Origin of the sequence: Nonomuraea sp. NPDC049028, from assembly GCF_043197735.1 — a bacterium.
In the GTDB taxonomy this organism is placed as follows: domain Bacteria; phylum Actinomycetota; class Actinomycetes; order Streptosporangiales; family Streptosporangiaceae; genus Nonomuraea.
The window spans coordinates 556,076-613,746 of sequence record NZ_JBICTR010000005.1 but is presented as its reverse complement, the minus strand read 5'-3'; the positions used below and the strand labels follow the sequence as shown (position 1 = coordinate 613,746).

General features: G+C 70.2%; 47 protein-coding genes (2 of these 47 running past the window's edge). 25 read left to right on the top strand and 22 right to left on the bottom strand.

Annotated features, from left to right (window positions below):
• Window positions 1–363, bottom strand: the 5' portion of a protein-coding gene (locus ACGFJ2_RS22420; protein ID WP_393471067.1) for a YihY/virulence factor BrkB family protein. Its footprint begins 549 nt before the window's first position; the window shows 363 of its 912 coding nt (coding positions 1–363); it begins with the start codon at window positions 361–363; the stop codon falls past the left edge of the window.
• Between the two features lie 130 nt (window positions 364–493).
• Here ACGFJ2_RS22420 and ACGFJ2_RS22415 point away from each other — a divergent pair, with 130 nt between their 5' ends.
• Entirely contained in the window at window positions 494–1,645 is a 1,152-nt protein-coding gene (locus ACGFJ2_RS22415) for an AI-2E family transporter (protein ID WP_357939378.1), read from the top strand.
• A gap of 20 nt (window positions 1,646–1,665) precedes the next feature.
• Here the strand turns inward: ACGFJ2_RS22415 and ACGFJ2_RS22410 are convergent, their stop codons facing one another.
• Both ACGFJ2_RS22410 and ACGFJ2_RS22405 read right to left on the bottom strand, forming a co-directional pair.
• On the bottom strand, window positions 1,666–2,337 hold the full coding sequence (locus ACGFJ2_RS22410) for an alpha/beta hydrolase (protein WP_357939376.1): 672 nt from the start codon (window positions 2,335–2,337) through the stop codon (window positions 1,666–1,668).
• 105 nt (window positions 2,338–2,442) lie between these two features.
• A complete protein-coding gene (locus ACGFJ2_RS22405; protein WP_357939374.1) occupies window positions 2,443–3,576 on the bottom strand; it encodes a helix-turn-helix transcriptional regulator in 1,134 nt (377 codons plus the stop codon).
• 195 nt (window positions 3,577–3,771) lie between these two features.
• Between ACGFJ2_RS22405 and ACGFJ2_RS22400 the strand changes: the two genes are divergently transcribed.
• Entirely contained in the window at window positions 3,772–5,820 is a 2,049-nt protein-coding gene (locus tag ACGFJ2_RS22400; protein WP_393471062.1) for a SufS family cysteine desulfurase, read from the top strand.
• Between the two features lie 62 nt (window positions 5,821–5,882).
• Here the strand turns inward: ACGFJ2_RS22400 and dgoD are convergent, their stop codons facing one another.
• The 7 genes from dgoD to ACGFJ2_RS22365 form a co-directional block, all read right to left on the bottom strand.
• On the bottom strand, window positions 5,883–7,028 hold the full coding sequence (gene dgoD / locus ACGFJ2_RS22395; protein WP_393471059.1) for a galactonate dehydratase: 1,146 nt from the start codon (window positions 7,026–7,028) through the stop codon (window positions 5,883–5,885).
• Complete coding sequence (locus ACGFJ2_RS22390; RefSeq protein ID WP_393471056.1) at window positions 7,025–7,708, bottom strand: FadR/GntR family transcriptional regulator; 684 nt, start codon at window positions 7,706–7,708, stop codon at window positions 7,025–7,027. The genes dgoD and ACGFJ2_RS22390 overlap by 4 nt, the downstream gene beginning before the upstream one ends.
• A complete protein-coding gene (locus ACGFJ2_RS22385) occupies window positions 7,705–8,415 on the bottom strand; it encodes an SDR family NAD(P)-dependent oxidoreductase (RefSeq protein ID WP_393471053.1) in 711 nt (236 codons plus the stop codon). Before ACGFJ2_RS22385 ends, ACGFJ2_RS22390 begins: the two co-directional genes overlap by 4 nt.
• On the bottom strand, window positions 8,412–10,334 hold the full coding sequence (locus ACGFJ2_RS22380) for a beta-galactosidase (protein ID WP_393471050.1): 1,923 nt from the start codon (window positions 10,332–10,334) through the stop codon (window positions 8,412–8,414). Before ACGFJ2_RS22380 ends, ACGFJ2_RS22385 begins: the two co-directional genes overlap by 4 nt.
• Window positions 10,331–11,134, bottom strand: a complete 804-nt coding sequence (locus ACGFJ2_RS22375) for a carbohydrate ABC transporter permease (RefSeq protein ID WP_358193569.1) — start codon at window positions 11,132–11,134, stop codon at window positions 10,331–10,333. The genes ACGFJ2_RS22380 and ACGFJ2_RS22375 overlap by 4 nt, the downstream gene beginning before the upstream one ends.
• Before the next feature lie 29 nt (window positions 11,135–11,163).
• On the bottom strand, window positions 11,164–12,030 hold the full coding sequence (locus ACGFJ2_RS22370) for a carbohydrate ABC transporter permease (RefSeq protein WP_393471047.1): 867 nt from the start codon (window positions 12,028–12,030) through the stop codon (window positions 11,164–11,166).
• A 65-nt stretch (window positions 12,031–12,095) separates the two neighbouring features.
• On the bottom strand, window positions 12,096–13,439 hold the full coding sequence (locus ACGFJ2_RS22365) for a sugar ABC transporter substrate-binding protein (protein WP_357939360.1): 1,344 nt from the start codon (window positions 13,437–13,439) through the stop codon (window positions 12,096–12,098).
• A 158-nt stretch (window positions 13,440–13,597) separates the two neighbouring features.
• On the opposite strand from ACGFJ2_RS22365, the gene ACGFJ2_RS22360 reads away from it, so the two are divergent.
• The 5 genes from ACGFJ2_RS22360 (at window position 13,598) to ACGFJ2_RS22340 (ending at window position 18,172) form a co-directional block, all read left to right on the top strand.
• Window positions 13,598–13,984: a YbaB/EbfC family nucleoid-associated protein gene (locus ACGFJ2_RS22360; RefSeq protein WP_357939358.1), complete on the top strand. Its 387-nt coding sequence runs from the start codon at window positions 13,598–13,600 to the stop codon at window positions 13,982–13,984.
• Window positions 13,981–14,283, top strand: a complete 303-nt coding sequence (locus tag ACGFJ2_RS22355) for a hypothetical protein (protein WP_357939356.1) — start codon at window positions 13,981–13,983, stop codon at window positions 14,281–14,283. The genes ACGFJ2_RS22360 and ACGFJ2_RS22355 overlap by 4 nt, the downstream gene beginning before the upstream one ends.
• Before the next feature lie 3 nt (window positions 14,284–14,286).
• Entirely contained in the window at window positions 14,287–16,653 is a 2,367-nt protein-coding gene (locus ACGFJ2_RS22350) for a hypothetical protein (RefSeq protein ID WP_393471042.1), read from the top strand.
• Window positions 16,654–16,740: 87 nt separating this feature from the next.
• Window positions 16,741–17,127, top strand: a complete 387-nt coding sequence (locus ACGFJ2_RS22345) for a hypothetical protein (protein ID WP_357939352.1) — start codon at window positions 16,741–16,743, stop codon at window positions 17,125–17,127.
• Between the two features lie 79 nt (window positions 17,128–17,206).
• Window positions 17,207–18,172 (top strand): lytic polysaccharide monooxygenase, encoded by a 966-nt coding sequence (locus ACGFJ2_RS22340; protein ID WP_393471039.1) that lies wholly within the window; start codon window positions 17,207–17,209, stop codon window positions 18,170–18,172.
• 87 nt (window positions 18,173–18,259) lie between these two features.
• Here the strand turns inward: ACGFJ2_RS22340 and ACGFJ2_RS22335 are convergent, their stop codons facing one another.
• A complete protein-coding gene (locus ACGFJ2_RS22335; protein WP_357939348.1) occupies window positions 18,260–20,023 on the bottom strand; it encodes a CBM35 domain-containing protein in 1,764 nt (587 codons plus the stop codon).
• A 161-nt stretch (window positions 20,024–20,184) separates the two neighbouring features.
• Here ACGFJ2_RS22335 and ACGFJ2_RS22330 point away from each other — a divergent pair, with 161 nt between their 5' ends.
• Window positions 20,185–21,201: a nitronate monooxygenase gene (locus ACGFJ2_RS22330; protein WP_357939346.1), complete on the top strand. Its 1,017-nt coding sequence runs from the start codon at window positions 20,185–20,187 to the stop codon at window positions 21,199–21,201.
• Between the two features lie 3 nt (window positions 21,202–21,204).
• Here the strand turns inward: ACGFJ2_RS22330 and ACGFJ2_RS22325 are convergent, their stop codons facing one another.
• Together ACGFJ2_RS22325 and ACGFJ2_RS22320 are read right to left on the bottom strand one after the other, a co-directional pair.
• Window positions 21,205–22,461, bottom strand: coding sequence for a C39 family peptidase (locus ACGFJ2_RS22325; RefSeq protein WP_393471035.1), 1,257 nt, complete (start codon window positions 22,459–22,461; stop codon window positions 21,205–21,207).
• 102 nt (window positions 22,462–22,563) lie between these two features.
• Window positions 22,564–23,763 (bottom strand): sensor histidine kinase, encoded by a 1,200-nt coding sequence (locus tag ACGFJ2_RS22320; RefSeq protein ID WP_393471032.1) that lies wholly within the window; start codon window positions 23,761–23,763, stop codon window positions 22,564–22,566.
• Between the two features lie 88 nt (window positions 23,764–23,851).
• Between ACGFJ2_RS22320 and ACGFJ2_RS22315 the strand changes: the two genes are divergently transcribed.
• Window positions 23,852–25,120 (top strand): MFS transporter, encoded by a 1,269-nt coding sequence (locus tag ACGFJ2_RS22315; RefSeq protein WP_393471029.1) that lies wholly within the window; start codon window positions 23,852–23,854, stop codon window positions 25,118–25,120.
• Here ACGFJ2_RS22315 and ACGFJ2_RS22310 read toward each other — a convergent pair.
• Together ACGFJ2_RS22310 and ACGFJ2_RS22305 are read right to left on the bottom strand one after the other, a co-directional pair.
• Window positions 25,101–26,798 (bottom strand): serine/threonine-protein kinase, encoded by a 1,698-nt coding sequence (locus tag ACGFJ2_RS22310; protein WP_393471026.1) that lies wholly within the window; start codon window positions 26,796–26,798, stop codon window positions 25,101–25,103. The genes ACGFJ2_RS22315 and ACGFJ2_RS22310 overlap by 20 nt on opposite strands.
• An 86-nt stretch (window positions 26,799–26,884) precedes the next feature.
• Window positions 26,885–27,706 (bottom strand): SDR family NAD(P)-dependent oxidoreductase, encoded by an 822-nt coding sequence (locus tag ACGFJ2_RS22305; RefSeq protein ID WP_393471023.1) that lies wholly within the window; start codon window positions 27,704–27,706, stop codon window positions 26,885–26,887.
• A gap of 123 nt (window positions 27,707–27,829) precedes the next feature.
• Between ACGFJ2_RS22305 and ACGFJ2_RS22300 the strand changes: the two genes are divergently transcribed.
• Window positions 27,830–28,429, top strand: coding sequence for a TetR/AcrR family transcriptional regulator (locus tag ACGFJ2_RS22300; RefSeq protein WP_393471020.1), 600 nt, complete (start codon window positions 27,830–27,832; stop codon window positions 28,427–28,429).
• 100 nt (window positions 28,430–28,529) lie between these two features.
• A complete protein-coding gene (locus ACGFJ2_RS22295; RefSeq protein WP_393471017.1) occupies window positions 28,530–29,594 on the top strand; it encodes a serine hydrolase domain-containing protein in 1,065 nt (354 codons plus the stop codon).
• A 6-nt stretch (window positions 29,595–29,600) separates the two neighbouring features.
• Here the strand turns inward: ACGFJ2_RS22295 and ACGFJ2_RS22290 are convergent, their stop codons facing one another.
• The gene (locus ACGFJ2_RS22290; protein ID WP_357939330.1) at window positions 29,601–31,511 is read right to left on the bottom strand and encodes an amino acid transporter; all 1,911 of its coding nucleotides are present in this window, start codon (window positions 31,509–31,511) and stop codon (window positions 29,601–29,603) included.
• A 295-nt stretch (window positions 31,512–31,806) separates the two neighbouring features.
• Between ACGFJ2_RS22290 and ACGFJ2_RS22285 the strand changes: the two genes are divergently transcribed.
• Window positions 31,807–35,493, top strand: coding sequence for a glycosylhydrolase-like jelly roll fold domain-containing protein (locus ACGFJ2_RS22285; protein WP_393471013.1), 3,687 nt, complete (start codon window positions 31,807–31,809; stop codon window positions 35,491–35,493).
• A gap of 52 nt (window positions 35,494–35,545) precedes the next feature.
• Here the strand turns inward: ACGFJ2_RS22285 and ACGFJ2_RS22280 are convergent, their stop codons facing one another.
• Genes ACGFJ2_RS22280 through ACGFJ2_RS22265 form a run of 4 tightly spaced genes read right to left on the bottom strand, consistent with a single transcriptional unit; the run spans window position 35,546 to window position 42,190 of the window.
• Entirely contained in the window at window positions 35,546–36,397 is an 852-nt protein-coding gene (locus ACGFJ2_RS22280; protein ID WP_357939326.1) for a phytanoyl-CoA dioxygenase family protein, read from the bottom strand.
• Window positions 36,394–38,232, bottom strand: coding sequence for a trehalase family glycosidase (locus ACGFJ2_RS22275; protein WP_393471010.1), 1,839 nt, complete (start codon window positions 38,230–38,232; stop codon window positions 36,394–36,396). Before ACGFJ2_RS22275 ends, ACGFJ2_RS22280 begins: the two co-directional genes overlap by 4 nt.
• Window positions 38,229–40,109: a glycoside hydrolase family 127 protein gene (locus tag ACGFJ2_RS22270; protein WP_393471007.1), complete on the bottom strand. Its 1,881-nt coding sequence runs from the start codon at window positions 40,107–40,109 to the stop codon at window positions 38,229–38,231. Before ACGFJ2_RS22270 ends, ACGFJ2_RS22275 begins: the two co-directional genes overlap by 4 nt.
• Window positions 40,106–42,190: an exo-alpha-sialidase gene (locus ACGFJ2_RS22265; RefSeq protein WP_393471004.1), complete on the bottom strand. Its 2,085-nt coding sequence runs from the start codon at window positions 42,188–42,190 to the stop codon at window positions 40,106–40,108. Before ACGFJ2_RS22265 ends, ACGFJ2_RS22270 begins: the two co-directional genes overlap by 4 nt.
• A gap of 213 nt (window positions 42,191–42,403) precedes the next feature.
• Here ACGFJ2_RS22265 and ACGFJ2_RS22260 point away from each other — a divergent pair, with 213 nt between their 5' ends.
• The 7 genes from ACGFJ2_RS22260 to ACGFJ2_RS22230 all read left to right on the top strand — a co-directional run bounded on the left by ACGFJ2_RS22260 (window position 42,404) and on the right by ACGFJ2_RS22230 (window position 49,909).
• Window positions 42,404–43,429 carry a LacI family DNA-binding transcriptional regulator gene (locus ACGFJ2_RS22260; protein ID WP_357939318.1) on the top strand — a complete coding sequence of 342 codons (1,026 nt, stop codon included), beginning with the start codon at window positions 42,404–42,406 and terminating at the stop codon, window positions 43,427–43,429.
• A gap of 46 nt (window positions 43,430–43,475) precedes the next feature.
• Window positions 43,476–44,405, top strand: a complete 930-nt coding sequence (locus ACGFJ2_RS22255; protein ID WP_357939316.1) for an ABC transporter permease — start codon at window positions 43,476–43,478, stop codon at window positions 44,403–44,405.
• Entirely contained in the window at window positions 44,402–45,277 is an 876-nt protein-coding gene (locus tag ACGFJ2_RS22250; RefSeq protein WP_358200985.1) for an ABC transporter permease, read from the top strand. The genes ACGFJ2_RS22255 and ACGFJ2_RS22250 overlap by 4 nt, the downstream gene beginning before the upstream one ends.
• Window positions 45,278–45,359: 82 nt before the next feature.
• Window positions 45,360–46,898: an ABC transporter substrate-binding protein gene (locus tag ACGFJ2_RS22245; protein WP_393471000.1), complete on the top strand. Its 1,539-nt coding sequence runs from the start codon at window positions 45,360–45,362 to the stop codon at window positions 46,896–46,898.
• A 29-nt stretch (window positions 46,899–46,927) separates the two neighbouring features.
• Window positions 46,928–47,917 carry an ABC transporter ATP-binding protein gene (locus tag ACGFJ2_RS22240; protein WP_357939310.1) on the top strand — a complete coding sequence of 330 codons (990 nt, stop codon included), beginning with the start codon at window positions 46,928–46,930 and terminating at the stop codon, window positions 47,915–47,917.
• A complete protein-coding gene (locus ACGFJ2_RS22235; RefSeq protein ID WP_393470998.1) occupies window positions 47,914–48,825 on the top strand; it encodes an ABC transporter ATP-binding protein in 912 nt (303 codons plus the stop codon). Before ACGFJ2_RS22240 ends, ACGFJ2_RS22235 begins: the two co-directional genes overlap by 4 nt.
• Window positions 48,826–48,955: 130 nt before the next feature.
• A complete protein-coding gene (locus ACGFJ2_RS22230) occupies window positions 48,956–49,909 on the top strand; it encodes a dihydrodipicolinate synthase family protein (RefSeq protein WP_393470995.1) in 954 nt (317 codons plus the stop codon).
• Between the two features lie 4 nt (window positions 49,910–49,913).
• Here the strand turns inward: ACGFJ2_RS22230 and ACGFJ2_RS22225 are convergent, their stop codons facing one another.
• Complete coding sequence (locus ACGFJ2_RS22225; protein ID WP_357939304.1) at window positions 49,914–50,798, bottom strand: AraC family transcriptional regulator; 885 nt, start codon at window positions 50,796–50,798, stop codon at window positions 49,914–49,916.
• Between the two features lie 148 nt (window positions 50,799–50,946).
• Between ACGFJ2_RS22225 and ACGFJ2_RS22220 the strand changes: the two genes are divergently transcribed.
• The 3 genes from ACGFJ2_RS22220 (at window position 50,947) to ACGFJ2_RS22210 (ending at window position 54,178) form a co-directional block, all read left to right on the top strand.
• Window positions 50,947–52,266, top strand: a complete 1,320-nt coding sequence (locus ACGFJ2_RS22220; protein ID WP_393470991.1) for a hypothetical protein — start codon at window positions 50,947–50,949, stop codon at window positions 52,264–52,266.
• A 75-nt stretch (window positions 52,267–52,341) separates the two neighbouring features.
• Complete coding sequence (locus tag ACGFJ2_RS22215; RefSeq protein WP_393470988.1) at window positions 52,342–52,905, top strand: TetR/AcrR family transcriptional regulator; 564 nt, start codon at window positions 52,342–52,344, stop codon at window positions 52,903–52,905.
• 88 nt (window positions 52,906–52,993) lie between these two features.
• Window positions 52,994–54,178, top strand: coding sequence for a cytochrome P450 (locus ACGFJ2_RS22210; protein ID WP_393470985.1), 1,185 nt, complete (start codon window positions 52,994–52,996; stop codon window positions 54,176–54,178).
• A 55-nt stretch (window positions 54,179–54,233) separates the two neighbouring features.
• Here the strand turns inward: ACGFJ2_RS22210 and ACGFJ2_RS22205 are convergent, their stop codons facing one another.
• Window positions 54,234–55,016 carry a DeoR/GlpR family DNA-binding transcription regulator gene (locus ACGFJ2_RS22205; RefSeq protein ID WP_393470982.1) on the bottom strand — a complete coding sequence of 261 codons (783 nt, stop codon included), beginning with the start codon at window positions 55,014–55,016 and terminating at the stop codon, window positions 54,234–54,236.
• Between the two features lie 150 nt (window positions 55,017–55,166).
• Here ACGFJ2_RS22205 and ACGFJ2_RS22200 point away from each other — a divergent pair, with 150 nt between their 5' ends.
• The 3 genes from ACGFJ2_RS22200 to ACGFJ2_RS22190 form a co-directional block, all read left to right on the top strand.
• Window positions 55,167–56,081: a patatin-like phospholipase family protein gene (locus ACGFJ2_RS22200; protein WP_393470979.1), complete on the top strand. Its 915-nt coding sequence runs from the start codon at window positions 55,167–55,169 to the stop codon at window positions 56,079–56,081.
• A gap of 85 nt (window positions 56,082–56,166) precedes the next feature.
• The gene (locus ACGFJ2_RS22195) at window positions 56,167–57,291 is read left to right on the top strand and encodes a serine hydrolase domain-containing protein (protein ID WP_393470976.1); all 1,125 of its coding nucleotides are present in this window, start codon (window positions 56,167–56,169) and stop codon (window positions 57,289–57,291) included.
• Window positions 57,292–57,448: 157 nt separating this feature from the next.
• A protein-coding gene (locus ACGFJ2_RS22190) for a sulfite exporter TauE/SafE family protein (protein WP_393471423.1) crosses the window boundary here: on the top strand, window positions 57,449–57,671 show its 5' portion. It continues 533 nt past the right edge of the window; the window shows 223 of its 756 coding nt (coding positions 1–223); the start codon lies at window positions 57,449–57,451; the stop codon falls past the right edge of the window.

The following is a 57,671-nucleotide window of genomic DNA, read 5'->3' as shown; positions in this document are numbered from 1 at the left end:
GCTGGCCGAGCGCAGGGCGTCCATCCAGAACAGGCCCGTCAACGGCAGCGCGACGAACGCCACCGCCCCGGCCGTCGTCCGCGCGTCGATCAACGCCTGGACGTCCAGCCGCGGGAAGTTCTCGCTCAGATAGTGCCGCACCGCCTCCAGCACCGGCGGATAGTCCAGGTACCGGCCGAGAATGGCGAACCCCAGCAGGGCGAGCGCGAAGGTGGCGAAGAAGGAGTAGTACGTGAGCGCGGCCGACAACCGGCCGGCGTCCACCTTGTCATAGCGGATCAGGGCCCGGACCAGATGATCCAGCCAGCCATGACGACTTCTCGCCCGAGCCCAAGCCGCCGGCAACCGTCCGAGCTTGCTCACCGTACCGTCCAAAACCGCTCGATCTTCAGGCTGAGCCTCTACCCGGGCGTGCGTCGAATCATCCTGGCCGCACCTTACTGGGCGGCCAGGATCCGTGCCTATCAGGAGCGGAGGTGAGAGTCTGGGAGACGTGAAGCCGGATCGGGGACCCCTCTGGGGGCTGGTGCCACCAACGCTGGCCAAGCTGGCCGCCTGGAGCGCCTGCTTGATCCTCATCGGCTTCGTGGCCAACTACATAGTCAACATCGTGGTGCTGATGCACCTCATCGCCCTGCCGGTCGCGGTCGCGCTGCTGCTGACCGCGCTGCTGTTCCCCCTCACCAGACGGCTGCGCGCGATGGGTCTGCGGCCGATCTACGCCACGTGGATCACCATGCTCGTGGCGTTCGCCGTGGTGGCCGGGACGGGCTGGGTCATCGGTGTCCGGGCCAACGAGGAGTTTCCCGGCCTGGTGAAACAGGTGCAGCAGACCGCCAAGACGATGGAGGGCTGGCTCTACACCGGCCCGCTGCACGTGAAGCCGAACCAGCTCAGCAACTGGGTCGACGACATCGCCAACCTGGTCACCGAGCAGCAGCGGCAGATCACCTCGACCGTACTCGCGGGCACCGTGGTGCTGCTCGAAGCGCTGGCCGCGACCGTCCTGCTGCTCTTCGTGACGTTCTTCCTGCTCAAGGACGGGGACCGGATCTGGGCGTGGTTCCTCAAGGCGTTCGGTACGGTCGCGCCACGGGTCGATCGCGCCGGGCGTACGGCCTGGGTCACGCTCTCGCACTACGTACAGGGCACCGTGGCCGTGGCGGCGGTGCACGGCATCCTCATGGGCATCGTGCTCGCGGTCATGGGCGTCCCGCTCTGGGCGGCGCTGGCCGTGCTGATCTTCCTGGCGAGTTTCATCCCGATCGTCGGTATCTTCTTCGCCGGAGCCGTCGCGACGCTGGTCACGCTCGGCGCGAAGGGTCCGATCTACGCGCTCATCTTCGTCGGCATCCTGGTCGTCGAGCAGCAGTTGGAGAACCACGTCCTCCAGCCGCTGATCGTCGGCCGGGCGCTCCACTTCCACCCGCTGGCGATCATCATCGTGCTCTCCGTCGGCGGCATCCTGGCGGGGATCGCGGGCGCGATCGTGGCCGTGCCGATCGCCGCAATCCTGTACCGATCGGTGCCCGAACTCTTCCGGGACGAACCGCTCCCGCTCCCACCCGTGCCGGAGCCGGAACCACCACCGCACCACGGCAAACCCGCCCAGACCGCCGGCGGACCAACGCTGCCGACCGGTTGACGCGATGATGCGCGACGGGACTAGGCGCTCGTGGCCAGGAGGATCTTCAGCAGCTCGTCGGGCGCGTCCCGCATCACGTTGTGCCTGGACGCGAGGGCATGCGCGCGCCACGACGGATCGGCCAGCGCCCGCTCGTAGGCCGGCTTGAAGGCCGACTCCCCCTCGCCCTCGGCCGCGTACACATAGTCCTTGCTCCGGAACCGGTCGAGCCCGCCGCGCAGGCGGATCGACTGGATGAGGGAGGCCAGCGGGTGCGGCGTCGCCCGCGGATCGAAGAAGGGCAGCGGCGCGGTCGCGTAGCCGTTCGCGTGGGCGTCGCCGATGTACCAGTGTCGCTGGTCGTCCGTGGCCAAGGTCCAGCAGGAGTCCCCGTCCTCGGGTACGAAGGCGTCGACATAGACCAGACCGTCGACCCGCTCGGGGACGCGGTCGGCGGCACCGGTGATCACCATTCCGCCATAGCTGTGCCCCACCAGCACGACGTCGGTGATCTGCTCGTCCTCCAGGAGATTCACCACGTCCTCGACGTGCGTGTCGAGGTTGACGGAGGCGTTGAGCAGGTGCTTCCTGGCCCCCAGCCCGGTCAGCGTGATCGGGTACGCCTCGTGGCCGTGCTGCCGGAGCCGGCGCGCCAGCGGTTCGAAACACCACGCGCCGTGGCAGGCGCCGGGAACAAGTACGAAGGTCGTCATCGGGGATTCCTCAGGTAGGTGGCGTACGTCCCCAGCCTCCGGCAGAACGAACCAGAAGTCCAAGAGATAGTACGTCTCCATATGAGAAGGAACAGTTATGGAGGATCAGGCGGTGAGCCGGGCGATCTGCCGTAGCTCGCCGCGGGTCGTCTCGCAGTCCAGCCGCCGGAGTTGGTCCACCACCCGGCCGGCCTGAGGGCTGTACTTGAGCTCCTCGGGGCAGGTCTCCGCCACCTTCCTGAGCATGGCGGTGGCGGCTTCCGGGTTGCGGTCCATGGCGTAGGCCGTGGCCAGGGACAGGAAATAGCGGGCCTGCCGGTCCTTCGCGTACAACCGGTCGGCGTCGACGTCCGCCGCCAGCCGGATGGCCTGCCGGTAGCGTCCCATGCGTGCCGCCACCACCACCGCGTGCAGGTCCACCTCGGCCATGAAGTCCACGCCGAGCCGCCCGCCGAGCTTGCGGGCGCGGTTCAGGAGTTCCTCGGTCCGGAGGAGGTCGTTCTCCTCGGCGGTGGCCAGCGCCGCCGTCAGGTAGCAGGTGCCGATGGTCGACGGGTCGTCCGTGAGCTCGGTCGCGGCCAGGCACAAGCGGCGGGCGTCGGCGTACCTGCCCAGGTGGATGAGGACCTCGGCCAGCTCGGCCCGGGTAAGCGCCCGCAGGTCGGCGGGCGCGGCGGCCACGGCGCGGTCGGCGGCCAGCAGGGCGAGCGGGTGATGGCCGCAGCCGCGCAGCAGCGTCGCGAACAGCCGGTAGACGTCGGTGAGGTCGGCGGCGGCGGCCTGCCGGTCCTCGGCCTTCGCGTGCTCCGCCGACGTGTCGGCCATCAGGAGGAGGGCGGGCAGGCGACGGCGTAGCTCGGTGTAGCGTCTGGGCGAGCGTCGCCAGATCTCCCACGCCGACGACACGTGGCGGTGGACGCGGTGCACGCTCTCGGTCACCCCGTCGGCGCACAATCTGGGGAACAGCAGTGCCCGGCCGACGTCATCGCATTCGCCGTGGTCGCCGGTGGCCGGCAGTGTTATGTGGCCGCCGATGAGTTCGGAAAGGTCGTTGACGCGGAGAACATCGGCGATTCGCATGATGGTGGATAATCGGTCCAGCGGCCTGGCGCCTTTTTCGACCAGCCGGAGCCATTCCTCGCTGCAGCCCACGAGATTCGCCAGAATGCGCCGGGACAGGCCGCGTGCGCGGCGCATGGCCATGATCCGGCCGCCGTCGACCAAGAAATCGCTGGCCATGCCGCCAGATTAGGCGATGAATTCGACGGCCATCGACGGCCATAAATGACCGCCGCTTTCTGCCACCGGGCGCCGAAGAAAAAGCCGCTATCGTATTCGGAGAATCGTGGGATGCCGTCGCGCAACTCCAGTTGGATCCGGGCGGCCCGGCCGGGGTGAGACTGCCGCGACACCGTTCGGCAGGAGGAGACCACGATGACGATCGACGTCGAGTCGATACGGAAGGCATTCCCGTTCTTCGAGACAGCCGCTGACGGCTCCCGTCCGCCCGTCTACCTCGACAGCGCCGCCACCACGCAGAAGCCGGCCGTGGTGCTCGACGCCCTCAGCCACTACTACACGCGCGCCAACGCCAACGTGCACCGTGGTGTCTACCGCCTGGCCGTGGAGGCGACCGAGCTGTACGAAGGGGCCCGGCGCAAGGTCGCGGCCTTCGTCAACGCGCCCCGCACCGAGGAGATCGTCTTCACCAAGAACGCCACCGAGGCCACCAATCTCCTGGCCAACACGCTGATGTGGGGCGACGGGCGGCTCCGGGTCGGTCCCGGCGACGAGATCGTCCTGACCGAGATGGAGCACCACTCCAACCTCATCCCCTGGCGACTGCTCGCCGAGCGTGTGGGGGCGAAGGTCAGTTATCTGGGCATCACGGACGACGGCCGCCTGGACCTGTCCCGCCTGGCCGAGCTGGTCACGGACCGGACCAAGGTCGTGGCCGTCGTGCACGCCTCGAACATCCTGGGCACCGTGAACCCCATCGCGCCGATCGCGGCCCGCGCGGCCGAGGTCGGCGCCCTGCTGGTCGTCGACGCGGCGCAGTCGGTGCCGCATCTCGGAGTGGACGTCGCCGCGCTCGGTGCCGACTTCGTGACGTTCTCCGGGCACAAGATGTGCGGGCCCACCGGGATCGGCGTGCTGTGGGGCCGGCACGAGCTGCTGGCGGCGCTGCCGCCCTTCCTCGGCGGCGGCGAGATGATCGAGACGGTCAGTGTGGACGCCATGCACTACGCCGCACCCCCGCTCAAGTTCGAGGCCGGGACGCCGCCGGTGGCGCAGGCGGTCGGCCTGGGGGCCGCGTGCGACTTCCTCTCGGAGATCGGGATGGACGCGGTCTCCACCCATGACCAGGCACTGATCGAGTACGCGCTGGACCGGCTCGGCGAGGTGCCCGGCATCCGGTTCATCGGGCCGGCGGACACCCGCGACCGGCTGCCGCTGCTCTCCTTCGTGGTGGACGGCATGCCGCTCCAGCAGGTGCGCACGGCCTTGGACGAGGCGGGGATCGCGGTACGTTCGGGCCACCACTGCGCCCAGCTCGCATGCAGCCGCTTCGGCATCCCGGCGGCCATCCGCGCCTCCTTCTACCTGTACAACTCGGCCGACGAGGTCGACGTCCTGGCCACGACCCTGGAACAGGCGCGCGGCTCCCGGCGGAGCGAGCGCGCCCCGGACACGGTCTACGAGGCCGCCGACACCCGCCAGGTCCGCCCTTACCAGGAGGTCCTGGTGCCGGGGATCTTCCGGCCCTGGGCGTACCGGCTGGTCGAGGAGCTGGCTCCCGCCCAGGGAGCCAGGGCGCTCGACATCGGCACCGGGCCGGGCACGGTGGCCCGCGTCATGGCGGCGGCCGTGGGCGACGGCGGGGCCGTGGTCGGCACCGACCCGAGCCCGGCCATGCTCGCGCTCGCGCGGGAGGAGCCGCCCGTCAGCGGAGCCCCGATCCAGTACGTCGAGTGCGGCGCGGCCCCCCTGCACGTGTCCGACGAGGCGTTCGACCTGATCACCATGCAGCAGGCGCTCCAGTTCGTCCCGGACCGGCGCGCCGCGGTGGCCGAGATGCGCAGGGCCGCCCGTCCCGGCGCGCGGCTCGCCATCGCCACCTGGTCACCGCTCCGCCACAATCCGCTCTTCCGCGCCCTGCACGACGCGGTGGGCGCCGTGCTCGGCCGCGGACCGGCCGCGTTGTTCGAGGAGCCGTGGTCGCTGGGCGGGGAGGAGGTCGCCGCCCTGGTGGAGGAGGCGGGCTTCGGCCGGGTCGAGCTGCGCGAGTGGACGGTGCCGGTCACCATCCCCGGCGGACCGGACGCCTTGTGCTGCCTCTTCGACTTCTCGGCGGTCGGGCCGCACATCTCCGTCCATCGCCAATCCCTATACACGGCCGTCCGCGCGAACCTGGCCCACTGTACGGACGGGCACGGCGTGCACGCGGAGACCTCGGCGAGCGTGGTGACCGCCCAAGCCTGATCGTCAGCGACCCAGCCCGGCGGATGGCCCCGGCGTCGGGCAGGGTCGCCACACACGCAGCCTCACCATTCCGCCATCGAGCCGTCGTCATGCCGCCAGACCGGGTTGCGCCAGGCGTGCGGGTGGCGGGCGGCCTGCCGTACCGCCTGCTCGTCGATGGTCACCCCCAGGCCGGGCAGCGTGGTGCGGTGGGCGTGACCGTCGGTGAAGGTGAACGGGGCGGGGTCGAGGACGTAGTCGAGGAGTTCGGCGCCGCCGTTGTGGTAGATGCCCACGCTCTGCTCCTGGATGAGGAAGTTGGGCGTGGCGAAGCCGATCTGCAGGCTGGCGGCCAGCGCGATCGGGCCGAGCGGGCAGTGCGGGGCGAGTTGCACGTCGAACGTCTCGGCGAGCGCGGCGATCCGCCTGACCTCCGAGATGCCGCCCGCGTGGGACAGGTCGGGCTGGGCCACGGCCAGGCCGGAGGTCAGCGGCGGCAAGAAGTCGGTGCGGGAGTACAGGCGCTCGCCGAGCGCGATCGGCACGTCCGTCGAAGCGGTCAGGTCGCGGAGCCGGTGCAGGTGGTCGGGGGCCAGCGGCTCCTCCACGAACAGCGGTTGCAGATCGGCGACGGCGGCAAGGACGCGTCTGGCGTTGGCGGTCGTGGCGCGGCCGTGCAGGTCGATCGCGAAGTCGCGGCCGGGGCCGAGGGCCGACCTGGCGACCTCCGCCCGGCCCACCACGGAGGCGAGGTCGGCGGCGGTGAGGGAGCGCGGCATCAGGCCCGAGCCGTTCATCTTGACCGCGGTGAACCCGGCCTCGACCTGCTTGTCGATCTCCTCCCGCAGCTCGCCGGGGTCGTCGCCGCCGACCCAGGCGTAGACCCTGACCTTGTCGCGGACCGGCCCGCCGAGCAGGGCGTGCACGGGCGCGCCGTAGTGCTGGCCGGCGATGTCCCACAGGGCTTGGTCGAGCCCCGCGACAGCGCTGGAAAGTACAGGGCCGCCCCGGTAGAAGCCGCCCTTGGTGAGCACCTGCCAGTGGTCCTCGATCCGCAGCGGATCCTGGCCGAGGAGATATTCACTGAGTACGTCCACCGCGGCCCGCACGACCTCGGCCCGTCCCTCGACGACGGGCTCGCCCCAGCCGACGATGCCCTCGTCGGTCTCCACGCGGCAGAACAGCCATCTCGGCGGCACCGGGAACGTCTCGATCCTGGTGATCTTCACAGCAGTTCCTCCAGGTCGCGCCACGCCTTGTCGAGCAGGTCCCGCATCGCCGCCTCCGCGGCCTCGCCGTCCTGTCTCTCGATGGCCGCCAGCACCGCCAAATGACTGGGTACGGGGTCGTCGCTGCCGCTGGAGCCGTGGACGAGCCGGTCGCGCCCGGCCAGGCCCGCGCCCATGACGACCTCCATGCGGATGAGCAGTTCGTTGTCGCCCGCCGCCAGCAGCGCCCGGTGGAAGTCCAGGTCGGCCGCGACGGGGTCGGCGGCGGACGCCATCGCGTCCAGTGCCTTCCGCAGGGCGTCGAGCTGTTCGGGGGTACGGCGCAGCGCGGCCAGCCGGGCGACCTGGGGCTCGACGATGGAGCGCAGTTCGTGCAGGTCGCGCAGGAATCCCGGGTCGGGGCGCCCGGCGAACTTCCACCGGATCACGTCGCCGTCGAGGAGGTTCCAGTCGGCGCGCGGGCGTACATAGGTGCCGAGCTTGGGCTTGGCCCCGATGAGCCCCTTGGCGGTGAGGACCTTCATCGCCTCGCGCAGCGCCGTCGAGCTGACGCCGAGCCGTTCCTGCAGGACGGTGACGTCGAGACTGTCGCCCGCCCTGAACTCTCCGCCGAAGATCATCGAGGCGATGGCCTCGACCGTCTGCCCGTGGAGCCCGCGCCCGCTGTAGGCCGCCATCATGCCGAGTCCTTCACGATGCTCCAGCCGCCGTCCACGACTACGCAGGCTCCCGTGACGAACGAGGCTTCCGGCGAGGCCAGGAAGGCGATCACCGCGGCCACCTCCTCGGGCGTGCCGAACCGGTCGAGCACGGTGGCCCGGACACTGTCCGCCCGGCCCGCCTCGTCCACCCGGTCCCAGGCGGGCGTCATGATCGGCCCGGGAAGGACGCAGTTGACGCGGACGGCGGGGCCGTACTCGACCGCCAGCTGCCGGGTGAGCGCGGTCAGCCCGCCCTTGGCGGCGGCGTAGGCGGGGTGTCCTGGCAGGCCGACGAGCGCGTGCACGGAGGAGGTGACCACCATGGCGCCGCCCCTGGTGGCCAGGCCGGGCAGCAGCCTGCGGGCGGCCAGGAAGGTGCCGGTCAGGCTGACGCCGAGCTGCCGGTTCCACGACTCCAGCGTGGTCTGGTGCGCGGGCGCCACCTCGGCGACGGCCGCGTTGCTCACAATCACGTCGATCGGACCCCACTCGGCGACCCGTTCCCAGGTCTCCTCCTCGGCCACGTCGCCGCGCAGGTAACCGGCGCCTGTCTGCGGCGGCTCCGCGACGACATCGACCACCAGGACGGACGCGCCCTCAGCGGTCAGCCGCGCCGCCGTCGCGGCGCCGATCCCCGACGCACCACCGGTCACGACGGCCGTCCTGCCCGCGAAGCGCCCGCTCATGACCCTGCCAGTACGACGACATCAAGGGGAGCCAGCTCCACCCCAGCCACGCTCACGGGCCGGTCACCGTGGTTGAGCAGGAACAGGTGCTCCCCACGCCGTACGGCCTCCACCTCGTCGGGCACTCCCTGGAGGACGGGCGCGACCTCCGCCAGCCGCAGGGCGTCGCGGACGAGCTCGCGCATGGCCCGCTCGTCCGGGCGCGTGCCGAGGTAGGTGGCGGCGCCCAGGCCGAAGGCGTGCCGGGTGATCGCCGGCGCCCCGGCCAGCGGGCCGCCGGTGTAGGCGGCCAGGACCTCGGCACCTTCCGCCACGACGTGGTCGGCCCACAGGTCCGCGCTCCCGCCCGAGGTCAGGCCCACACTCTCGCCCTCACTGAGCGGCCAGAACTCCTCCACCCGCAGCCCGAGCAGCTCCCGGAAGGCGCCGGGGTAGCCGCCCAGCCGGATACGGTCGCACTCGTCGACGATCCCGCTGAAGAACGACATCAGCAGGTGCCCACCGCCCTCGACATAGCCGCGCAGGTTGGCGGCCGCCGCGTCGGTGCACAGGTAGAGGTTCGGCACCACGACCAGCTTGTACGCCGACAGGTCCGCCTCGGGCGGCACCACGTCCACCGTGACGTTCTCCCGCCAGAGCGGCGCGTAGTGGGCGCGTACCCGCTCGGGAATCTTCAGCTCGCCCGGCCGGGCGTCCAGCTCCAGCGCCCACCAGTTGGCGTAGTCGTGCACGATCGCCACGTCTGCGCGCACCCGCGAGCCCGCGACGCCGGACAGCGCCGCCAGCTCGGCGCCCAGCCCGGCCACCTCGCGGAAGATCCGGTTGTCCGCGCCGCCGTGGGAGACGATCGCCGAGTGGAACTTCTCCGCGCCGCCCGCCGAGGCCCGCCACTGGAAGTACATGACCGCGTCGGCGCCGCGCGCCACCGCCTGGTGGCTCCACAGCCGGTTCAGGCCGTCCCGCTTCGGCCGGTTCGGCGGGCGGTAACTGATCGCGCTGGTCGCGGTCTCCATCATCAGGTAGGGCCGGCCGCCGCCCAGCGAGCGCATCTGGTCGTGGAAGAAGGCCGCGTCGATGTGCGCGCCGGGGTCCTTCGGCTCGGGGTAGATGTCGAGCGCCACCACGTCGAAGTCGGCCGCCCAGGAGGCGTAGTCGGCGACCGGCTCCCACATGCCCATGATGTTCGTGGTGATCGGCACGTCGGGGGTCAGCTGCTGGAGCACCGCCCGCTCGGCCCGGTAGCAGGCCAGCAGCGCGTCGGAGCTGAAGCGGCGGTAGTCGAGATCCTGCGCCGGGTTGCGCAGGGTCGGGGTCGCGCGGGGCGGCAGCACGTCGGCCCAGTCGGCGAACCGCTGGCTCCAGAACGTGGTGGACCAGGCGGCGTTCAGCGCGTCGAGGTCGCCGTAACGCTCGCGCAGCCAGGTGCGGAAGTCTTCGGCGGAGACGTCGCAGTAGCACTCCTGGATGTGGCAGCCGTACTCGTTGCCGACGTGCCAGATGGCCAGCGCGGGATGCCCGCCGTACCTCTTGGCCAGCTGGACGGCCAGCCCCACGGCCGCCTCGCGGTAGACGGGCGAGCTGGGGCAGTAGTGCTGGCGCGAGCCCGGCGACAGGCGCACGCCCTCGCGGGTGACCGGCAGCGTCTCGGGGTGCCGGCGCGACAGCCAGGCCGGCGGTGACGCGGTGCCCGTGGCCAGGCTGACCTCGATGCCCGCGTCGCCGAGCAGGTCCATGACCTCGTCCAGCCAGCCGAAGTCGTAGACCCCCGGCTCGGGCTCGACGAGGCCCCAGGAGAAGACGCCGAGCGTGACGATGGTGACCCCGGCCTCGCGCATGAGGCGGATGTCCTCGCGCCAGACCTCCGGCGACCACTGCTCGGGGTTGTAGTCGGCGCCGAAATGTACTCGGTCGTGCTTCATCCTTTGACGCTCCCTGCGGTGAGGCCCGCCCGCCAGAATCGCTGCAGCGAGGCCATGGTGATGACGAGAAGGAGCGCGGACACCGCTGCGCCGGTGACCGTGAGCTCGAAGAAGGCCGGGTTCCTGAAGGTCTGGGAGTTCCACAGGGCCAGGCCCAACGTGACAGGGTAGAGGTTCTGGTCCGACAGCATCACCAGGGGCAGGAAGTAGTTGTTCCAGATGCCGATGAACTGGAACAGGAAGATCGTGACCAGCGCCGGGCTCATGATCTTCAGGCCGATGCTGAAGAAGATGCGATACTCCCCCGCGCCGTCCAGCCGCGCCGACTCCAGCAGCGCGTCGGGGATCGCCGCGTTGGCGTGGATGCGCGCGAGGTAGACGCCGAACGGGCTGACGATGCTGGGCAGCAGCACCGACCAGAACGATCCGGTCAGGCCCGCCTGGCTGAAGATGAGGTACGTGGGCAGCGCCAGCACCGTGGCCGGCACGAGCACGCCCGCCAGCACCAGGTTGAACAGCGCCTCCCGGCCCCGGAAGGGGTATTTGGCCATGGCGTAGCCCGCCCCGGCCGACAGCATGGTGGCCACCAGCGCGCCGACGCCCGCGTACAGGAAGCTGTTGAGTATCCAGCGGCCGAACAGCCCGTCGCCGAACAGGCGGGCGAGGTTGGCGCCGAGCTGCGGGTGCGGCGACCACAGACCGAACGTGCCGAACAGGTCGGCGGTGCTCTTGGTCGCGGCGACCAGCACCCAGACGACCGGCAGCAGGAAGTAGACGGCCGCCGCGAGGAGCAACGCCATGACCACGACGGTGGCCGGTCTCCACCGGTTCACCACGCTCTGTTCCCCTTCCTGTTCACCAGTCGAAGGAAGCCGAAGGAGATCACGAATGCCATGATCGCGATAAGTGTGGCCTCCGCCGAGGCGAGATGGATATCCGCCTGGCCGAAAGCCTGGTTGTACGCCGCCAGGTTGGGCGTGTAGTCGCTGTTGATCGCCGTGGTGAGCGGCTTGAGTATCAGCGGCTCGACGAACAGCTGGAGGGTGCCGATGAGCGTGAACACGGTGATCAGGATCAGCGGCGCGCGTACCAGCGGGATCTTGACGTGCCAGGCGATCCGCAGCTCGCTCGCGCCGTCCACCCTGGCCGCCTCGTACAGCTCCCGGGGGATGGCCTGCAGCCCGGCGATCAGCACGAGCATGTTGTAGCCGGCGAACTGCCAGGTGGAGATGTTGGCGATGGCCAGCAGGATCGTGTCGGGGCCGAGGAAGTCGTGCGGCAGGCCCATGGCGGCCAGTACGTCGATGAGCGGACTGGTCTGCGGTACGTAGAGGAAGCCCCACAGCAGCGAGGCGATCACGCCGGGCACGCCGTACGGAAGGAAGAACGAGACGCGGAAGAACGGCCGGAAGCGCGCCCTCGCCGAGTCGAGCAGCAGGGCCAGCGCCAAGGCGCAGACCACCATGGTCGGCACCTCGATCAGGCTGAACACCAGCACCCGGCCGATACTCGCCACGAACGCCTCCTGGCTCAGCGCGGTGGCGTAGTTGCCGAGCCCGGCGAACTCCAGCACCGGCTCGGTCAGACCGAGCCCGCTGCTGGTGAGCTTGAAGAAGCTCTGGTAGATCGCGTAGCCGATCGGCGCGAGGAAGAACAGCGCGAAGGCCACGAAGAACGGCGCGACCAGGACCACCACGTGCGTCCTTGGCCGACCGGGGCGCCGCGAGTTCGCGCGCGCCCCCCGCACCACCCCGGTCACCGTCAACCGCCCGTCACCACGTTGAGGCCCTTGGCCTTGAGCTGCTCGACCATCGCCTGCTGGGTCTTGGCGAAGGCGTCGGTGAGCGTCCCGTCGCCCTGGACCGCGGCCTTGGCGTTGTCGGTCAGCGAGGAGTAGAGCGCGTCACTCACCGGGGGCCAGCGCCAGTCCGTCGCCACTGCGGCGTCGGCCTGCTTGAAGACCTCCCAGATGTTCTGGCCGCCGTAGAAGGGGAAGACCGTGTCGTCCTTCTGGAGGTTGGTGATCTGGCTGGTGTCCTTGACGGACGGCCAGCCGTATCCGGCCGACAGCAGGGTGTTGACGCTCTCGGGGGCGCTGTTGAGCCAGACCGCGAACTCGGTGGCCGCGCCGGGGTTCTTGGTGCCCTTCAGGATGGCGGAGGCCGAGCCACCGCCCCAGCTCGCGGAGGTGAACTGGGCGGCGCCCGCCCACTGGGGCATGGGCGCGACCGCCCACTTGCCCGAGGTGTCGGGCGCGTTGCCGCGGATGATCGCGTCGCCCCACGAGCCGCCGATCCAGCCCACGATGCTGCCCGTCTGCAGGTCCTTGTACCAGGCGTTGGACATGTCGGCCTCGGTCTTGACCAGTTTGCCGTCCAGCATCTTCTGCCAGTACGCGGCCATCTTGCGGGTGTCGGGGTTGTCGATCGTCACCTTCCAGGCGTCGCCCTCGGTGCCGAACCACTGCTGCCCGGCCTGCTGAGCCAGCGAGATCATCCAGGGCGCCTGGTTGGCGGCGAAGGTCGAGATGTAGGCGCTCTTGTCCTTCTTCCTGATGGTCGCCGCGGCCGCGGCGAAGTCGTCCCACGTCTTGGGCGCTTCCAGGCCCCACTTGGTGAACAGGTCCTTGCGGTAGTAGAAACCCATGGGCCCGCTGGCCTGGGGAATCGCGTAGACCTTGTCGCCGAAGACACCGGTCTGCCACTGCCAGTCGACGAACTTGGCCGCGTCGTCCTTCGCGTACTCCGTGACGTCCTGCAGGGCTCCGTTGACCAGGAACGAGGGCAGGGAGTCGTAGCCCACCTGCGCCACGTCGGGCGCGTTGCCCGCCTTGACCGCGGCGAGCATCTTCGCGTATCCGCCGTCGGGGCCCGGGGTGATGGTCTCCAGCTTGACCTTGATGCCGGGGTGGGCGGTGTTGAAGGCGTCGACGGCCTTCTGGATGTCCGGCACCCACGACCAGAACGTCAGTGAGACCGGCTGGGCCGGATCGCCACTTGCCGCGGTGCCGGTCGGCGCGCTCGCACCGCCCCCGCATGCCGCCGCGAGCCCTATAGCGACGACAGCGGCGACCAGTCGGGCCGCCCTGGGAATCTTCGATCCCATGCTGACTCCCTTCGAACGGAACGCCTGACCTGCGGGTTCCGGTTGAGGGGAGACATTATTCGTATTTTATTAATAATACAAGAGTGTTGCTGGGCGGTTTCCTGCGATTTCGTGTGACATATGGGACTATGGGGCCCTCGGTAGTGAAGGGGTGCTGAATGCACGATGACTTGCAGGCGGCCATCGAGGGTCTGGTGGCGGAGTTCGGCAGGCAAGTCAGCCAGGTCCGGGAGACACACGCCCAGCTCCGGGAGGTCACGGCCACGGTCTCCGACGGCAACGTGACCGTGACTGCGGGTCCGCAGGGCAGGATCGACGAGGTCGTCTTCCATCCCCGCGTCTACACCCGGCTCTCCCCGTCGGAGCTGGCCCAGGCGGTCCTCGACCAGATCACCGAGGCCAACACGCGGGTCGCCGAGGAGTCGCGGAAGCTGATGGCGCCGTTCGTACCCGAGGGGATGTCGGCCGAGCAGCTGTTCGGCGGCGAGTTCGACCTTGACCGGCTGCTGCCGGACACGCCACTCCAGCGCGGGGAGAGCCGATGAGCGAGTGGGCGCAGGGGTTCGACGTCGCCTGGGGCCAGATGCGTAGGGCGGGCACGGACTGGTGCGCCCCCGCCGCCACCCTGCGTGACGCGAGAGGGCTCGTGCGGTCCGTGCTCGACAGCGCCCCGTGGGGACAGGATCAGTACGGGCGGCAGTTCGCCGCCCGGTTCACCGGCACGCTCGAAGACCTGCTCGACGACTTCCACCAGGGCGCGAAGAGCGTCGACGACCTGACGGAGCAGGTCGACACGGCGGCCCGCAACTACGAACGGGCCAATCACCTGTATCCGCAGGTCTGAGGCGTGGACCTGAAGACCCTGCTCGGCCCCGCGTTTCCGTACGTGGAACCGGTACTCGGCTGGGTGGTCGGCATGGACTACCCGGAGGGCGACGGCGAGGAGAGCCTGGCGGGAGCCGCCGACCTGCGCAGTGCGGCGGGGATGTGCCGCACGGCGGGCGGCCAGGGGGACGAAGCGCTCAACCACGTGCTGGCCTACGCAGTCGGCCCCGCGGCCACCGCGCTGTGCGGCTACTGGGAGAAGTTCACCACCGATGATCCCGCGTACGTGGAGGAGCTGGCCAAGGCCTGTGAGGCGGCGGCGAACCAGCTCGAGTCATACGGCCTGGACACCGACTACACGCAGAAGTACATCGCGCTCTGCCTGATCCTGCTGGCCTTCCTGCTGCTGCGGTCCTACGCGTTCGGGCCCGCCACGGGCGGTGCCTCGTTCCTGTCCATCGGGCCCGCCTGCTCGATGGCCAGGCTGAACGTCAGGACGATCGCCAAGCTGCTGCTGATGAGCATCGCGTTCATGGTCGGCCTGGACGGCGGAACCCAGCTCTGGCAGTTCGCCGAGGGTAAGCGGCACGAATGGGACGGCGGCAAGACGGCCGCGGCGGTGGAGGGCGGGCTGCTGACCGGGCTGGCGTTCGCCGGGCTGGGCGGGATCATCGCCAAGGTCGGCGGTCCGCGGCTGCTGGGCGGCGTCGTGCTGAAGGAGGAGCTGACGGCGCGCGAGCGGGTGGCCGCGTTCCTGACCCAGACCGTGGGCGGAGTGGCGACCCAGAGCAGCGTGGCCTCGGTGATCGGCTCGATCCCCATGCTGTACGAGAGCGGCCGGCTCACTCCGGAGATGCTGGCCAAGGCGGCGGTGGCGGGCTTCGTGGGCGGCATCGACGGCAGGGCGGGCTACGCGGGCCCGCGCGCCGCCGACGGCCTGCGCATGCCGCGCCTGGGAGAGGCGCCGCGACTGGACGGCACCCGGATGGAGGGCACGCGGGCGGAGGGCACCCGGCTGGAGGACACGGGGCGTCCGGCTGATCAGCGGGCGCCCGCGTACCACTTCGGCCAGGACCCGAACGACGGTCCAGGCCGGCCGCCGCCCGAGGGGACCGGACGGGCCGAACCCGGCGGCGGCGGGACGGCCGTGCCGGTGCTCACGCCCAGGCACCGGGAGCTCATCCGGCAGAGCCGGCACGAGGTCGCCGCGGGCGTCTGGTACCGGGATCCGGGCCGGGCGGTCATGCCCAGCGCGGACATGCGGCTGCTGCGGCAGACGCCCGGCGTCATCAACGTGGGCATCCGCACCGACCGCCACGGGTTCTACATCGGCGACGAGCGGCTGTCGAGCCGCGACGTGGGCACGATGCTCGCCCACGACCCGGCCGTGCGGGCCGACCCCACCGCCAAGCTGCGCCTCCTGGGCTGCGACCTCGACCAGAATCGCGTCGCGGTGCGGCAGCTCGCCGACCTCACCGGCCGGGAGATCATCACGGCTGACAAGCTGGTCTACATCGGCGCCGACCGGCAGGCGCACACCGGGAGCATCCCTCAATACCGTGCCGACGGCCGGCCGATCTTCCGCGACGACGGCCAGTGGCACCACACCCGGCCGGAGCAGCCGCACCAGCAGCCGGCCGTCCCGGCGGACATGGCCCGGCCGAGTCCCGAGCTGCCGCCGGGGGCGCTCAACGAGGAGACGCTGAAGGCGAAGCTGGAGCAGGAGAAGCCGCAGCCCAAGTTCCTGGCCGGTGGCCAGCATGGAGTGGTGCAGACGGTCCGGTTCCGCGACGGCACCGTCCTGATCCGGAAACTCCATCTTTACGGGCATGTCACGGTGAAAAAAGACCTGCTCGCCTCCCTCGTCGGGCGGATGGTCGGCGCCCCCGTACCGCACGTCATCAGGGATCCGTTCAACCGGGACGCGGTCTACATGCAGTTCATGGACGGCGTCGACCCGTCCGAGATCAGGGGCGAGCTGTTGCCCTTCCACGAAAGCGCGGGGGGAAGGCGGCTCGGCCTGCTCGACGCCCTGATCGGCAACACCGACCGCAGGGGCGGCAACTGGCTCGCGCACGGGAAGGACGGGGTGGGCGGCATCGACCTCAGCAGGTCCTTCTCGTTCGGCCTCGACAAGATCGAGTACGCCCAGAACGACTTCGCCTGGCACTACATGGACGACGACGGCGAGTGGATCGACAACCAGCTCACCCGCGAGGACATCGACGTGTTCACCGAGCGGATCCAGGCGCTGCGGCCGGAGTTCGAGCGGCTGGGTCGCCAGGCGTGGCACGACGAGGTGCTCGACCGCCTGTACCAGATCGCCGACCACGCGACCGGCGACGTGCCGTTGACCCATGAGCCCGTCCGCCACTTCGGCGGCTCCTGAGGTGACCGAACAGCTCATCAGCCTCTATGCGATCATCGGCTGGCAGCCGTCCGTTCTCGACAGGTACCGTCCGGAGGGGAAGAGGCCATGATCATGGTCGCTCGGGTGTTCGACGGCGTCCGGGACGGGGTGCCGTACTTCGAGCCCGGTCATCCGCTGGTGGACAGCCCAGACGAGCGCGAACGGCTGGCCGGCTATCTGGAGGCGGGCACGCCGATCCTGGGCACCACCGGACTGGACGTGGACCGGGTAGAGCCGGCGCGCGGCGAGGTGGTGCCGCTGAGCTTCCGCACCGACGGGACGTACGTCTGGACCGACACGGTCACCTACTACCTGCGCACCCACCACCTGCGACCGGACCCGGAGCTGTGCGCCCACATCGCGGCCGGCGGGTACGTGTGCCCCGAGGTCGGCGAGGACGCCGCCGCGCGGGTCCTCCAGGAGTTCTACCGGTTCTCCGCCGAGTCCGGATAGCCGATCGGGTGAACCCGTGCGGCCGGCGGTCCGTACCTCTACGCAGGACGTGATGTCGCGAGCCGAGGAGGTCTGCCACGTGGGCGTTCGTCGTCGCCGGACCGCGGGCGTGGCCGTCGTCGCGCTCGGCCTGCTCGCCGGCGGCCTGCTGCTGCCCGCCGCACCGGCCGGCGCCCACGGAGCGCTGGAGAACCCGCTCAGCCGGGCGGCGGCCTGCGGCGCCGACAGCCCACTGTCGAAGAAGTCCCCTGCCTGTACGGCCGCCATGGCAGTGAGTGGTACGGAACTGCCCGACGAGTGGGACAACCTCAGGGTGGCGGACGTCGCGGGCCGGGACCGCGAGGTGATCCCCGACGGGAAGCTGTGCAGCGGCGGCATCGAGGGCTTCGGCGGCCTCGACCTCGCCCGTGCCGACTGGCCCGCCACCAGGCTGACGGCTGGAGCGGGGTTCACCTTCAAATATCGCGGCACGATCCCGCACAAGGGGACCTTCCGGCTGTACGTCACGACGGACCGCTACGACCCGTCGCGTGCCCTCAAGTGGTCCGACCTGGAGAGGCAGCCCTTCCTCAAGGTCACCGACCCGGCGATGGCGGACGGCTCGTACGTGATGAAAGGGCGGCTGCCTGCCAGCAAGAGCGGCCGTCACCTGATCTACACGATCTGGCAGAACTCCGACACGCCGGACACTTACTACTCCTGCTCCGACGTGGTCTTCCGCGCCGCCAAGGCCGCCGCCGCACCGTCCGAACCCGCACCCACGGACTCCGCCGCTGCCGAACCCGCACCCACCGACTCCACAGCCGACGACCCCGCAGCCGACGACTCTGGGACCGACGACCCTGGGACCGATGAGTCCGCGACCGACGAGTCCGCAGTCGCCGACCCCGCATCCGAGCCCGTGGCCGCCGCGCCCGCGGCCGCTCTCGCCGGGAGCAGCGGGAGCGGCGGCCTGCCGTGGGCGGTCGGCGGCGTGGCACTCCTCGCCGCCGTGGCCGGGGCGATCATCGTGCTGACCCGAGCGAAAGGCCGCCGCCCGAGGTAGGGGCCCGAGTCACAAGTCGCGGTCTCAGCACTCGGGATCAGGGCCCCGGCCTCCCGAGATCATCGGGAAGCCGGGGTCCCCGTCCGGTCAGCCCGTCGTGATGAAGCCGTCCGGGTTCACCACCACCGGGGACTCCAGGTAGAGGTCGCGGTATTCGTCCTGGATGCCGCTGTTGTGAATCTGGATGGCCAGCGGACCGGCCTGCCCGGCGGTGGTGTCCTTGAAGGCCAGCACCTTCACCGCCGTACACGTGGGCGTGCCCGCGGTGATCGGGCAGCAGGCCATCTTGGCCTCGCCGGTGCTCTGGTTGGCCACGAGCTCGCACTGACTCCAGTTGTGGATGTCCCACTTGGTGTGCGGGAACTGGGTGAACAGGCTGCCGCCGCCGTTGTTGTGACCGGGGCGGTAGTCCCAGTGGCCGCCGTTGGGCGGCTGGAACTGGATGGCGCTGAGGGCATCCCTGATCGGCGTGGTGGTGCCCCAGATCAGCACGGTCGGCGCGTGGTCGCCGGACACCTGCCGGACACTGAAGATCCAGCGGAACGTGCCGGTCTGCTGCTTGTTGTAGTAGATCCAGCCTCGGCCCGCCGTACCGGTGCCGTGGATGGCGTTGTCGCGTACGGTCCAGCCGGCCGCCGCGTGCGGGGTCCAGCCGTTCAGCGTGGTGCCGTCGAACATGGAGACCAGGTACGGGTCACCGTACGGGTTCTGCGCGACGGGGGTGTGGACGGCGAGATCGGGGCTCGGCGGGGAGGCGTTGCCGGCCGCGTCCCGCGCGACGACGTGGATGGCGTGGTCGGTGTCGGCGCTCAGGCCCGTACAGGTGCCCGTGGTGGTCTGTCCCGAGACGGTGCCGCACGGCCGCCCGTCGCCGAACAGGTCGTAGAAGGCGACGCCCACGTCATCGGCCGAGGCCGCCCAGGTCACCGTGACGCTCGACGAGGTGATGGCCGTCTGGCTCGGCTGGCCGGGGGCCGTGGGCGCGTGGGAGTCGATGGGCCCGGAGACGGTGAGCTTGTCGAGGTTGGGCCCGCCGGTGGCGGCCGTGGCGGTCGCCCTGACCGTGTTCGCCCCGGCGTTGAGCTGGGCGGTGATGGGGAGGTCGACCCAGGTGTCCCAGTTCGCCGTGGGGTTGAACGCCTTGCCGGCCGCGACCACGGTCCCGTTGACCGAGATGTCCAGTGGGCGGTTCTCCTTCGTGCCGTTGGCGTAGCGCAGGGTCAGCGTCGCGGTGGCCGCCTCGGCGGCGTTCACGGTCCACTCGACGTAGCCGCCGGTGGTGTTGACGTAGTCGACGAAGCCGGTGCCGGTGAAGCCGGTGTGGTTGGTGGCCACCGCCGCTTGGGAGAGTACGGCGCTCTCCGCCTGGTAGGCGATGTCCTGGGTGCTGGAGGGGGTGACGTCGAGGAAGTCCAGGTTGGGATTGCCGTTGGCGGTGGTCGCGGTGACCCTGACCGTGTTGGCGCCCGCGCGCAGCGTCGCGGTGAGCGTGGCGGTGGTCCAGGTGTCCCAGGTGCCCGTGCTGGTGAACGCGTGGCCGGTGGCGATCGCCGTGCCGTTGACCGTGATGGTGGCGGGGCGGTTGGTGGTGGTGCCGTTCGCGTAGCGCAGGTCGAGGGTGGCGCTGCCGTCCGAGGGGGCGGTGACGGCGAACTCCAGGTAACTGCCCGAGACGTTGTCGCCGTTGACGTAGCCGGTGCCGGAGAAACCCGTGTGGGTGGTCTCCAGGACGCCCTTGGAGATCGTGGCGGCCTCCGCCTCGTAGCGGTTCGTGGCCGCCTGCGCTATACCTCCGATCAATGTCGTCGCCAGGAGGGCGAGCATGGCTAAGACAGGCACCGTTCTGGACATGGCGCAGCTCCCTGTGACGTGCGCTCGTTAATAAACTTTCCTAATATTTCTTGATATGACCACTGGCAGTCGGATGAGTCAATAGGTCGGATGTGTTCACTTGGAACGGCATGGAACGCCCCTTTGTCAGGAGATATCGCTACACAGGGAAAGGCGCCCATATGGAACTGCGGACCCGCTTCACCGAGGCGTACGGTCTGACCACCCCGATCGCGCAGGCCGGCATGGCGTTCGCCGGGATGCTGCCGGAACTGGCCATCGCGGTGAGCAACGCCGGCGCGCTGGGGTCGCTCGGGGTGGGGCTCATGCCGACCGCCGCCATGGTCGAGACCATCGAAGCGGTACGGGCCGGCACGACCGGGCCGTTCAACGTCAACTTCGTCACCCCCTTCGCCAAGCCCGAGCAGATCGACGCGGTCTGCGCGGCCGGCGTCGCGGTGGCGTCATTCCACTGGGGGCATCCGCCGAAGAGCTGGATCGGCCAGTTGCACGGCGCGGGCGTACGCGTCTTCGAGCAGGTCGGCTCGGTGGACGACGCCAAGCGGGCGGTGGACGACGGGGTGGACGTCGTGGTGGCGCAGGGGCTGGAGGCGGGCGGGCACAATTACGCGACGCTGCCGACGTTCGCGCTGGTCCCGCTGGTGGTCGACGCGGTCGCCCCGGCGCTGGTCCTGGCGGCCGGCGGGATCGCGGACGGCCGGGGGCTGGCCGCCGCGCTCATGCTGGGGGCCGACGGCGCCTGGATCGGTACGCGGCTGGTGGCCACGACCGAGTCGGCGGCGCACGAGGGCTACAAGAGCCGGCTGGTGACGGCACGGGGCACCGACACCGCGCGTACGCCGATGTTCGGCCCGGAGCATCCGGCGTTCAATCCGACTCGGGTGCTACGTAACCGGGTCGTCCGCGAGTGGCACTACCGGGCCGACGAGGTGCCGCGCGACACCTCGGGGCTGGAGGTCATCGGGCACACGGTGGTCAACGGGGAGCCGGTGGAGATGCACAAGTTCTCCTTCCTGGTCCCGATGCGCGGCCTGACCACCGGCGACCTGGAGGAGATGGCGCTGCTCGCGGGCGAGGGCGTGGGCCTGGTCGACTCGATCGAGCCGGCGGCCGTGGTGATCGACACGATCACCACGCAGGCCCGCGCCGCCCTCGACCGCTACAGGGGAGCATCCTGAGCGTCACCAGTTGGCGGGCAGTCCCGGTGTGGTCGCGGGCAGGGCACGGCCGGGCGGGTGGATGACGTACACGATGCCGCCGCTGCTGGAGCTGCGCAGCCAGACGTTCTCGAACGCGGCCCGCGGATAGACGTGCCGCACCGCGTCGTCATCGGCGGAGGCGGGGTCGTTGGCGATCACGTCGCCCTCGGCGGTGAAGCCGACGATCACCATGATGTGCCCGTTGGTGCCGTACCCGGCGCCCGGCAGCTCGCCCTTCTTGAACGACTGCGAGGTGATGACCGGGATGCCGGCGCTGATCAGCTTCTCCAGCTCGGTCAGCGTCCGCAGGCGGGTGACGAAGCCGTCCATGCCGTAGCGGCCGGCGTAGGCGGTGTTGAACGGCCAGTTGCCCGCGCCCTGGTAGGCGTGGTCGTAGGAGAAGCGGGCGGCGTAGTCGACTTCCGGATCGGGATCGGACGGATCCACCCAGGAGGTGTCCTCCGCGCTCGGCCACTTGTCCCAGTAGCCCAGGACCATCGTGGTCGAGGTCGGGCTGCACCAGGCCTGACCGCCGCCGTCCCATTCGGGGTAGTGGCCCTCGTGCACGTTCTGGGAACGGCGCGGCACGGCCAGCTCGGTGCCCCACGCGCCGCCGCCCGGGCTGACCGGCACGGTCTTGCGCTCGGGCACGTTCGAGGCCATCGCGCCCAGCGTCCGTACGGTCGGCGTCACGGCGGAGCCGGGAGTCCGGTACAGGGTGAGGCGTAGCTGGTAGGCGTTGATCTGCTTGTCCGCCGCCGCGACGAACGTGTCCACGGAGACGGTGCCGTCGGCGTCGGCCTGCCCGGGCACCGAGGTGCGGCGGATGTCGCCCTCTCCGTACGCCCAGCGGCCGAGCACGTACCACTTGCTCAGCCCGGCCGTGTGCCGGGTGCGCGCCTCGACCTGCAGCCAGCTGCCCGCCGGGAGTTCGGCGGTCCAGGAGGCGATGAGCTCGGTGGCGGCGAAGCCGATCGGTGACTCCGGGCCGGTCCAGCGGGCGTACTCCCAGCTCTTGGTGCCGAGCGCGTCGGTGTAGGTGGTGGTGCCGACCGCGGCGGCGAACGACAGGCCCTCACCGATGACCGTCCCTTCGGGCGTACCGGTGGCGAAGTCGGCCCGTTGATAGACGACGTCCGTCGTGGCCGCCGCGGGTTTCGTGGCGGCGAGGCCGGTCGCGGGAGCCGCCAGGGTCGCGGAAACCAGGACGGTGGAGAGGAGTACGGTCAGCGCGCGCATGAACCTACCTTGCTTGGACGGCGCTCGATGCGGCAGACAGTAGACATAGAGGGCATACAACGCATCGGAAAATGTACGTAAGCGCACTGTCCGCTATTTAGCTCAAGCTCGCAGGGCCGCTTGGCGCTCCAGCCGGGGCAGCCGCATGGTGACGGTGAGACCGCCCTCCGGCCGCGCCTCGGCGGTGACCGTGCCGCCGTGCGCGTCGACGATGGCCCGGACGATCGACAGTCCCAGCCCCGCGCCGCGCGCCGACCGCACCCGGTCGCCCTGCAGCCGGCGGAACGGCTCGAACAGGTCGTCCACCTCGTACGGCGAGACCTGCGGCCCGGTGTTCTCCACCACGACCACCGCCTCGTCACCCTCCTGCCGCAGACGCAACCACACCTCCCCGTCGCGGACGTTGTACTTGATCGCGTTCTCCAGCAGGTTGAACACACAACGCTCCAGGAACAGCGGGTCACCCATCGCGAGGGCGGCGCTCAGGTCCTGGTGGAGGGTGACCGGCCGCTTGCGGGGTTGCAGGTCCAGCTGCTCCTCCACGGCCAGGATCACCTGGCGTACGTCGACGCTCTTGCGGACGGCGAGCTCCTGCTCCGACTGGGCCAGCAGCAGCAACCCCTCGATCAACCGCTCATAACGCGCGTTGGTCCCCAGCAACGCACGAGCCAGCGCCTTCAGATCCGGAGAGGCCGCCGGCTCCTCCAGCGACACCTCCAAAATCGTGCGATTGATCGCCAACGGCGTCCGCAACTCATGCGAAGCATTACCGATGAACCGCCGCTGCGCCTCGAACACCCGATGCAACCGATCCAACATCGCGTCGAACGTATCGGCCAACCGCTTGACCTCATCCCGCGGACCCCGCAACCCGATCCGCTCGTGCAACGTACTCTCCGACAACCGCCGCGCCGTCTCCGTCACCCGATCCAACGGCCGCAACGCCCGATCAGCCATCAAATAGCCGAGCACGAACGCGATGACCCCGATCACGATCATGATGACCACCGAGGACCGCAGCATCTCGTCGAGCACGCCGTCCGCCCGCTGCTGGACGTTCACCTTCTCGAAGACCATGTCGCTCTTGACGGCGCCCTCCTGCACGGGCCCGGCCCGCTCGCCGACGATCCTCATGCCCTTCGCGGGGAACTGCTGCTCCAGGGCCTGCCCCGTGATCAGGTACGTCGACCAGAGCAGCAGCGATCCGGCGACGAAGAACGAGCCGCCGTACAGGAGCGTGAGCCGCATCCTGAGCCCCAGCCGGTTCCATGGGCGCACGGCAGGGCCGTCGGGCTCCGTCACGACCAGTACCCCTTCCGCTCTGGGTAGAGGATGACGGACCACGTGTCAGCCCGGGGTAAGCCAGCATGATTTCCGTACGGTCGATTACGTGACCATCAACCGGCAGGCATCCGAACAGGACGGCACACTCCTCAAGAATCGCGACTTCATGCTCTTCTGGACTGGGCAGAGCATCAGCGACCTGGGCGCGGCGGTGACGACGCTGGCGGTCCCCCTCGTGGCCGTCACCATGCTCCGCGCCACCACCTTCGAGGTGGGGGTGCTGACCGCCTGCGCCACGGCGGCCTGGCTGATCATGACGCTGCCCGCCGGAATGATCGTCGACCGCGTGGCCAAGCGCCCGCTGATGATCGGCTGCGGCGTGGCGCGGGGCGCGGTGGTGGCCTCGATCCCCGTCGCGGCGGCGCTGGGCCATCTGACGATCAGCCACCTGTACGCGATGGCCTTCCTCGTGGGCTCGATCAACGTCGTCTTCGAGATCGCCTGCCAGAGCTACCTGCCGGTCCTGCTGTCGCGGCGGCGGCTCATCGAGGGCAACGGCAAGATCGCCACGACCAACGCGGTGGCCCTCGCCGTCGGCCCTTCCCTGGCGGGCGGCCTGATGACGCTGCTGCACACCGCGGCTCGGGTGATGGTCGTGGACTGCCTCTCGTACGTGATCGGCATCGCGTCCCTGCTGCTGATCCGCACCCCCGAATCACGGCCCCCCGTCCGTGAATCCCGGAGCATGCGCAAGGCAGCGGCCGAGGGGATCACCTTCGTCCTGGGGCACCCGGTGTTGCGGCGCGTCGTGGCGTGCAGCGCGATCTCCAACCTCTGCGACGCCATGATCACCACTCTTGTGGTCGTCTTCGTGCTCGGCGACCTCGGCGCCGAGCCCGCCACGCTCGGACTGGTGCTGGGGCTGGGCAGCGCCGGCGGGATCGTGGGCGGCGTGCTCGCCACGTCGTTCGCGAGGTGGGTGGGTCCGGCCAGGGCGTTATGGGCGGGCAAGCTGTGTCTCGGCGGGTTCACACTGCTCATCCCGCTCGGCGGGCCCGGCTGGGGCGTGCTGGCGGTGGCGGCGGGGCTGTTCGCCTCGCGCCTGTCCACCGTCGCGTACAACGTGCTGCAGATCACCTACCGGCAGTCGATCTGCCCGCCCGAGCTGCTCGGCCGGATGAACGCGAGCATCCGGTGGCTGATCCGCGGCGCCATGCCGTTCGGCGGCCTGCTGGCGGGCACCCTCGGCGCGTGGCTCGGCGCCCGCACGACCCTGGCGGTCGCGGTGACCTGCTCGTGGCTCGCGGTGCTCTGGCTGGTGTTCTCACCGCTGCGGCGGCAGCGGGACATCGCGCTCACGCCGGATTGGTCCTGATCACCTTCCCCTTGGTGCTGGCCACCAGGTAGCCGCTCCGGTTGTACTTGTCGCTCACATAGACGAGCAGCGCCTCGCGGGCACCCAGGAACTCATAGGCGGGGTCCACGACGATGTAGTGGGTGGTGGGCTTGCGGACGCCCAGAGACTGGTCCGCCTTGCGGAGCAGGGCGGGCAGGGCGTCCCAATTGAACTTGGTCAGGTCCACCGGATCCTCGTCCGTGGTGCTGCCGCCGGGCTGGGGACTGACGGTGCCGTCGCGGTACATGAACATTTCGTAGACGCCCTTCTCGCCCTTGACCGGCGCCTGGACGCTCGCGTACTCGGGGTAGATCACCATTCTGATGACCTTGGTGCCGCCTATCGCCGGCTTCAGCTTGGCGATCGCGGTCCGGATCCCGGCCGGGGTCAGCAGGTTGCCCGTGTCGGCGGCGGCCGTCTCGGTGTCCTCGGGCGTGGTCTTGGGCTTCCGCCCGGATTTGGTGGCGGTGCTGGTCGGCTCCCCGGACCCGGTGGAGCGCGGGTCGTCGGCGGCGTCGCCGTTCAGTATCGGGGGCAGGAACGTCCACACCAGCACGCCGACCACCACGACCACGGCGGCGGACACCGCGATCATGGCCGGGTGCGCGCCGCGCTTCGATCGGTGCCTGGTGCCGGTGACCGAGCGCGGGAGCGGCGGGCTGGTGTTCATCTGGGCGTACTGCGGGCCGGTCGGCTGCGGGCCCATGGGTGAGTGCGGGCCTAAAGGCGGGTGCGGGTACGGCGTGCCGCCCGTCGGCTGTGCGCCCATGGGCGGCTGCGGGAGTGGTGGGCCCGGGGCCCAGGCCGGCGGTGCGAGCGGCATCGACGCGGGGGCCTCGGCCACCGAGGCGAGCATGCGGTCCAGCGTCTCGGCGTCCGGCCGGGCGGCCACGTCGCGCGTGAGCACGTAGCCCAGCACGGGACCGAGCGCTCCGGCCCGCTGCGGCGGCGGCACCTCCTGGTTGAGCACCGCGGCCAGCGTCGCCAGCGTGGTGGCCCGGCGCAGCGGATGACGGCCTTCGACGGCGACGTACAGCAGCATCCCCAGCGACCACAGATCCGAGGACGGGTCGCCCTCGTAGCCGTTGATGCGTTCCGGCGCGATGTACTCGGGCGAGCCGATGAACGAGCCGGTCGCGGTCAGGCTGGTGGACTCGCGCACCGCGGCGATGCCGAAGTCGGTCAGCACCGACCGACCGTCCGGCCGCAGCAGGACGTTGGCGGGCTTGACGTCGCGGTGCTGGATGCCGACGGCGTGCGCGGCCCGCAGCGCGGAGAGGATCTCGCGGCCGAGGCGGGCGGTCTCGTGCGGCGTCATCGGGCCGCGTTCGAGGCGTTCCTGGAGCGATCCACCGGAGACCAGCTCCATGACGAGCCACGGATAGCCGCCGTCGCCGTGGTCCACGATGTGGTGGATGGTCACGACGTGCGGGTGGTTGAGCCGGGCCAGGGCGCGGGCCTCGCGGAGCACCCTGGCCCGCAGCTCGCGGGCGCCCTCGGGGTCGCGCTCGTCCATATCCGGGTCGGGCGGGCGTACCTCCTTGAGGGCGACCTCCCGGTGCAGGGCCACGTCCCAGGCCCGCCACACCAGGCCCATGCCGCCGCCGCCGAGCCGTTCCACCAGCTCGAACCGGTCGTCGATCACCCGTCTGCGCATGCAGAGCAGCGTACGCTGTCGGCCTGGCCCAGGATGGGCCGTCTCATATACGGATTTTCCGCTATTTGTCGCTGCTCACGGGTCATTCAGCCCGGCGCCTTGCGGCTCAGGTGCTCCCAGGCGCGGTACACCTCCGTACGAGCCTGGTCCATCTGCTGGACGAGGTCGAAGGAGTGGCTACCGACGATCAGCCGCAGCGGCGGCTCCGGAAGATCGACCAGCTCCATGATGACGGGCGCGGCCGTGCTCGGCGCGGGTCCGGCGTCGTCGCCCCACATCTCGGCCAGCTTCGCCCGCAGGGGCTCGTACTCGGGAAGGTGCTCGGTCACCGTGGTGCCGACCGTGAACAGTCCGGTGTCGTACCCGCCCGGCTGAACGATCGTGACCTTGATCCCGAACGGCTCGACCTCCATCGCCAGCGCCTGGCTGACCGAGTCGAGGGCCGACTTGCCCGCCGCGTACAGGCCGACCGAGGCGAATCCCCCGCCGGAGCCCATCGAGGTGACCTGAAGGATGTGCCCGGAGCCCTGCTTGCGCAGGTGGGGGACGACGGCCTGGGTCACCCAGATCGCGCCGAAGAAGTTGACGTCGAAGTGGGCCCTGATCTGCTCCTCGGTGGCCTCCTCCAGCATGCCGAACAGGAACCCGCCGGCGTTGTTGACCACGACGTCCAGCCGCCCGAAGGCCGCCGCCGCCCGGTCCACTCCGTCCCGCACCGCCGCGCGGTCGGATACGTCCATCGCCAGGCGTACGAGGCGGCCCGGGTGCTCCTCGGCCAGCTCCGCGAGCGGATCGACATTGCGCGCCGCCGCCACGACCCGGTCTCCAGCGGCCAGCGCCGCCTCCGCGAACGCCCGGCCCAGACCCCGGGACGCCCCGGTGATGAACCACACTCGGGTACTCGTCACAGGCCCCACCTCCTCGACTTCAAGACGAGACGATTCGTCTCGCCGCGATGGACAGCCTGCCCGATCTCATCGAGTTCGTCAAGACGGAACGTCTCGTCTCCTCGTACTGCTATCCTCACCTGCATGTCCAACGCCAAGCAGCCGGACCCCGGCCGCCGCAACGAACGGTCGCGCCAGGCGATCCTCGACGCGGCACGCGAGCTCGTCACCGAGGTGGGGTACGCGAAGGTCACGATCGAGGCCATCGCCGCACGAGCGGGGGTGGGCAAGCAGACGATCTACCGGTGGTGGCCGGGCAAGGGCGCGGTGATCTTCGACTCCTTCCTGACGCTCAGCGAGGGAGTCGAGGGCTTGGCGCTGCCCGACACGGGCGACATCGAGGCCGACCTGAAGGTGGTCATGCGGGCGACGGTCGCCGAGTTCGCCGATCCGGCCTTCGAGGCGCCGATCAGGGCGCTCAACACGGAGATCATCCACGATCCGAAGCTCGCCGCCCAATACCGCGAGAAGCTGGCCGCCCCCGTGGACGAGGCCAAGAAGGAGCGACTGCGCAGTGCGCAGCGGGCGGGCCAGTTCGCCGCGGACGCCGACCTCGACCTGGCGCTCGAACTGCTCTACGCCCCCCTCTACCAGCGCTGGCTGCTCCGTTCCGGGCCGCTCACACCCGAGTACGCCGACGCCCTGGTGGAGCTGACACTCAAGGCGTTCCGCCCGCTGGAGTAGTGCGGGCCCTACCCCTAAGTAGCCCGGCAACCTGACTGATCTTGAGGGCCGGAGAGCCAAGGATTGGGACATCACCCCAGGGAAAGAGGAGATGTCCAAAATGCGGAAGTACCTCGCAGCAGCCGCGGCCGCCGTCGTGCTCCTGAGCGCCGCCTCTCCGGCCATGGCCGCCGTCGCCACCACTGAAGGCGTCCAGCAGCAGGTCGACCGGCTGACCAAGCAGGACGGTCTGACCGGCGCGGTGGTCTCGGTGCGTGACGCGAACGGCCGCACCACCACGTGGACCTCCGGCACGGCCCAGCGTGGCACCGGCAAGCCGATGGTCGGCGCCGACGGACGGTTCCGCGTGGCCAGCGTGACCAAACCGGTCATCGCGGTGACCGTGCTGCGCCTGGCCGCCGAGGGCAAGGTGGACCTGGACGAGCGGGTCGAGCACTACCTGCCCGGCTCGCTCGACGGCCGGCCGATCACCATCCGCCAGCTCCTCCTGCACACCAGCGGTCTGCCCGAGTACTTCGACCTGGTCGACTGGACCAAGCCCGCGATCCCCGCCGACCACCTCGCGCTGGCGATGACCCGCGAGCCCGTGGGCAAGCCCGGCGAGCGCTGGTTCTACTCCAACACCAACTTCCTGGTCGCGGGCATGCTCATCGAGAAGGTGACCGGCAAGGACTTCCGCCGGGTCACCGAGGACACCGTGCTGCGCGGCCTGCCCGGTACGTACTGGCCCAAGAACGGCGAGCTGGACATCCGTGGCGAGCACGCACACAACTACGGCGTGAACCCGATGGACCCGAAGGGCGGCGAGACGGACATCACCCAGCTGCCCGGCTACGGCTTCGGGGCGGGCGGCGGGCTGGTCTCCACACCGGCGGACCTGAACCGGTTCTGGCAGGCCATCCCCCAGCGGACGCTGCGGACCATGCTCACCGGCACGGTCCCCGCCACCGACCCGGCGGGCAGTCGCTACGGCCTGGGGCTGTACACCTACCCGCTGAGCTGCGGCCTCGCCCTCATGCACGACGGCGGTCTGCCGGGCGTACGGGTGCTCAGCGGGCGGAACCGGGCGGGCCGGGCGGCGACCGTGTACGTCACGGGCACCCCGAAGGACGATCGGCACCTCTTCGCCGCCTTCGACGCCGCCCTGTGCTCCCCGGCGAAGTAAAGCGGTTCAGCCCACGTGGACGTGCGGCCTGCGTACCGGGTCGGACTCCGCCTTGCGGAGGACCTCGCGGGTGAGGGGCGGCACGTCGCCGCCGCCGAAGACCAGGTAACGCAGCATCGCCACGACCGGGTTGCCCTCGGTCCAGTGGAAGTAGATGTGCGGTACGCCGCCGGTCCGGTCACGCAGGTAGAGCAGGAGCGCGGCCAGCGCGTTGGGCACCGCCGAGCTCTCGATCTTCAGGATCTTGTGGCCGTACCGCTCCTCGCCCTGGACGTGCAGCTCGGTCTCGAACTCCGACGCGTCCGGCACCGTCACCTCGACGAACAGGACCGGCTCGTTGCTGCGCAGCCGGTGGGTGATCCACGTCTCGCGGAGCTTGTCGTTGTACTCGGCCTGGTCGCGCTGCTGCGGCTCGTTCGCGATCACATGGATGTCGCCGCACGCCTCGTTGACGAACTCCTCGGCCAGCGAGTCCAGGTGCACGTCGATGACACGTAGCTCCGTGGAGCGCGTCGCCCGCGAGATCACCGACAGGCTGACGATGGCGGCGATGAAGAACGAGGCGATCTTCACACCGTCCGGCCGCTCGAAGACGTTGTCGATCAGCGTGTACGCCAGCACCGCCGAGATCACGCCGAACCCGGCCGTCGCCGCGTGCTGGCGTTTCTTCCTGGCCGACAGCGTCACGGCGACCGCCGCCGACAGCATGAGCACCAGCACGCCGGTGGCGTACGCGCCGCCCTGGGCGTCGACGTCGGCGTCGAAGATGATCGTGATGGCGAACGCGATGACGGAGAAGACCAGCACGAGGGGCCGCACGGCCCCGGTCCACTCCGGCGCCATGCCGTACCGGGGCAGGTAACGCGGCACCAGGTTGATCAGGCCGGCCATCGCCGAGGCGCCGGCGAACCAGAGGATCGCGATCGTGCTGATGTCATAAACCGTGCCGAACCAGTTGCCCAGATAACCGTGGGCCAGGTAGGCCAGCGCCCGCCCGTTGGCCTTGCCGCCCTCCGCGAACTCCTCGTGCGGGATGAGCACGGTGGTCACGAAGCTGGAGAAGATCAGGAACACGCTCATGATCAACGCGGCCGTGGTGAGCATCCGCCTGGTGCCGGCGATCCGCTCCTCGATGCCGCCCTTGATCACCGGCATCACCGCCACGCCGGTCTCGAACCCGGACATGCCCAGCGCGAGCTTGGGCATCACCAGCAGCGACAGCCCGATCATCGCCAGCGGGCTGCTGTAACTCACGCTCAGCGCGCTCTCCCAGTCCCACACCAGCCGTGGTGCCTGGAGTACGTGCACGATCCCGGTCGCCACCACCACCGCGTTCAGTCCCAGATAGACGAAGACGAGCGGGACGGCGATGGCGATCGCCTCGGTGAACCCCATCAGGAACACCCCGCCGAGCAGCGCCAGCAGCACCAGCGTGACGATCACCCGCTGCCCGGCCAGGAAGTCGGGCATGAACGGGTTCTCCAGCAGGTGCGCGGTGGCGTCGGCGGCCGACAGCGTCATCGTGATCACGAAGTCGGTCGCGGCGAACCCGAGCAGGGCCAGCACGAAGAACTTGCCCCACCACTGCGGGGCGAGCTTCTCCAGCATCGCGATCGAGCCCTGCCCGTACGGGCTCTCGGCGGCCACCCGCCGATAGACCGGCAGCGCGCCCAGCAACGTCAAGGCCACCAGGAACAGCGTGGCCAGCGGCGACAGCAGTCCGGCCGCCAGCACGGCGATGCCCGGCTGGTAGCCGAGCGTGGAGAAGTAGTCGACACCCGTCAGGCACATCACCCGCCACCACGAGTGCTTCACGTGCGGGCCGTGCTCGATCTGCTTGCGGTCGGTCTGCAGCCCTTCGAGCAGCCACGACCGCAGTGTTCCCTCAGTAGCGACCGGCCGTTTCGCCAGCACCATCCCGGTCACCCTCCATCAATATCGCGCACTACGCACACTAGTGACGGCAGATGGGTGTTTCGGCTGGTGAGGGCGTCAAGAAAACGTATATATCGCGCCAGACCGGCCACGAGGCCGGATGTGAAAACGACCAGCTATGTAACACGGTCGCTCACAGCCGCTTTGAGCTGGGCTCCACTGGCCGAAGCAGGCGAACTGGAGGGGATCCGGCAGGTTCCTTTGTAACACTGGACAACGTGAGAATCACATGTCAATGTTAGGCCGCTTCAGCCGCCGCGTACCCCTTGGAGCTGGCATGACCCTGCCCGCCGCGCTCGCCGACATCCTGCGTGACCCGCCCCGGGCGTACTCCCCCGCGGCCATCTGGTGGTGGAGCGGCGAGCGGCTGAGACGCGACCGGCTGCGCTGGCAGTTGGAGCGGTTCGCCGAGGGCGGCGTGTGGAACCTCGTGATACTCAACCTGGCGCCGTCGGGACCGATGTTCGGCTCCGACGCCGACGACCCGCCGTTCTTCTCCGAGGAGTGGTGGGCCCTGCTGGAGCAGGTGTGCGCCGACGCCGAGGAGCTGGGGATCTCCCTGTGGTTCTACGACCAGCTCGGCTTCTCGGGCGCCGACCTCCAGGCCCGGCTGGTCGACGAGCAGCCCCGCTTCGCCGGCCGCTGGCTGGGCCCCGACGGCTCGGTGACCACGCGCGGCTTCGACTACCTGTCCGCGGAGGCGTGCGCGGTGCTGATCGACCGGGTGCACGGCGAGTTCGAGCGCCGGCTGGGGCACCGGCTGGGCGGGGTCATCGCCGGCTCCTTCCAGGACGAGCTGCCCGCGGTCCCGACCTGGTCGGACACCTTCGCCGTGGAGTTCGACAAGCGCCGGGGCTACGACCTCACCCCGCACCTGCCGCTGCTGTGGGCGGACGGTGCGAGGGCGGGCGAGATCCGCCGCGACTACCAGCGCACCCGCGCCGAACTGGCGGAGGAGGCGTTCTTCCGGCCGCTCGCCGAGTGGCACGCCCGCCATGGCCTGCTGAGCGGCTGTGACCAGCAGGATCCCGCCCGTGCCGGTCATCCGGTGGAGGGCGTGCAGCTGTACGCCGACTACGCGCGCACGCACCGCTGGTTCAGCGCGCCGGGCTCCGACCACCACGGGGACGCGCGGGTGCATTCCTCGCTGGCCCACCTGTACGACCGGCCGCGCACCTGGATCGAGGCGTTCCACTCCAGCGGGTGGGGCGGCACGCTGGAGGAGACCTTCGACTGGCTGCTGCCCTGGCTGCGGGCCGGAGCCACCCTGTACAACCCGCACGCCGTCTACTACACGACCAAGGCGGGGTGGTGGGAGTGGGCGCCGCCGGCCACGGACTGGCGGCAGCCGTACTGGCGGCACCACCGCGTCTTCGCCGACGCCGTCACCCGGCTGTGCGCGGCCCTCTCGCTGGGCCGGCATGCCTGTGATCTGGCGGTCCTCATGCCCACCGCGACGGCTCAGGCGGACACGCGGCTCGATGGGGTGGGGGCGGAGGCCGCGCGGGCGCAGGAGGTGTACCGCGAGATCGTGGGGGACATGGCCTGGTTCCGGATGCTTCCTGGCGTCCTGGACCGGCTCGGGCTGGACGCCGACGTGATCGACGACGACTCGGTCCAGCGGGCCACCATCCGGCCCGGCCGGACCGGCGCGGCCGGGGACGGTGCGGCCGGGGACGGTGCGGGGGCGGACGCCGCCGTCGGGGACGGCGCGGCCCGGACGCGGCTGGAGGTCGCGGACGAGTCCTATGCCGGGATCGTGCTGCCCGCCTGCACGACGCTCGATCCGGCCACGGAAGAGGCTCTCGTGGCGTTCGCGGATCGGGGTGGGCTGGTCGTCGCCGTGGGCGTGCGCCCGGAGGGGCCGCTGCGCTCGCGGGTCCGCTTCGCCGCGACGACGGCCGACCTCGGTCCGCTGCTGTCGCCGCTGCGCCGGGTCGAGGCGCCGGTTCCCCCGCTGGTACGGGAGTTCGACGGCGCCACCATCGTCTACCTCCAGGCCACCTTCCCCATGGCGAGCCATGTGTCGGTCGAACGGCCGGGTGACCGCGGCATCGACCAGGGCTGGGACTCGGCCACCATCGACTTCGACCCCGCCCGGTACGCCGCCGAGATGCCGGTGAGAGTGCGCGGCGTCTCGGGGACCCCGCTGCTGGTGGACCCGTTCGGCGGCGGCGTGCGCGCGCTGCCGTACACGGTGGAGGGCGAGCACACCGAGGTCGTCGTGCCGTTCGATGCCGGGCCCGCCGCACTGCTCGTCTTCACGGGCGAGCAACTAGTGGATCCCGAACCGGCCGCGTCCCCCACGGAGAAGCTCGATCTCGGCACCGGCTGGGAGATGGAGCTCGTACCCACCCTGGACGACACCTGGGGCGACCTCGGCCACTCCGGGCCGGTCCTGCACCGCTGGGAGGTCGAGCATCGCGTGGACGGCCTGAAGTGGCGGCCCGCGTACGCGACGTTCGGCTCGCACGGCAGCCTGCGGACCGACGGCGAGGAGTGGCGGCCCGCGGTGTACTCGACCTCGCGCGGCATCAGGAAGGACCCCATCCACCGCCTCGACCTCGGGCCCAAGGGGCACGTGCCGGAGGAGTTCCTGGACTTCGGCCAGGTGGCCATGGGGCGGAGTGCCCGGTTCAGGGCCGAGCTGACCGTGCCGGAGCACGGGTTCCTCGCCGTCGGCGCCGCGGCCGCCAAGGCGGTGCGGATCGACGGTCATGACGTCGACCTGGACGACCGGGGCTACCTGGCGCTGGCCCGCCGGCCCCTCTCGCCCGGCAGCCACCTGCTGGAGGTCCGGCTGGTGCCCGAGGACGACGGGTGGCTGCGCGCGCACGTCGCCGTCGTGACGGACCCCGAGCACTACCTACGCCCGGAATGGATCACCGGTCCGGCGGGTCCGACCGAGCTGACCGCCGCGTTCACGCCGAAGGGGACCGTCCTCCAGGTGGCCTCGATAACGGCCTGCCGGGTGCTGGTCAACGGGGTGGAGATGGGCCGGCAGGGTGGCTTCGACCCGTACGCCGACCACCGCAAGCCCCGGGTCCGCCGCTACGACCTGGCCGGCGTGCTGCGGCCCGGCGCCAACGAGGTGACCGTACGGGTCGGTGACGGCGCCGAGCCGGTCCTGGTCGACGGCTGCGTCACCTCCGGCCCTGGCTGGTGGGCGGTGCACGACGGCGAGCGCGTCGCGGCCGAGATCCACCGAACGCAGTACTGCGACCCCGCCGCCCTGCACCTGCCGCGCCGCCCGCACCCCCTCCCCGGCACCTCCTGGCTGTCAAAGGACCGAAACGAACCGGCCGACCCCGCGTCCTCTACAGGGCTACCGGTCGTGCTGCCGACCGTGCTCGCCGAGCCGGGCACGGCGGGGCGCGTCGAATGGCTGCGCTTCCAGGTCCCGCCGGGCGCCACCGCCCTACGGGTGCCCTTGCGCGGCGCGGCCGAGCTGCTGATCGATGGTCAGCCGGCGGCGGAGGGCACCGGCCGCCTGGAGGTGTCCCTCGACGGCCGGACCGGGCCGCGCGAGGCCCTGCTCCGCGTCGTGACCGAGGCCGGGCACACCGCCGGCGCCATCCTCACCGGGCCGATAGAGATCGAGACCGGACCCGGCCCGATCGAACTGGGCGACTGGGAGCGTTCGGGCCTGCCGGAGTACAGCGGCGGCGTCCGCTACCGCCGCGCCGTCCATCTCGACGAGCGCCCGGACACCGCTCTCCTGGATCTAGGCCGGGTGCGCGGCACCGCGGAGGTGCGGGTCAACGGCCGGTCGTGCGGGGTCAGGGTGTGCTCGCCGTACCGGTTCGACGTCGGCGCGGCGCTGCGGGAGGGTGAGAACACCGTCGAGGTCGAGGTGTACGGCACGCTCGCGCCGCATCTCGACGCGGTCAGCCCCACGCATTTCGTCTTCCCAGGGCAGCGGGTGAGCGGCCTGCACGGCCCGGCGCGCCTGCTGCTCGGCTAGTGCTCCAGCGACAGGCCGGTGACAGGCTCTTATGACGGTCGATCCCCGGCCGTCATCTGTCACAGCCGCCGTCCCTGTTCGGGCGGATCCGCGGCCGGCGTACCTCCCGCAGGCCCTTGTACGCGTACGGGTCGACGCCGGCGACCAGGACGATGTCGCGGTGGTCCACCTGCGCCATGGGCGTCCCCGCCGGGGGGACGTCCCACGGCAGCAGCGACTCGGCGCTCATGTAGTGATTGACCAGGGCCCGCCGATAGCCGCTCCTGGCGGTGTTGGGCAGCGACTTGTGCAGCAGGTAGCCGTTGAACACGACCGCGGAGCCGGCCGGGACCTCCACGGGCACCGCGTCGGAGTCGTCGAACGGGAAGCCGTAGGACTCCACCGTGCAGTCGTAGCGCGGATCATCGTGCTCACGGTTCGGGTACACCACGCCGGATCGGTGTGAGCCGGGCAGCACCCAGAGGCAGCCGTTCTCGACGGTGGCGTCGTCGAGGGCGAGCCAGACCGCCGTGAGCGAACGGTCGCGGGTCGGGATGAACATCTCGTCCTGATGCCAGGCCTGTCCCGGCTCCCCTTCGGACTTGATGAACAGCATGGACTGCATGGACTTCACGTTCGGGCCGATGATCGTGGTGAGCGGTGCGACGATCGCCGGATGACGCATGGCGGCGAGCATCACTTCGGAGAGCTTGTGGGGGTAGTGGACGCAGAGGAAGCGGCGAAGAACGTCGTCGTCGGTGTCGGCGGGCCCGGCGGGGAGCGCCCCCTGGACGTCGCCGAGTTCGCCGCGGCAGATGCGGACGGCCTCTTCTACCAGCTTGTCGACCTCACCCGGACTGAACGCGTCCCGGAGGACGAGAAAGCCGTCGCGCTCGTATGTGCTCTTCAGCTCGGTGTTCGTCACGCCGTACTACCTTTCTCGAAGAAGCCGACCTCGCCGCCTTCCATGAGGACGATGAGGCTCAGCAGCGCGCCCCAGGTCTGGAACGGCTCGCTGTTCGGCTTGTCGCACGCGCCGCCGTGGCTGCTGGAGTAGTTCTCGTGCACGTGGCGCTGCTGGTTCCATTCCTTCAGCACCAGCCTGGAGCTGCCTTCGGCGAGCCACTCGGCGGCGGAGCGTTCCCCGGCGCGCAGCAGTCCCAGATAGACGAGGAAGTTCACCGGCGGCCACGCCCGTCCCGCCCAGTAGGTGCCTTCGCGGAGGTCGATCGGCTCGCTGCGCGGTGAGGTCGGCAGTATCCATTCGCCGCCGAAGCCGTCGTCGGCCATCAGGTGCCCGGACACCATGCGCCGGGTCCGTTCGCCCGTGCCGACGCCGGCCAGCAGGGGGTAGAAGCTCATCGTGGACAGTCGCTCGGTCGGCAGCCCGGTGTCGGTGCGCCTGCTGCGGTAGATGCCGCTCGGCTCGTCCCACAGGGATTCCATCGCCGCCACGACTGCCGCGTGCCGCTCGCGCAGCTCCGCCGCGGCAGCGCGGTCGCCGAGGACGTCGGCGATGTCGGCGAGTGCCTCGCAGTCGGCCGCGTACAGGCTGTTCAGCCCCACATCGTGGGCGGCGAGCAGGCTCTTGGTTTGGTCGAAGGGCACGTCTTCGAAGACCGGGTGACCGTCCCAGCCGCTCTCGCAGGTCGCGCCGAAGTGCTGGTGGATGCGGGGGATGTCCTGCGGCGAGGGGAACTCGGGGTCGAAGTAGGTCGAGCCGACGCACAGCAGGTCGCCGTCCCTGCGCACCCGCCACCACCAGCGGTTCCAGGACAGCAGCGGCGCGAAGGTCTCCTCCAGGAACCACCGGTCGCCGAACCTTCGGTAGAGCTCGCGGGTCACCAGCGAGCCCACCGGTGGCTGGGATCCGTCGTAGGTCTTGCGGCCGGTGCCCTGCTCGACGTTCGGGACGAAGCCCTCCGGCGTCAGGGCCCGCAGCATCTCGACGGTGTTGACGTAGGCGAGTTCCTTGCTCGACACGGCGGCCAGCAGCGCGTTGAAGAAGGCGTCCCAGCAGAACAGGGCGTAGCCGCCGCGCTTGCCGACGTTCCAGAGCCGGCTGACGGTCGTGAGCACGCGGGACCGCGCGGGTTCGTAGATCGTGTTCCAGGAGATGGCGTCCCTGACGATCTCGCGGTGCTGCGCCATGGGGTCGGTGCCGGCCGTGCCGATCTCGGTGGCGGCGCGGGCGACGATCTCTGCGATCTCCGGCAGGTCACGGGCGCGGCCGGTGCTGATCCCGACGGCGCCGGACAGCTCCATCGCCAGGTACGGCCCGTCGATGTCGGTGTAGGGATCGTCGACGTACAGTGCCGTGCAGAAGACCGGTACGGTCCCGCCGGGTCCCTCGGCGGTGATCCGGTCGCCCTCGCGGGTGACGGAGCCGGGCCGGTTCCACAGGTAGCCGACACCGACGGTCAGCAGCGCGCTCTTGGGCTGGTTGGCGGTGGGCGTCACCAGCACGACCAGGTCGTCGCCCGCGTGCGCCGTCTGCACCCGGATCGTGATGCCCGCCCACGTCACGATCGTCTCAGTGAAGCTGCCGTCGTAGGCGTGGCGGCCCAGGGTGACGGTCTCCGCGCCCTCGGTGCGGCGGCCGATCTGAGCGGTACGCAGCGAGGTGCCCCGGTAGTACTCCTTCAGGCCGAGGGACAGGCCCAGTGCGTCGGGGAGGAGAACATGGGTGAGCACGCTGCGCGTGTCCCAGGTGTTCCAGCCCTGGGCGAGCGCGGCCTGGATACGGGCGTAGTTCGTCATGTGTTCCCTCTCACCGGAATCCACACCCGCATGGCGTGCGGGCCGCGGTTGGCCCAGGCGTAGTAGGGGATCAGCGTGATGTCCGTAGGCTGCGCCGACGGGACCGGCTGCCCGTACGGCCGGTAGGAGGACTCAGCGGGTCCCGGCGCGAGCGCGCCGTTCGCGCGGAGCACGATCACGCCATCGAGCAGGTCCGGCCGGTGTTCGAGCCGCGGCGGCGTGGCGGGATCGAGGCGGATGTCCTCCAGGACGACGCCGGACGGCTGGTCGGGCTGTTCGATCGCGTAGACCAGCGGCCCACGGGTGACGGCGACGCACCCGCGCGTGGCGTCCACGCGGTCGTCGGCCACCAGGAGCCGAGGGGGCATGGGCATCCGCAGCAGCACCCGATCGCCGGGCTGGAACACCCGGCGCGTGCGGGCGTAGCCGCCGGGCGCCACCGGCTTGTCGTCCACGGTGGACCCTTCGGCCCAGTCCGGTACGCGCAGCGCCAGTTCCACCTCCCGCGGCGGCGCCTCTTGTACGGTCACCGTGACCAGGCCGTCCGTTGGGTACTCGGTTTCGATGGTGACGGTGAGCCCACCCGAGGTCAGCGTGCTCTGGGCATACAGGTGCACCTGGAGCCCGTCTTCCGTGCCGGTCGCCAGGTATGCGGGCAGGCCCGCCAGCGTACGCATCACATTGGGCGGGCAGCAGGCGCAGTTGAACCATGGACGGCGGCCGTACGCCGGTGCCCGCTGCACGTCACCCCGTGCGCCGGTCCGCCGGTGAAGCGTGTTGACGTAGAAGTAGTCCGCTTCGCTCAGCGACACCGCGGGCAGCAGGGCGTTGTACAACAGCAGCTCGATCTGGTCGGCGTAGGCGGAGTCCCCGGTGGCCAGCAGCAGCCGCCACGCCCACTGCATCGTCCCGATCGCGGCGCAGGTCTCGGCGTACGCCCGATCGGGCGGTAGCTCGTACGCGTCGCCGAACGCCTCGCCATCCCAGCGTGAGCCGACCGCGCCGGTGACGTGTTGCTTCTGACGGCGCATCGTGTCGTACTGCCGGCGTACCGCGGCCAGCAGTTCGGCGTCGCCGGTCTCGATGGCGACGTCGGTGGCGCCCGCGGCGAAGTAGACGGCGCGCACGGCGTGCCCCTCCACCGTCTCCGCTTCGCGTACGGGAAGCCGGTCGGAGTAGTGGGCGGGGTCGCCGTAGTGCGAGGGATCGAAGCCCGGTTTCGCGGCCCGGCCATGGCCGCGGGCTTCGACGAAGTGCCGGGCCAGGTCAAGGTACCGTCGCACACCCGTCTGCCGGTACAGCTCGACGAGCGCCATCTCCACCACGGGGTGCCCGTCCAGCTCGCCGCGCCGATCGGGGCCGAAGGTGTCGGCGAGATGGTCGGCGAACCGGGTGGCGACCTCCAGCAGCCGGACCTGGCCGGTCGCCCGGGCCGCGGCCACCGCCGCCTGGATCAAGTGGCCCGCGCAGTAGAGCTCGTGGCTCATCCACAATCGCGCGTACCGTTCCTCGCCGCGGACCTGGATGGCGGAGTTGAGGTATCCGTCTTCGCGTTGCGCCGCCGCGATCGTCCGGCTGAGCTCGGTCAGGCGGTCCAGCAGCCCTTCGTCAGGGCTGCGCGCGTACTCCCAGGCGACCGCCTCCAGCCACTTGTAGACGTCGGAGTCCCAGAAGCCGGCCCCCTTGGCCGCGCCGGTGGACTCCCCTGCGGCGATCCGGAGATTGCCGATGTTGCCCGCCTGGATCAGCCGTTCGTGTCCGAGCCGGATCGCGGCCCGGTTGGCCTCCAGCCGCCGGGCCCAGAAACCGCCGGTCACCCGGTTGGCGGAGAGCGGGCGCAAGACCACCGCGGCGGTCGGGCCGGGTACGGCCGTCACGATGACACCTGTCTGCGGAACCGGACGGCGTCGGCGATGACCACACCGTCGGCCGCGTCACTGAGCTCGACATATCCGTCGATGCCGGCTTTGAAGGAGAAGGTGCCCACAGACGTCCACTCGCCCATGCGGACGTCGGGCACACCGCGCACCCGCTGGTTGACGGCCACCGGAGTCACGCCTTCGGCGTGGTGGACGACGTACGTGGCGTTGGTCGCCCGGTTGGGGTCGGCCGCGTAGGAGACGAGCACCTCGTACCGGTCGTCGCCCGGGAGCGCCGGTCGCCACCGCGCGAGGTTGGTTCCGGTGCCGCGAGCGTGCGTGAGGTAGTTGAATCCGTAGTAGCCGGTGACGCCTCTGCTGCTCGGCCAGGTGCCGGTGGTGTCGAAGCCGAGCCCGCCGTTGTCGACGGTGACCTCCTCGCGGACGTCCGGCGCGGCGGCTGCCTGGATGAGGCTCAGCTGGTCGAGTGAGATGGCCGTGCCACCACCCCGGCCGGCGCCGGCCAGCGTGAAGCGGATGGTGTGCAGGCCCGGCCGCAGCCGCATCCGGTCCAGCAGAGCGACGTCGTAGCCGTTACCGCGGAAGGCCGTCAGATCCAGGGTGGAGTTGCGCGGTGTCTTCCCGTCCACGGTCACCGCCATGAGGCCGCCGTCCCCGGATCGGTAGTAACGCAGCCATAATTCCTGCTCACCGCCGTGGGTGACGATGAAGGGATATTCGATGAAGTCCCCGGTCGCGGCGGGGACGAAGGCCGCACGGGCACCGCCGCGCGCGGTGGCCTCGCGTACCACTGAAACCGTTCCGCCGGACCGGCGGGCACGCGGCGCCGAGTGACCCAGGTCGTGCGTCTTCTCGGTCAGCTTCGGGCCGGTGGCCAGGCTGTCCCGGCCCTGTGTCAGCCACTCCAGGTTGAACCGGGCGGCGGCCACGCGCCGCGGGGTGCCGTCGAGGTCGCCGTCGCAGCCGTAGAGGAGAACGATCGTGCCGTCGGACAGGCGCGCCAGATCCGAGTAATACCCCCGGCCAGGGTTGACGGAGCGGCTGTACCTGAAGGAGTCGCCCTCGTCGTAGCTCACCGCGACCGTCATGTTCCAGCGCATCGGCGCGTCGGGACGGCTGAACAGCACGCGGTTGACGCCTCGGCTGCGTGGTCCGCCGGTGTAGCGGGTGAGGCCGGTGTCGACGCCGTTGAAGAGTCCGGGGCTGAAGTCCATGGTGGGGGGTGACCAGGTCAGACCGCCGTCCCCGCTGACCGCGATGTCGCGAGGCCAGTCGTTGCCCGAGCCGGGCCGGCTGTTCATCAGCACCGTGCCGTCGTCGCGCTGCACCAGCCTGGCCTCCCCCACGGTGGGATAGCCCGCGCCCATCGGCACCTCACCGCCCGCCTGCCACGTGCGGCCGTGGTCATCGCTGTAGACGGTCGAGGCGCCGTAGTGGCGGTCGGCGGTGGGGACGCCGGTGATGATCGTGCGGTGGGAGACGGTGAGGAGCAGCCGGCCCGAGTCGAGCTGGATGCCGTGACCGGGCCCCGGACCGTGCATCGCCCAGTTGTAGGGGAAGTGGTCGAAGAGGCCGGCCAGGCTGCGCGGTTCGCCCCAGGTGGCGCCGCCGTCCTTGCTGGAGCTGACGTACATCGTGCTGGAGTCGGCGGAGCAGCTCGTGTTCTCCGGCAACTGCACGCAGAGCCCGTAGAACAGGAACACCTCGCTCGTCGTCCGGTCCACCACGAAGGTGGGGTTGGACCAGGACTGGCCGTCGACGGAGAGCGCCACCGCCTGGGATGGGCTCCAGGTCTGTCCCTTGTCGGTGCTGCGGCGGATGAGCAGGTCGTGCGGTCCGGCGTCGCACACCAGGTGCCGGCCTTCGGTGCAGGCCAGGATCGTGTCGTCGGGCAGTACGGCAAGGGCGTGCACGTGGTAGCTGGCCAGCGGATCCACGGCGGAGTCCCACAGGGTGGCCTCCGCGAAGAACGGTTCGGCTCCTGCTGGGGAAGCCGCGGCGGGGGATGGCAGGGCGGTCGTGGCGGCACCTGCGGCGAGGCCGAGGGCGAACGTCCGCCGGCTGATGGGAAAGGTCATGCGGCTCTCCTCGGGTCAACCTCCTGAGGACAGGACTGGACGGTACCGGCGATCTCCCCCGGACACCAGACGCTAATGGGTATTAGTAATTGCCCTCGATTGCAGAGAGCGCGTTCTCGCCCAGGTCCATTGACATTTCACAGGATCGAGAGCCAGACTTTGCGATCACTGTGTTAGGCGCATTAGCAGGGGGCTCGGATGAGTCGCGGACCGGTGCGAAAACCTACCCAGGCCGACATCGCGCGCCTCGCGGGCGTCAGTCAGGCCACCGTCTCGCTCGTGCTGAACGAGCGGAACGACGTCCGGATCAGTCCGACGACCCGAGAGCGAGTGCTGGCGGCGATCCGCGAATGGGGCTACGTCGCCAACCCGTCGGCCCGGTCCCTCGCCGGCGGCCAGAACAAGATCATCGGAGTGCACACCTTCGAACCGGTCTTCCCGACGACCAGCGTGGACTTCTACTTCCCGTTCCTGCTCGGCATGGAGCAGGCGGCCGCGGACCTCGGCTACGACCTGCTGATGTTCACCAGCGGCGGTGGCGAGCGGCAGGTCTTCCGCGACGGGGCGACCCGGTTGTCCCTCGCGGACGGCGCGCTGCTGCTCGGGCGCGACCCGAACGTCGAGGAGATCGAACGGCTGCGCGACACCGGCTACCCGTTCGTCTACGTGGGACACCGGGAGGTATCCGGAGTGCCGATCTCCTATGTGGCGGCCGACTACGCCGGAGCGACCCAGCAGCTCACTGAACAGCTGTACGAGCTGGGCCACCGGCGGATCGCCTACGCCCGCATCGGCGACGGCGGGGCGCAGCCCAGCCGAGATCGGGAGAAGGGATTCCAGCGAGCGATGCCGGCCGGGGAAGCCAGGCGGCTCACCGGTCCGGTATGGACGCTGAAGTCCGCCGACGATGTGCCGGGTCTGCTGGCGGAGATCCGGCACGGCGATATCACCGCCGTGGTGGCGGAGCAGATCCTCCTGGCAGAGGAGCTTCTGACCTGCGCGCAGCGGCACGGAATGTCGGTCCCGGACGATCTGAGCATCGTCGTGCTGGGTGACTCCACCGGCGCGTCCCGCACCGACACGCCCTGGACCGGCCTGGTGGTCCCACGCGAGCAGATGGGCCGGCAAGCCACCCACCTGCTGGTGCGACTGCTGGAGGCGCCCGAGCCGGAGGCCCGCAGAGAATACGTCGAATGCCCCCTCATTCCGGGCGCGACGGTGGCACCACCAAGGAGATAGCAGTGACCAAGCCCGCAGCCGTCGGCTGGAACATCTGGGACGACACATGATCCGGGTCATCGCCAAACGGCTGCTCGTCGGCGTGCTGGTGATGTGGGGAGCCGCCTCGCTCATCTTCCTCATCGTCCGGGTGGCCCCGGGCGATCCGACGACGATCCTGCTGGGCCCGGACGCGAGCCGGGAGCAGGTGGCCGAGCTCACCACGAAACTCGGACTCGACCGGCCGGTGTTCACGCAGTACCTCAGCTATCTCGCCGACGTGGCGCGGCTGGATTTCGGCGGCTCCTACCGCTTCGATCGGCCGGCGATGTCGCAGGTGTTCGAGCGCCTGCCCGCGACCGCCGACCTGATGCTCGCCTCCACCCTCATCGCCGTGGCCCTCGGCCTCGTGCTCGGACTGCTGGCCGGCGGGCGTCCGGGCGGCGTCGTCGATCGCGTGGTCACCGCGGGCACCATCGCCCTGCAGTCGTTCCCCACCTTCTGGGTGGGCATCATGCTGATCCTCATCTTCGCGCTGGCCTTCCGCCTGCTGCCCAGCGCGGGGGCGGGCACGCCCGCGCACCTGATCCTGCCGGCGATCACGCTGGCGCTGCCGTTCACCGCCATCGTGGCCCGCCTGACCAGGACGAGCGTCGCGGAGACCATGCGCGAGCCGTACATCCAGACGGCTCGCTCCAAAGGTCTCACCGAGCGGCAGGTGCTGCTCGGCCACGCACTGCGCAACTCCCTCATCCCCGTGGTGACCATCGTCGGGTTGCACATGGCCGGCCTGATGGGCGGGGCGGTCGTGGTCGAGAACGTCTTCGCCTGGCCCGGACTCGGCACGCTCGTGGTGGACGCGGTCTCCAACCGCGACTACGCCGTCGTACAGGCGGCGACCTTCCTGATCGCCGGCATCGTGATGCTGTTCAATCTCGTCGCCGACCTGCTCTACTCCCAACTCGATCCGCGCATCAAACTGGACGGTGCGGCATGACCGCCCTCGTCGATGTCCTGCCCGGCGTCGGCCGCGGGCGTGGGGCGGCCGGTCGGTGGCTCAGCCGGATCCCGTACGCCGTGCTCGCCATCTACGCCGTGGTCGGCGGGGCGGGCCCGCTGGTCATGGACTACAACCCGGTGCGCGTCGCTCTCGACGACCGGTTGCTCAGCCCGGGATCGCATGTCACGTCGGGCGGGATCGCCTGGTTCGGCACCGACGGTCTCGGCCGGGACGTCCTCGCCCAGGTCGTCTACGGTGCCCGCACATCAGTGATCATCGGTGTCTCGACCGTCGTCGTCTCCTGTCTGATCGGCGTGACCATCGGCATCGTGGCCGGCTACTTTCGCGGCTGGCCGGACACGGTGCTCGCCCGTGGCATCGACATCCTGCTCGCCTTCCCGGCGATCCTGCTGACCATCGTGATCGCGGGCGCCTTCGAGCGCAGCGTCCTGGTGGTCGTGACCGCGCTCTCCGCGACGGCCTGGATCTCGTTCGCGCGAGTCACCCGCGGCGTCGCGCTGTCGGTCCGGGAGCGGCCTTGGATCGACGCGGCCCGCGTCCTCGGTGTACGGCCGGTGTCCATCCTCCTGCGGCACATCCTGCCGCTCACGGCCGGCCCGGTGGTCGCCCTGGCGACGCTGGAGTTCGCCCTCGTCGTGCTGGCCGAAGCCGGGCTCAGCTTCCTCGGCATCGGCCTGCCCAACTCGGCGGTCTCGTGGGGCCAGACCATCGCGAACGGAAAGCAGTACCTCGAAACCGCCTGGTGGATCTCGGCTCTGCCCGGCGTCGCACTGTCGTTGTTGATCATCAACATCGGGATCCTGGGCGACCAGCTCACCGCCCGATACGGACGCGGACATCTCAGATAAGGCACCGGCCCACGTCCGACCGGCACACCCTCCTTCCCTTCACAAGCACCCCCTGAAGCCCTCTGAAGACGGGAAGACGTCCATGACCAGACCTCTTGCCTCAGGCAGGCCGCGCCACGCGGCACTGGCCCTTATCGCCGCCGCGGCCATCGCGCTGAGCGGATGCAGCGCCGCCACCGGTGGCGGCACCGGCGGCGGCACCGGCGGAAGTGAGATCACCGTCGCCGGCACCTACCCCATCGACAACCTCGACCCGGCCAGTCCCCTGGCCGGCAGCGCCACCGGCACCCAGCTCGCCGCCCAGGCGATCTTCAGCCGGCTGATGCGGCCCCGCCCGGACGGCAGCCTGCAGGGTGACCTCGCCACCGCCTGGAAGCCCGACGCCTCCGCCACCCAGTGGACGTTCACGCTGCGGCAGGGCGTGAAGTTCAGCGACGGCAAGCCTGTCACCGCCGACGACGTCGTAGCCTCGTTCAAGCGGTTCATCGACCTCAAGAGCACGAGCTCGGCCAACTTCACCGGTTACACGATGACCGCCACCTCGCCCACCGAGGTGGTGCTGAAGGCAGCGAAACCGGATGCGGCGGTGCCGTACAAGCTGGCCATCTTCTACGTGCTGCCCGGCAGTCTGACCGGCGAGAATCCGGCGTTCTTCAAGAACCCGGTCGGATCAGGGCCGTTCAAGGTGGAGAAGTTCGACGCGGCCGGGACGCTCGTGCTGGTGCCGAACCCCGGCTACTACGCAGGCGCGCCCCGGCTCGGACGGGTGACCATCCGCAAGATGCCCGAACTCGCGGCCCGGATGACCGCACTGCGGACCGGCGAGGTGGACCTCATCTGGGGCATCCCCGACGACCAGCTCGCGGAACTGCAGCGCGACTCCAACCTCAAGGTCGAGACGGTGCCGAGCACCGCCGTGTTCACCATGTGGTTCAACTCCTCCGTACCGGCGCTGAAGGAGGCCAAGGTACGGCGGGCGCTGTGGCAGGCGGTCGACTTCGCGACCATCATCAAGCGGCTGTACCCGCAGACCGGCACCCTGGCCGACGCCCCGGTCTCGCCCGTCACCCTCGGCCACGTCCCCCAGGAGCCCGTCCGCTACGACCCGGACGCGGCGAAGGCCGCGCTGAAAGCCGCCGGCTTCGACTTCGCCACCAAGCTGCGGCTGCAGTTCGCCAACGCCGAGTTCCGGCCGTTCAACCAGGCGATCGTCTCCGACCTGCAGAAGATCGGCGTCCAGGTGGACCTGCTGGAGAAGGAGCAGGCGGTGTTCACCAAGGATCTGCTCGCCCTGAACTGGGACATCAACTTCCAGCAGTTGTCGAACCCCACGTTCGACTCGGCCAACACGCTCGGCCGGTTGTACCCCTGCGCGGCCAAGCGCAACGGCTACTGCAACCCCGAGCTCGACAAGCTGCTCGCCGCCGCCGGGGCGAGCCCGGACGCCGACGAGCGGGTCAGGCTGTACGGTGAAGCCAGCAAGATCATCTGGCGGGACGCGGTCGGCATGTTCCCGATGGCGGTCAAGTACGCCTATGTCTGGAACCACCGGGTCACCGGCGTCACGCCGGATCCGAACGGACTGCCCGACTTCGCCGGCATGCAGGTCAGCGGTTCATGAGCCGAACGCGGACGTCACACCCTCGGCCGGTGTCCGACGCCACGACGGGCGACCCGTTGCTCGAGGTGGACGGGCTGGTCATCGACCTGCCCGTCGCCGGAGGTGCCATCCGCGTCGTCGACCGGGTGACGTTCGACATCCCGCCGGCGACTACGGTCGGACTCATCGGCGAGTCGGGCAGCGGCAAGACGATGACCGCGAACGCCATGATCGGTCTGCTCCCGAACGGCGCGGCGACCGGCGGGGAGTTGCGCTGGCGGGGCGAGGATCTCCTCCGAGCGAGCCCCGCCCGGAGGCGCCGGCTGCGCGGCCACGAGATCGCGATGATCTTTCAGGACCCGCTGGCCGCACTCAATCCGACGCAGGCGATCGGCCGCCAGGTGGGCGAGATCCTCCGCCGGGCCGGCCGCCCGCGCGCCGAGGTCCGCCAGCGGGTCCTCGAACTGCTCGAACTGGCGGGCGTACCGGAACCGGCCACGAGGATGCGCAGCTATCCGCACGAGTTCTCCGGCGGGATGCGACAGCGGGCCATGATCGCCCTCGCCCTGGCGGGCAGCCCGGCGCTGCTGCTCGCCGACGAGCCCACCACCGCGCTCGACGTCACCGTGCAGGCGCGCATCCTGCGCCTGCTGCGCTCCATCCAGCAGGACCAGGGACTGGCGATGCTCCTGGTCAGCCATGATCTGCGGGTCGTGGCGCACGTCGCGCACCAGGTCGTCGTCATGTACGCCGGCCGGGTCGCCGAGCGCGGCCCCACCACGGCGGTGCTGGCTCGCCCGGCCCACCCGTACACCCGTGCGCTGGTCGAGAGCGTGCCTGCGGTGCGGACCCGTACCGCGCTGGCGCACCCGTTGCCGGGCACGCCGGCCACACCGGCGAACCGGCCGCCGGGGTGCGCGTTCCACCCTCGGTGCCCGTTGGCACGTGATCGGTGCCGCACCGAGGAGCCGGAGCCGAGATCCGTCGCGCCCGGCCGATGGGCCGCGTGCCACTTCGCCGAGGAGCTGCTGTCGCGATGAGTGAAGACGTTGACGCGGGCGGGACCCTGCTGGAGGTGCGCGACCTGCGGGTCACTTTCGGCCGCCGTGGCGCTTGGCTCGGGTCGGGCGCTGACCGCCGTGGCTCGTGGTTCCTGTCGCGCGCTGACCGCTCTGGCTCCTGGTTCAGCTCGCGCGCTGAGCGGCGGTCTGGGCAGTTCGTCGCGGTCGACGGCGTGAGCCTCGCGGTGGCTCCGGACGAGATCGTGGGACTGGTCGGAGAGTCCGGGTCGGGCAAGACCACGGTGGCCCGCGCGGTGGTCGGCCTGGTCCGGCCCGAGTCCGGCTCCGTCCTGCTCGACGGCGTGCCCGTGGGACCGGTCGGGCGCCGGACCACGGCGCAGCAACGTGCCGCGCAGATGGTCTTCCAGGACCCGCGGTCCTCGCTCAGCCCGCGCATGACCGTCGCCGCCATCATCGACGAGGCTTGGCGCACCCATCCGAGCTCGGCCCCGCCCGGCGACCGTACCGCCGCGCTGCACCGCCTGCTCGACGACGTCGGGCTCGACGCGAGCGTCGCCCGGCACCGGGCGGACGAGCTGTCCGGCGGACAGTGCCAACGGGTCAGCATCGCCCGCGCGCTCGCCGTCAGGCCGCGGCTGCTGGTGTGCGACGAAGCGGTGTCCGCCCTGGATGTGTCGGTCCAGGCGCAGATCCTGCGGCTGCTGGTCGACCTACGTGAGCGGCACCATCTGGCGATGCTCTTCATCTCCCACGACCTCGGGGTGGTGCACCAGATCGCGGACCGGATCGCCGTCATGCGCCGTGGTGTGGTGGTGGAAGAAGGGATGACGGCGGACGTTCTCGGGTCGCCGCGGCACGAGTACACCCGCGGCCTGCTCGATGCCGCTCTTGAGCTGTCCACCGCAGGCGTTCAGGACAGCACCTGAGGTCAGCACCTCGGGTCAGCACCTGGGGTCAGCACTTGGGGTCAGCACTTGGGGTCAGCGTCGCACGACGACCGACCCCTGTCCGCTTGGAGAAAGGCGCTTCGTGACCGACCGTCAAGGGACACTGATCATGAACGACGGCCGAACCCTGCTGCGCGGCGTGACCGCGCCCGTCGTCACGCCGATGGCGGCTCCCGGCCGCCCCGACCACCTTGCCGCCCCCGACCTGCTTCCCCGCCTGGCCGCCGCGGGCGTGCGCGGGCTGCTGCTGCTCGGCAGCAACGGAGAAGGTTCGCTGCTGCCCGCCTCGTCCATCGGCGCGTACGCCACGGCCGCCGCCCGCGCCTGGCGCTCCCTCGTCGCCGACGGCCCCGTGCTGGTCAACGTATCGGCGCAGGGCACGCTCGACGCGCGCGCCAAAGCCGAAGCGGCGCTGGCCGCCGAGCCGGACGCCTTCCTGCTCAGCCCGCCGGGCTACTTCAGGCACCGGGACGACGAGATCGTCGCGCATTTCGCCGCCCTGGCCGAGTACGGCGTGCCCGTCGTCGCCTACAACGCGCCCCGCTACGCCAACCCGCTCACCCCCACCCTGGTGGCGCGGGTCCTGCGGCTCGGCCACGTCATCGGGATCAAGGACAGCTCCGGGGACGCGGAGCTGTTCGCGAGCATCGTCGCCATCGCCCGCGAAGTGGGCGGCGTGGGCGTCACCCAAGGGGCGGAGAGCCGGCTCGCCGCCGGGCTGCGTGCCGGAGCCGACGGAATCGCACCGGGTCTGGCCAACTTCGCGCCGGGGCCGATGGCCGGGCTCGTCACGGCGTACGAGACGGGCAACGACGCCGCGCTCGACCATCTGCAGACGGTCGCCGACGGGCTCGCCGCTCTGCACGCCATCCGGCCGGGCGTACCGTCGGTGAAGGAGCTGCTGCGCCAGCGCGGGCTGTGCACCGAGCACGTGGCCCCGCCGCTGCTGCCATGCGACGCGGCCGAACGGGCCGCCATCCAGGTTTTCGCCGCCGACCAGGCCGAACATCTCATAGAAGCGGGGAGCGGCCGCGTACCTCCCGGGCACGGGCCGGAATACTAGGTCTTCAGGTGCGGAACCGGTTGCGGTAGGTGGTCGCGCTGAGTCCGAAGTACGCCTTGAAGCGGCGCGCGAAGTGGCTCTGGTCCGGCCAGCCGACCGCGCGGGCGATCGACGTCACCGGCTCCTCGGTGCGCAGCAGCATGTCGGCCGCGGTCTCGACGCGCAGCCGGCCCAGGTAGGCCATCGGCGGCAATCCGGTGACCGACTTGAACAGCCGCACCAGGTAGGCGGGGCTGAGCGCGACGGCCCCGGCCAGCTCGTTCAGCGTCCAGTCGTGGGCGAGATCCCCCTCCACCATGCCCACCACGCGCATGACGGTCGGATGGGTCGCCGCGCCGTCGGCCGCCGCCTCGTCCTGGCCGGTGTCGACGGTGCGGGACAGGTGCCCGAGGAACAGCGAGAGCCAGCCGATGACGTCGGCCCGGTGCCGCTGGATGCTGCGGTCGCGCAGCCCGTCGAGCGCCTCCAGGTAGCCGAGGCACGTACGCAGATCAAGATCCGCCAAATGGGTGGTCAGCAGGCCGCGCCGCTGTAACGAGTGCGGACCGGTCCAGAGCAGGTAGCCCAGCCGGGGGTCCTCGCGCGTCCACGACAGCTCGTTGCGGAGCAGGTCGGTGCCGATGCAGCAGTTGTACAGGACGAGCCGCGCGCAGTCCTCGTACCCGTGCCAGACGCCTGGACGCAGCAGGACGACGTCCCCGGCCTGCAGTTCCTGCCGCCCAGAGGAGGAAAGGTGTACGGCCGTGCCGGCGACCACGACGGCGATCTCCACGAAGCTGTGCGCGTGCACGGGCTCCTCACCGTCGTGCGTGTAGCGCCGCGCGTAGGCGGGAGAGCCGTCGGCGATGAAGAGCAGACCTCGGGACAACTTCAGGGGGGTGGCCGTCACAGCCGCCACCATAGTCGTCGCATTGATGTCAATTTCATCCGACTAAGACGTGTTTAGTGCTATCTGAGGGCCTGCTCCGGATTCCATGATTTCTGCTGTCCCCTTCTCGAAATATGGGGGACATGTGCCGGTAAGAGAGGACACCCCCTTGTCCAGACTCGTGGCCATCCTTCTGCTACTCATCATCCCCCTCGCCGTCGCCACTCCGGCGCACGCCGACCCCGTCGACGACTCCGCCTACGGAACCCCGCTCGTCGCCGTCTCCGGAGCCGGTGTCATCTGGCACCCGACGACCGGCCTGAGCACGCTCAAGGCGCAGCCGGGCCTCACCGAGGTCGACTTCGCCGACGTCATGACCAGCGCCAACCACCCCATGCGTACCTGCGACAGCACCGAGGCCGCAGGACTGCCGATCAAGCCGGCCGCCACGGTCAGCTGGTGCTGGGACGGCGGTGACGCGAGCACCGAGACGTGGATCCCGCAGAGTCTCACCACCTCCGGCGACGCCGACGACGACGGCACCTGGGGGGCGTACAAGGCCATCCTCAGCGGCTGGAACTACTGCAACTCCAGCGAATGCGGCGCGAACCTCCGCAACAACGACGCCAGGGTCGCCTTCATCGACTACACCAACCCGTCGGCGCCGAAGTACCGCTGGGTCTACCTGGTCGCGCCGACGGACGGCACCACCAACCCGAACGTCACCAGCTACGCCAACAACACCTTCGGCCCCGCCAAGACGCACATGGGCGGCATGGCCTGGTACGGCGACAAGCTGTACGTCAGCGCGACGGGCGCCAACTCCACCGGTATCAGGGTGTTCAGCATGTCGGAGATCCTTCAGGTCAACGACGCGAGCTCGGCGATCGGCAAGACGAGCAGCGGGTACGCCGCCTACGGCTACCAGTACGTCATGCCGGAGGTCGGCTTCTACAGCTACGCCAGCGGCACCTGCACGATGAGCAGCGACACGGGCGTGCCGTGCTTCGCCTCCATCTCCCTGGACCGCAGCACCACCCCCGACTCCCTGACCGCCGTGGAGTACTTCAACAACCCCGCCCTGCACGGCAGGGTCTACCGATACAACCTCGGCGGCGCGAACTTCCTGCTCAGCGCCAACGCCAGCGGCTACACCCCGGCGGCCCAGGCGTACCGCACCCAGGTCGGCAACATGCAGGGGGTGCTGTCCTGGAACGGCACCTGGTATGTGGCGCACAGCTGGTCGGACGAGGCAGGCGAGCTATGGGCCCTGAACACCTCCACCGGCAGATCCCACACCTGCGCCAACCCCTACAGCTCGGCCTATGAGTGCTGGGGGATGCATCCCGAGTCCCTCACCTACGACTACGCCACCGGCCTGGTCTGGTCGATGACCGAATGGACGAAGAACCAGTGCGCCACTGAGACAGCCACCCCACTGAGCTGCGGCCGAGCCATCTTCGCCGTCCCCCGCACCGCCCTCCCCTAGCCCGCGGCCGGGAGCAGGGTGGGCCTCCATCCTGCCTCCCGGTGGGATGGACCAAGCCACCACTAGACTCGGCCCGTGTCGAGACGACAGGAGATCGCCGACGCGGCGATCAGGCTCCTCGCCGCGGAAGGCATGCGTGGTCTGACCCACCGCGCCGTCGACCGGGCGGCCGACCTGCCGGAAGGCTCGACCTCCTACTACTTCAGGACTCGGCAGGCGCTGCTCCAGGCGACGGTCGAGCGGCTCGCCGACCACACCGCCGCCGACCTGGCCGCGATGCAGGAGCGAGCGGAGTCAGCCGGCACCAGTCGAAACGGCCTGGTCGAGGCCGCAGCCTGGCTCATCGGGCAGTGGCTCAGCACGAGCCGCGACCGCCAGCTCGCCAGGTACGAGCTGTCCCTGGAGGCCACGCGGCGGCCCGAACTGCGCGCGGTGCTCGTGGCCGGCGGCGCCCGCGTGCGGGCCCTGATCACCCGCCTGCTGGCCGACTCCGGCGTGCCCGACGCGGACCTGTGGGCCCGTGACCTCATCGCGTACGGCGACGGCCTGCTCCTCGACCACCTGCTCAGCGACCCAGGCGAGTTGCCCGACTTGCGGCCCAAGATCCGCGCGCTGCTCGCCACCGTCGGCGAGGGCTGACTGTACGACCACACCGCCTCAGAGACCGACGCACGCCGTCGATACTCTACAAATGTAGAGGATTCTCCAGTTGTTGAGGAGCGAGAGCGTGACCATCACCTTCCCCACGAGACGCCCATCCCCGTTCGACCCTCCGGAGAAGCTGCGCCGTTGGCGCGAGGAGGCGCCCATCCAGCCCATGCGCTACCCCGGTGGCCACGACGGCTGGCTGGTGACCGGCTACGCGGCCGCCCGGGCGGTGCTGGCCGATGCCCGGTTCAGCAGCCGCCTGGAGAACCTGCGCTGGCCCGTCGCCTGGGAGGGGTTCGATCCGGCGAGCTTCGTCCAACCTCCCGGCTTCTTCATGCAACTGGACCCGCCCGACCACACCCGCTTCCGCCGTCAGCTCACCGCCCAGTTCACGGTGCGCAGGCTGAAGGCCCTGGAGCCGCGGATCAACCAGATCACCACCGAGGTGCTCGACGCTATGGAACGTGTCGGCGCGCCCGCCGATCTAGTACGCGAGTTCGCCCTGCCCGTCCCCTCCCTGGTGATCTGCGAGCTGCTGGGTGTGCCATACGCCGATCGCGAACGGTTCCAGCACGACTCCGCCACTGCCCTGCGCGACGGATCGACAAAGGAGGAGGTCGTCGGCGCGACGGCCTCCCTGTTCGGCTACCTGTACGAGCTCGCGGGGACGAAACAGGCGCACCCGGCGAACGACCTACTCACCAGCCTCGTCACCGACGGCGAACTGACGCAGGAGGAGATCGCCGGGGTCGGCCTGCTGCTCCTGGTGGCCGGCCACGAGACCACGGCAGCCATGCTCGGCCTGGGCGCGTACGTCCTCCTGGAGAACCCGGACCAGCTCGCCGCGCTGCGCGCGACCCCAGCCCGGACGGAGGGTGCGGTCGAGGAGTTGCTGCGGTACCTGTCGGTCGCCCACCTCGGGCCGATGCGGGCCGCGCTGGAGGACGTCGAGATCGCCGGCCGGACCATCAGGAAGGGCCAGGTGGTGACGTTGTCGATCCCAGCCGCCAACCGCGACCCCGAACGGTTCCCGGTTCCCGAGACCCTTGACGTCACCAGGCCCTCGTCGACCGGGCACCTGGCCTTCGGACACGGTATCCACCAGTGCCTGGGCCAACAGCTTGCCAGGCTCGAGATGCGGATCGCGTACTGGGCGCTGTTCGAGCGCTTCCCCGCTCTGCGGCTGGCGGCGCCGCGGGAGGAGGTGCCCATGCGTACGGACATGACCATCTACGGCGTGCACCGGCTCCCTGTCACCTGGTAGGGGCCTCTGTATCCGAACGGTGAGGTCGATCCGGTGGACGTCCGTGGACAGCGCACTAGCCGACCTGGGCGATGTCGACCCGGTGATGCCGGTCGCGGAGCCGTTGCACGGCCTCGGGCGGCGCGTGCGAATCGACCACGATGACGTCGAAGGCGTCGAGAGAAGCGACCCGGTGCAAGGCCACGCGGTCGAGCTTCGTGTGGTCGACCGCCAGGACGCACCGCGTGCCCGCGGCCAGCATGGCCCGCTTCACCAGCACGATCTCCTGCTCCTGGTGGAAGGCGTGCCGGTCGGAGATGGCCGAGGTGGAGACGACCACCGTGTCGGTGTTCATCGCCTCGACCGCGTCGACGCAGGCCACGCCCAGGAAGGAGTCGTGCGTCGGGTAGTACTCGCCGCCGAGCGCCATGAGCCGGATGCCCGGCATGGGGGCGAGGAGCCTGATCGCCTCCAGGAAGTTGGTCACGACGGTCAGGGGAGCCACCTCGTCGAGATGGCGCGCGACGGCCAGCGCGGTCGTGGAGTCGTCGATGATGACCGAGCTCCCCGGCTCGATCAGCCCTACCACATGCCGGGCGATCGCCTCCTTCTCCGCGGTCTGGGCGGTCTTGCGGTAGGCGATGTTGCTCTCGAAGATGCTGGAGGCCTGGGCACTCGCGCCACCGCGATACTTGCGCACCATGCCCTGGCTCTCCAGCTGGTCCAGGTCACGGTGGACGGTCATCACGCTCACGCCGAACGTCTCGGCGAGCTCCGTCATCGAGGCCGAGCCATGCCGCAGGACATGCTCCGCCATGGCCTGGCGCCTGCTGGCCCCACCGGCCGCGCGTGACTTCACCTACGGCACTCCCCATGCATCGGTGAGACCTCCACGAATCCTTCTAATCTCTCACACCACCGGCACCGCGAGGAGCGACGAGCCGGCTTGACTTCAACCTTGGTTGAGGTCCGAGGCTGTTCCCGTACCGATCCATTGGGGAGGGAAGTCATGAGCAGAACTTCGCGGGCTTTGGTCCTCGGCCCCGGAGGCGTCCCCGGGACGGGCTGGATGGCGGGCCTGGCCGCCGGGCTGCGGCACCGCGGAGTGGACCTCGCGGACGCGGACCTGATCGTCGGCACCTCAGCCGGGGCGATCGTCGGCGCCATGCTGGCGACCGGTCAGGACCTCGACCGGCTCGCCACCCGCACAGGTCCCGACCGGGACCCTCGGCAGGACCAGGACGGGCGCACCACCGCCTCGCCGACAGACCCGCAGACGCACCCGCGAACGGACCCGGCGCGGATGGCCGAGGTCTTCACCGTGCTCGGCGACCCCACCCTGGAACCGCAGGAGGCCCGGCGCCGGGTCGGCCGCATCGCCCTCGAGGCTCCCGCCATGCTTGAGGCGGAACGCATCGCCCTGATGGAGTCCCTGATCACCGCGCGCCAATGGCCCGACCGGCGGCTGCTCATCACAGCCGTCGACGCTGAGACCGGCGAGCCGAAGGTCTGGGACCGCGACAGCGGCGCGCCGCTGGTAGCCGCGGTGGCGGCCAGCTCCGCCATACCGGGCGCCTACCCGCCCATCACGATCAACGGCCACCGGTACATCGACGGCGCTCTGGCGGGCGGCGCGAACGTCACCCTGGCCGCCGGCGCCCACGTTGTGCTGCTCGTCGAGCCGCTGGCGCACCTGTTCCCCCGCGAGCCGCTCGACGGGCTCGGCGCGGACACGGCCGTGGCGGTCAGTCCCGATGCCCCCTCGCTGGAGGCGTTCGGTTCAGGCCTGTCAGACGTGGCGTCCTGGCAACCAGCCTTCCACGCCGGAGTCTCGCAAGCCGAACACGAGGCCGAACGGCTGCGCGTAGCCTGGCCCGCCACCACACTGTCTGCGGAAACGGTGAGGAAACAGCCGCTGGCCTAAAAAGTCCTCGAACGTCAGCACGCTGGGAGCGTCTTGGCCCTGCCGAATGCTCCCCGCGCGCTCCCGCGAGGAGAGGACCATTGTTGTGAAGAGTACGACCGCAGCTCGTACTGCCGGTCTGGCCTGCGTGATGCTGGCACTGAGCATCGCCGCACCCGCCACCGCCGCCGACCGACCGCAGACCCGGAACGTACAGGAGGCGTTGAACGCTCTCGCGAAGACCACCGGAGTGGTCGGCGCCATCGGCGAGGTGTACGTCGACGGCAAGCGAGTCGGCCAGGGCTCGGCCGGCTCCCGCCTCCTCGATGGCAAGGGCGGCAAGATCCCCGCCGGCTCCCGCTACCGCGTCGGCTCCCAGACCAAGCAGATGACGGCCACCGTGCTGCTGCAACTGGTCAGGGAGGGCAAGCTCGGCCTGGATGACAAACTCAGCGATGTCCTGCCGCAAGTGGCTCAGCAGGACCTGGTTGAGCGGGCCGATGAGATCACCGTACGACAGCTGATCCGGCACACCTCCGGCATCCCCGACTTCTTCGCATCCGAGCTGTTCGACGACTTCGACTTCACGACCTACCACCCTCCGATCGAGCTGGTGAAGGCCACCCGCGGCCTGCCCCGGACGGGGGCGCCGGGGGAGAAGTTCTCCTACTCCAACACTAACTACATGCTCCTCGGCATGATCATCGAGAAGGTGACCGGCCACCCCCTGTCCGCCGAGCTCGCCCGGCGCGTCTTCGCCCCTGTCGGGATGAGCCGCACCTACCTGCCCACCAAGCCGCCCGCCGCCATCAAGGGCCCGCACGGGCATGGCTACTACCCCGGCCCCGATGGCAAGCTGCGCGACATGGACCGGCTCAACGCGAGTTACGGGTACGCGGCCGGCGGAGTGATCTCTACCGCACGTGACGTCAGCGCCTTCCAGCGCGCGTTCGTCCAGGGCAAGCTGCTGCCGGCGTCGTTGCAACGGGTGATCACCGACCCGCCGGAGGACGCGCCGCCCCAGCCTTCCCCCGGTGCCCGCCTGTGCGGGAGCGAGCCCGCACTGCAGGCGATCGGGGGCAGCGGGTCCGGCTTCGTGGCCACGACCTTCACCTCACCCGATGGCCGCCTGCAGCTCGCCGTGTCCGCCACGTTGAGCGTGAGCAACAGGGACTTCTCCCCAGCCGCCATCGACCAGGTGGCCAAGGCGGTCTTCTGCCCTGGGAAGTAGGCGCCTACCTGCCCCAGTGAGCGCCGATAGGGGCGGTGCGCGCCTGCATGCTTTGGTGAGCGGCGAAGCATTCGCCGCATAAGGTCATCCGCATGGAAATCTTGACTGGCACCGGCGGCGATGCGGCGGCGGGACGCACGGCGTGACGCCGAGAGAGATGCTCGCGGTGTTCGTGGCCGGGGTCTGCGCCGGCACCATCAACACCGTGGTCGGCTCCGGGACACTGATCACCTTTCCCGTTCTGCTGGCCACGGGCCTGCCGCCGGTCACCGCCACGGTCTCCAACGCGCTCGGCATGATCGCCGGCTCCATCAGCGGAGCCATCGGCTACCGGGCCGAACTCAGCGGTCAGAGCCGTCGCATCCTGAAACTCAGCGTGG

Coding starts and splice junctions, on each gene's coding strand:
- ACGFJ2_RS22410 (WP_357939376.1), bottom strand. CDS start 2,337: ATGACGACCTTCGTACTTGTTCCCGGCGCCTGCCACGGCGCGTGGTGT.
- ACGFJ2_RS22405 (WP_357939374.1), bottom strand. CDS start 3,576: ATGGCCAGCGATTTCTTGGTCGACGGCGGCCGGATCATGGCCATGCGC.
- ACGFJ2_RS22400 (WP_393471062.1), top strand. CDS start 3,772: ATGACGATCGACGTCGAGTCGATACGGAAGGCATTCCCGTTCTTCGAG.
- ACGFJ2_RS22390 (WP_393471056.1), bottom strand. CDS start 7,708: ATGATGGCGGCCTACAGCGGGCGCGGGCTCCACGGGCAGACGGTCGAG.
- ACGFJ2_RS22385 (WP_393471053.1), bottom strand. CDS start 8,415: ATGAGCGGGCGCTTCGCGGGCAGGACGGCCGTCGTGACCGGTGGTGCG.
- ACGFJ2_RS22380 (WP_393471050.1), bottom strand. CDS start 10,334: ATGAAGCACGACCGAGTACATTTCGGCGCCGACTACAACCCCGAGCAG.
- ACGFJ2_RS22375 (WP_358193569.1), bottom strand. CDS start 11,134: ATGGCGTTGCTCCTCGCGGCGGCCGTCTACTTCCTGCTGCCGGTCGTC.
- ACGFJ2_RS22365 (WP_357939360.1), bottom strand. CDS start 13,439: ATGGGATCGAAGATTCCCAGGGCGGCCCGACTGGTCGCCGCTGTCGTC.
- ACGFJ2_RS22360 (WP_357939358.1), top strand. CDS start 13,598: ATGCACGATGACTTGCAGGCGGCCATCGAGGGTCTGGTGGCGGAGTTC.
- ACGFJ2_RS22355 (WP_357939356.1), top strand. CDS start 13,981: ATGAGCGAGTGGGCGCAGGGGTTCGACGTCGCCTGGGGCCAGATGCGT.
- ACGFJ2_RS22345 (WP_357939352.1), top strand. CDS start 16,741: ATGATCATGGTCGCTCGGGTGTTCGACGGCGTCCGGGACGGGGTGCCG.
- ACGFJ2_RS22335 (WP_357939348.1), bottom strand. CDS start 20,023: ATGTCCAGAACGGTGCCTGTCTTAGCCATGCTCGCCCTCCTGGCGACG.
- ACGFJ2_RS22330 (WP_357939346.1), top strand. CDS start 20,185: ATGGAACTGCGGACCCGCTTCACCGAGGCGTACGGTCTGACCACCCCG.
- ACGFJ2_RS22325 (WP_393471035.1), bottom strand. CDS start 22,461: ATGCGCGCGCTGACCGTACTCCTCTCCACCGTCCTGGTTTCCGCGACC.
- ACGFJ2_RS22310 (WP_393471026.1), bottom strand. CDS start 26,798: ATGCGCAGACGGGTGATCGACGACCGGTTCGAGCTGGTGGAACGGCTC.
- ACGFJ2_RS22300 (WP_393471020.1), top strand. CDS start 27,830: ATGTCCAACGCCAAGCAGCCGGACCCCGGCCGCCGCAACGAACGGTCG.
- ACGFJ2_RS22295 (WP_393471017.1), top strand. CDS start 28,530: ATGCGGAAGTACCTCGCAGCAGCCGCGGCCGCCGTCGTGCTCCTGAGC.
- ACGFJ2_RS22290 (WP_357939330.1), bottom strand. CDS start 31,511: ATGGTGCTGGCGAAACGGCCGGTCGCTACTGAGGGAACACTGCGGTCG.
- ACGFJ2_RS22285 (WP_393471013.1), top strand. CDS start 31,807: ATGACCCTGCCCGCCGCGCTCGCCGACATCCTGCGTGACCCGCCCCGG.
- ACGFJ2_RS22275 (WP_393471010.1), bottom strand. CDS start 38,232: ATGACGAACTACGCCCGTATCCAGGCCGCGCTCGCCCAGGGCTGGAAC.
- ACGFJ2_RS22265 (WP_393471004.1), bottom strand. CDS start 42,190: ATGACCTTTCCCATCAGCCGGCGGACGTTCGCCCTCGGCCTCGCCGCA.
- ACGFJ2_RS22255 (WP_357939316.1), top strand. CDS start 43,476: ATGATCCGGGTCATCGCCAAACGGCTGCTCGTCGGCGTGCTGGTGATG.
- ACGFJ2_RS22250 (WP_358200985.1), top strand. CDS start 44,402: ATGACCGCCCTCGTCGATGTCCTGCCCGGCGTCGGCCGCGGGCGTGGG.
- ACGFJ2_RS22245 (WP_393471000.1), top strand. CDS start 45,360: ATGACCAGACCTCTTGCCTCAGGCAGGCCGCGCCACGCGGCACTGGCC.
- ACGFJ2_RS22235 (WP_393470998.1), top strand. CDS start 47,914: ATGAGTGAAGACGTTGACGCGGGCGGGACCCTGCTGGAGGTGCGCGAC.
- ACGFJ2_RS22230 (WP_393470995.1), top strand. CDS start 48,956: ATGAACGACGGCCGAACCCTGCTGCGCGGCGTGACCGCGCCCGTCGTC.
- ACGFJ2_RS22200 (WP_393470979.1), top strand. CDS start 55,167: ATGAGCAGAACTTCGCGGGCTTTGGTCCTCGGCCCCGGAGGCGTCCCC.